The 55,438-nt window shown below is 41.9% G+C and carries 67 protein-coding genes and 1 pseudogene (2 of these 68 only partly in view); 57 read left to right on the top strand and 11 right to left on the bottom strand.

Features of this window, described 5'->3' with window-relative positions; genetic code table 11:
* The 10 genes in view from cbiB to ACFVSW_RS13650 are tightly spaced (at most 38 nt apart) and all read left to right on the top strand, a layout consistent with a single transcriptional unit that may run on beyond the window.
* On the top strand, positions 1-126 hold the end of the coding sequence (gene cbiB / locus ACFVSW_RS13695; protein WP_387316842.1) for an adenosylcobinamide-phosphate synthase CbiB. 840 nt of this gene lie to the left of the window's left edge; 126 of the gene's 966 nt are visible here — the last part of the coding sequence; its start codon lies beyond the left edge, outside the window; the stop codon is at positions 124-126.
* The gene (gene cobD / locus ACFVSW_RS13690) at positions 101-1,180 is read left to right on the top strand and encodes a threonine-phosphate decarboxylase CobD (RefSeq protein WP_387316840.1); all 1,080 of its coding nucleotides are present in this window, start codon (positions 101-103) and stop codon (positions 1,178-1,180) included. Before cbiB ends, cobD begins: the two co-directional genes overlap by 26 nt.
* Entirely contained in the window at positions 1,159-1,734 is a 576-nt protein-coding gene (locus ACFVSW_RS13685) for a bifunctional adenosylcobinamide kinase/adenosylcobinamide-phosphate guanylyltransferase (RefSeq protein WP_387316837.1), read from the top strand. The genes cobD and ACFVSW_RS13685 overlap by 22 nt, the downstream gene beginning before the upstream one ends.
* Positions 1,731-2,576 (top strand): cobyric acid synthase, encoded by an 846-nt coding sequence (locus tag ACFVSW_RS13680; RefSeq protein ID WP_387316834.1) that lies wholly within the window; start codon positions 1,731-1,733, stop codon positions 2,574-2,576. Before ACFVSW_RS13685 ends, ACFVSW_RS13680 begins: the two co-directional genes overlap by 4 nt.
* Positions 2,573-3,364: an adenosylcobinamide-GDP ribazoletransferase gene (gene cobS, locus ACFVSW_RS13675; protein ID WP_387316832.1), complete on the top strand. Its 792-nt coding sequence runs from the start codon at positions 2,573-2,575 to the stop codon at positions 3,362-3,364. The genes ACFVSW_RS13680 and cobS overlap by 4 nt, the downstream gene beginning before the upstream one ends.
* Entirely contained in the window at positions 3,334-3,933 is a 600-nt protein-coding gene (locus ACFVSW_RS13670) for a histidine phosphatase family protein (protein ID WP_387316829.1), read from the top strand. Before cobS ends, ACFVSW_RS13670 begins: the two co-directional genes overlap by 31 nt.
* Positions 3,885-4,319, top strand: coding sequence for a bifunctional adenosylcobinamide kinase/adenosylcobinamide-phosphate guanylyltransferase (locus ACFVSW_RS13665; RefSeq protein ID WP_387316826.1), 435 nt, complete (start codon positions 3,885-3,887; stop codon positions 4,317-4,319). The genes ACFVSW_RS13670 and ACFVSW_RS13665 overlap by 49 nt, the downstream gene beginning before the upstream one ends.
* Positions 4,320-4,333: 14 nt before the next feature.
* On the top strand, positions 4,334-4,918 hold the full coding sequence (locus tag ACFVSW_RS13660) for a cob(I)yrinic acid a,c-diamide adenosyltransferase (protein WP_387316824.1): 585 nt from the start codon (positions 4,334-4,336) through the stop codon (positions 4,916-4,918).
* 1 nt (position 4,919) lies between these two features.
* The gene (locus tag ACFVSW_RS13655) at positions 4,920-5,414 is read left to right on the top strand and encodes an ECF transporter S component (RefSeq protein WP_387316822.1); all 495 of its coding nucleotides are present in this window, start codon (positions 4,920-4,922) and stop codon (positions 5,412-5,414) included.
* 38 nt (positions 5,415-5,452) lie between these two features.
* Positions 5,453-6,133, top strand: coding sequence for an ATP-binding protein (locus tag ACFVSW_RS13650; protein WP_387316821.1), 681 nt, complete (start codon positions 5,453-5,455; stop codon positions 6,131-6,133).
* Between the two features lie 57 nt (positions 6,134-6,190).
* Here the strand turns inward: ACFVSW_RS13650 and ACFVSW_RS13645 are convergent, their stop codons facing one another.
* The gene (locus ACFVSW_RS13645; RefSeq protein ID WP_387316818.1) at positions 6,191-8,293 is read right to left on the bottom strand and encodes a transglycosylase domain-containing protein; all 2,103 of its coding nucleotides are present in this window, start codon (positions 8,291-8,293) and stop codon (positions 6,191-6,193) included.
* Positions 8,294-8,501: 208 nt separating this feature from the next.
* On the opposite strand from ACFVSW_RS13645, the gene ACFVSW_RS13640 reads away from it, so the two are divergent.
* From ACFVSW_RS13640 to ACFVSW_RS13625, 4 genes are all read left to right on the top strand, one after another.
* The gene (locus ACFVSW_RS13640) at positions 8,502-9,200 is read left to right on the top strand and encodes an ABC transporter ATP-binding protein (protein ID WP_387316816.1); all 699 of its coding nucleotides are present in this window, start codon (positions 8,502-8,504) and stop codon (positions 9,198-9,200) included.
* Entirely contained in the window at positions 9,191-10,540 is a 1,350-nt protein-coding gene (locus ACFVSW_RS13635; RefSeq protein WP_387316814.1) for an ABC transporter permease, read from the top strand. Before ACFVSW_RS13640 ends, ACFVSW_RS13635 begins: the two co-directional genes overlap by 10 nt.
* 100 nt (positions 10,541-10,640) lie before the next feature.
* Positions 10,641-10,907, top strand: coding sequence for a phage holin (locus ACFVSW_RS13630; RefSeq protein WP_387316812.1), 267 nt, complete (start codon positions 10,641-10,643; stop codon positions 10,905-10,907).
* A 119-nt stretch (positions 10,908-11,026) separates the two neighbouring features.
* Positions 11,027-12,241, top strand: coding sequence for an MDR family MFS transporter (locus ACFVSW_RS13625; RefSeq protein ID WP_387316810.1), 1,215 nt, complete (start codon positions 11,027-11,029; stop codon positions 12,239-12,241).
* 75 nt (positions 12,242-12,316) lie between these two features.
* Here ACFVSW_RS13625 and ACFVSW_RS13620 read toward each other — a convergent pair whose 3' ends face one another.
* Positions 12,317-13,261 (bottom strand): aldo/keto reductase family protein, encoded by a 945-nt coding sequence (locus ACFVSW_RS13620; protein ID WP_387316807.1) that lies wholly within the window; start codon positions 13,259-13,261, stop codon positions 12,317-12,319.
* Between the two features lie 200 nt (positions 13,262-13,461).
* On the opposite strand from ACFVSW_RS13620, the gene ACFVSW_RS13615 reads away from it, so the two are divergent.
* Entirely contained in the window at positions 13,462-13,674 is a 213-nt protein-coding gene (locus tag ACFVSW_RS13615) for a hypothetical protein (protein WP_387316805.1), read from the top strand.
* A gap of 18 nt (positions 13,675-13,692) precedes the next feature.
* On the opposite strand, the gene ACFVSW_RS28080 is transcribed toward ACFVSW_RS13615, so the two are convergent.
* Positions 13,693-13,935 (bottom strand): YczF family membrane protein, encoded by a 243-nt coding sequence (locus ACFVSW_RS28080; protein ID WP_483872048.1) that lies wholly within the window; start codon positions 13,933-13,935, stop codon positions 13,693-13,695.
* 146 nt (positions 13,936-14,081) lie between these two features.
* Here ACFVSW_RS28080 and ACFVSW_RS13610 point away from each other — a divergent pair, with 146 nt between their 5' ends.
* The 3 genes from ACFVSW_RS13610 to ACFVSW_RS13600 are packed head-to-tail and all read left to right on the top strand — an operon-like array spanning position 14,082 to position 18,009.
* On the top strand, positions 14,082-15,665 hold the full coding sequence (locus ACFVSW_RS13610; protein WP_387316944.1) for a spore germination protein: 1,584 nt from the start codon (positions 14,082-14,084) through the stop codon (positions 15,663-15,665).
* Positions 15,665-16,873 (top strand): Ger(x)C family spore germination protein, encoded by a 1,209-nt coding sequence (locus ACFVSW_RS13605; RefSeq protein ID WP_387316802.1) that lies wholly within the window; start codon positions 15,665-15,667, stop codon positions 16,871-16,873. Before ACFVSW_RS13610 ends, ACFVSW_RS13605 begins: the two co-directional genes overlap by 1 nt.
* A 23-nt stretch (positions 16,874-16,896) precedes the next feature.
* On the top strand, positions 16,897-18,009 hold the full coding sequence (locus tag ACFVSW_RS13600) for a GerAB/ArcD/ProY family transporter (RefSeq protein ID WP_387316801.1): 1,113 nt from the start codon (positions 16,897-16,899) through the stop codon (positions 18,007-18,009).
* Positions 18,010-18,049: 40 nt separating this feature from the next.
* On the opposite strand, the gene ACFVSW_RS13595 is transcribed toward ACFVSW_RS13600, so the two are convergent.
* The 3 genes from ACFVSW_RS13595 to ACFVSW_RS13585 form a co-directional block, all read right to left on the bottom strand.
* On the bottom strand, positions 18,050-19,699 hold the full coding sequence (locus ACFVSW_RS13595; protein WP_387316800.1) for a PAS domain-containing sensor histidine kinase: 1,650 nt from the start codon (positions 19,697-19,699) through the stop codon (positions 18,050-18,052).
* A gap of 147 nt (positions 19,700-19,846) precedes the next feature.
* Complete coding sequence (locus tag ACFVSW_RS13590) at positions 19,847-20,353, bottom strand: GNAT family N-acetyltransferase (protein ID WP_387316797.1); 507 nt, start codon at positions 20,351-20,353, stop codon at positions 19,847-19,849.
* Between the two features lie 185 nt (positions 20,354-20,538).
* On the bottom strand, positions 20,539-20,691 hold the full coding sequence (locus tag ACFVSW_RS13585; protein WP_387316795.1) for a YpzG family protein: 153 nt from the start codon (positions 20,689-20,691) through the stop codon (positions 20,539-20,541).
* 224 nt (positions 20,692-20,915) lie between these two features.
* Here ACFVSW_RS13585 and ACFVSW_RS13580 point away from each other — a divergent pair, with 224 nt between their 5' ends.
* The 3 genes from ACFVSW_RS13580 (at position 20,916) to ACFVSW_RS13570 (ending at position 23,009) form a co-directional block, all read left to right on the top strand.
* On the top strand, positions 20,916-21,365 hold the full coding sequence (locus ACFVSW_RS13580; RefSeq protein WP_387316794.1) for a MaoC family dehydratase N-terminal domain-containing protein: 450 nt from the start codon (positions 20,916-20,918) through the stop codon (positions 21,363-21,365).
* Positions 21,362-21,763, top strand: coding sequence for a MaoC/PaaZ C-terminal domain-containing protein (locus ACFVSW_RS13575; RefSeq protein ID WP_387316792.1), 402 nt, complete (start codon positions 21,362-21,364; stop codon positions 21,761-21,763). The genes ACFVSW_RS13580 and ACFVSW_RS13575 overlap by 4 nt, the downstream gene beginning before the upstream one ends.
* 382 nt (positions 21,764-22,145) lie before the next feature.
* The gene (locus tag ACFVSW_RS13570; RefSeq protein WP_387316789.1) at positions 22,146-23,009 is read left to right on the top strand and encodes a GNAT family N-acetyltransferase; all 864 of its coding nucleotides are present in this window, start codon (positions 22,146-22,148) and stop codon (positions 23,007-23,009) included.
* Between the two features lie 54 nt (positions 23,010-23,063).
* Here the strand turns inward: ACFVSW_RS13570 and ACFVSW_RS13565 are convergent, their stop codons facing one another.
* Complete coding sequence (locus ACFVSW_RS13565; protein WP_387316786.1) at positions 23,064-23,822, bottom strand: OmpA family protein; 759 nt, start codon at positions 23,820-23,822, stop codon at positions 23,064-23,066.
* Positions 23,806-24,603: a flagellar motor stator protein MotA gene (gene motA, locus ACFVSW_RS13560; protein ID WP_387316784.1), complete on the bottom strand. Its 798-nt coding sequence runs from the start codon at positions 24,601-24,603 to the stop codon at positions 23,806-23,808. Before motA ends, ACFVSW_RS13565 begins: the two co-directional genes overlap by 17 nt.
* A 109-nt stretch (positions 24,604-24,712) precedes the next feature.
* Between motA and ACFVSW_RS13555 the strand changes: the two genes are divergently transcribed.
* The 3 genes from ACFVSW_RS13555 to ACFVSW_RS13545 are packed head-to-tail and all read left to right on the top strand — an operon-like array spanning position 24,713 to position 26,797.
* A complete protein-coding gene (locus ACFVSW_RS13555; protein ID WP_387316781.1) occupies positions 24,713-25,150 on the top strand; it encodes a YaaR family protein in 438 nt (145 codons plus the stop codon).
* A 29-nt stretch (positions 25,151-25,179) separates the two neighbouring features.
* Positions 25,180-26,019 (top strand): flagellar hook-basal body protein, encoded by an 840-nt coding sequence (locus tag ACFVSW_RS13550; protein ID WP_387316779.1) that lies wholly within the window; start codon positions 25,180-25,182, stop codon positions 26,017-26,019.
* A gap of 4 nt (positions 26,020-26,023) precedes the next feature.
* Positions 26,024-26,797 carry a flagellar hook-basal body protein gene (locus ACFVSW_RS13545; RefSeq protein WP_387316776.1) on the top strand — a complete coding sequence of 258 codons (774 nt, stop codon included), beginning with the start codon at positions 26,024-26,026 and terminating at the stop codon, positions 26,795-26,797.
* A 41-nt stretch (positions 26,798-26,838) separates the two neighbouring features.
* On the opposite strand, the gene ACFVSW_RS13540 is transcribed toward ACFVSW_RS13545, so the two are convergent.
* A complete protein-coding gene (locus ACFVSW_RS13540) occupies positions 26,839-27,288 on the bottom strand; it encodes a PilZ domain-containing protein (RefSeq protein WP_387316773.1) in 450 nt (149 codons plus the stop codon).
* 144 nt (positions 27,289-27,432) lie between these two features.
* On the opposite strand from ACFVSW_RS13540, the gene flgM reads away from it, so the two are divergent.
* From flgM to ACFVSW_RS13515, 5 genes are all read left to right on the top strand, one after another.
* Positions 27,433-27,714, top strand: a complete 282-nt coding sequence (gene flgM / locus ACFVSW_RS13535) for a flagellar biosynthesis anti-sigma factor FlgM (RefSeq protein ID WP_387316770.1) — start codon at positions 27,433-27,435, stop codon at positions 27,712-27,714.
* Positions 27,707-28,177, top strand: a complete 471-nt coding sequence (locus tag ACFVSW_RS13530; RefSeq protein WP_387316768.1) for a flagellar protein FlgN — start codon at positions 27,707-27,709, stop codon at positions 28,175-28,177. The genes flgM and ACFVSW_RS13530 overlap by 8 nt, the downstream gene beginning before the upstream one ends.
* Positions 28,178-28,189: 12 nt before the next feature.
* Positions 28,190-29,623: a flagellar hook-associated protein FlgK gene (flgK, locus tag ACFVSW_RS13525; RefSeq protein ID WP_387316765.1), complete on the top strand. Its 1,434-nt coding sequence runs from the start codon at positions 28,190-28,192 to the stop codon at positions 29,621-29,623.
* Positions 29,624-29,642: 19 nt separating this feature from the next.
* Positions 29,643-30,521: a flagellar hook-associated protein FlgL gene (flgL, locus tag ACFVSW_RS13520; protein WP_387316763.1), complete on the top strand. Its 879-nt coding sequence runs from the start codon at positions 29,643-29,645 to the stop codon at positions 30,519-30,521.
* A 173-nt stretch (positions 30,522-30,694) separates the two neighbouring features.
* Positions 30,695-31,516, top strand: coding sequence for a flagellin N-terminal helical domain-containing protein (locus ACFVSW_RS13515; RefSeq protein WP_387316760.1), 822 nt, complete (start codon positions 30,695-30,697; stop codon positions 31,514-31,516).
* Positions 31,517-31,568: 52 nt separating this feature from the next.
* Here the strand turns inward: ACFVSW_RS13515 and ACFVSW_RS13510 are convergent, their stop codons facing one another.
* Complete coding sequence (locus ACFVSW_RS13510; protein WP_387316758.1) at positions 31,569-32,498, bottom strand: endonuclease; 930 nt, start codon at positions 32,496-32,498, stop codon at positions 31,569-31,571.
* A 189-nt stretch (positions 32,499-32,687) separates the two neighbouring features.
* Between ACFVSW_RS13510 and ACFVSW_RS13505 the strand changes: the two genes are divergently transcribed.
* Positions 32,688-33,053, top strand: coding sequence for a flagellar protein FlaG (locus tag ACFVSW_RS13505; protein ID WP_387316756.1), 366 nt, complete (start codon positions 32,688-32,690; stop codon positions 33,051-33,053).
* A 56-nt stretch (positions 33,054-33,109) separates the two neighbouring features.
* Entirely contained in the window at positions 33,110-34,654 is a 1,545-nt protein-coding gene (fliD, locus tag ACFVSW_RS13500) for a flagellar filament capping protein FliD (protein WP_387316754.1), read from the top strand.
* Positions 34,655-34,673: 19 nt separating this feature from the next.
* Here fliD and ACFVSW_RS13495 read toward each other — a convergent pair whose 3' ends face one another.
* Positions 34,674-35,372: a glucosaminidase domain-containing protein gene (locus ACFVSW_RS13495; RefSeq protein WP_387316753.1), complete on the bottom strand. Its 699-nt coding sequence runs from the start codon at positions 35,370-35,372 to the stop codon at positions 34,674-34,676.
* A gap of 167 nt (positions 35,373-35,539) precedes the next feature.
* Here ACFVSW_RS13495 and ACFVSW_RS13490 point away from each other — a divergent pair, with 167 nt between their 5' ends.
* The 26 genes and pseudogenes from ACFVSW_RS13490 to ACFVSW_RS13365 form a co-directional block, all read left to right on the top strand.
* Positions 35,540-36,649 carry a flagellar hook-length control protein FliK gene (locus ACFVSW_RS13490; protein WP_387316750.1) on the top strand — a complete coding sequence of 370 codons (1,110 nt, stop codon included), beginning with the start codon at positions 35,540-35,542 and terminating at the stop codon, positions 36,647-36,649.
* A gap of 13 nt (positions 36,650-36,662) precedes the next feature.
* On the top strand, positions 36,663-37,100 hold the full coding sequence (locus ACFVSW_RS13485; protein ID WP_387316748.1) for a flagellar hook capping FlgD N-terminal domain-containing protein: 438 nt from the start codon (positions 36,663-36,665) through the stop codon (positions 37,098-37,100).
* On the top strand, positions 37,100-37,885 hold the full coding sequence (locus ACFVSW_RS13480) for a flagellar hook-basal body complex protein (protein WP_387316746.1): 786 nt from the start codon (positions 37,100-37,102) through the stop codon (positions 37,883-37,885). Before ACFVSW_RS13485 ends, ACFVSW_RS13480 begins: the two co-directional genes overlap by 1 nt.
* Positions 37,886-37,973: 88 nt before the next feature.
* Positions 37,974-38,930, top strand: a complete 957-nt coding sequence (fliM, locus tag ACFVSW_RS13475; RefSeq protein ID WP_387316744.1) for a flagellar motor switch protein FliM — start codon at positions 37,974-37,976, stop codon at positions 38,928-38,930.
* A 124-nt stretch (positions 38,931-39,054) separates the two neighbouring features.
* A pseudogene (gene fliN / locus ACFVSW_RS13470) lies at positions 39,055-39,291 on the top strand (flagellar motor switch protein FliN); the annotation flags it as partial.
* Between the two features lie 23 nt (positions 39,292-39,314).
* Positions 39,315-39,674, top strand: coding sequence for a hypothetical protein (locus ACFVSW_RS13465; protein WP_387316743.1), 360 nt, complete (start codon positions 39,315-39,317; stop codon positions 39,672-39,674).
* Positions 39,675-39,752: 78 nt separating this feature from the next.
* Positions 39,753-40,124, top strand: coding sequence for a flagellar export chaperone FliS (gene fliS / locus ACFVSW_RS13460; protein WP_387316741.1), 372 nt, complete (start codon positions 39,753-39,755; stop codon positions 40,122-40,124).
* Positions 40,125-40,242: 118 nt separating this feature from the next.
* Positions 40,243-40,629, top strand: coding sequence for a flagellar basal body rod protein FlgB (gene flgB / locus ACFVSW_RS13455; RefSeq protein WP_387316739.1), 387 nt, complete (start codon positions 40,243-40,245; stop codon positions 40,627-40,629).
* Positions 40,630-40,633: 4 nt separating this feature from the next.
* On the top strand, positions 40,634-41,074 hold the full coding sequence (gene flgC / locus ACFVSW_RS13450; RefSeq protein ID WP_387316737.1) for a flagellar basal body rod protein FlgC: 441 nt from the start codon (positions 40,634-40,636) through the stop codon (positions 41,072-41,074).
* A 14-nt stretch (positions 41,075-41,088) separates the two neighbouring features.
* Positions 41,089-41,379 carry a flagellar hook-basal body complex protein FliE gene (gene fliE / locus ACFVSW_RS13445; protein WP_387316941.1) on the top strand — a complete coding sequence of 97 codons (291 nt, stop codon included), beginning with the start codon at positions 41,089-41,091 and terminating at the stop codon, positions 41,377-41,379.
* 44 nt (positions 41,380-41,423) lie between these two features.
* The gene (fliF, locus tag ACFVSW_RS13440; RefSeq protein ID WP_387316735.1) at positions 41,424-43,016 is read left to right on the top strand and encodes a flagellar basal-body MS-ring/collar protein FliF; all 1,593 of its coding nucleotides are present in this window, start codon (positions 41,424-41,426) and stop codon (positions 43,014-43,016) included.
* A gap of 18 nt (positions 43,017-43,034) precedes the next feature.
* Positions 43,035-44,078, top strand: coding sequence for a flagellar motor switch protein FliG (gene fliG / locus ACFVSW_RS13435; RefSeq protein ID WP_387316733.1), 1,044 nt, complete (start codon positions 43,035-43,037; stop codon positions 44,076-44,078).
* Positions 44,068-44,820 (top strand): FliH/SctL family protein, encoded by a 753-nt coding sequence (locus tag ACFVSW_RS13430; protein WP_387316731.1) that lies wholly within the window; start codon positions 44,068-44,070, stop codon positions 44,818-44,820. Before fliG ends, ACFVSW_RS13430 begins: the two co-directional genes overlap by 11 nt.
* A 52-nt stretch (positions 44,821-44,872) precedes the next feature.
* The gene (gene fliI / locus ACFVSW_RS13425) at positions 44,873-46,138 is read left to right on the top strand and encodes a flagellar protein export ATPase FliI (RefSeq protein ID WP_387316939.1); all 1,266 of its coding nucleotides are present in this window, start codon (positions 44,873-44,875) and stop codon (positions 46,136-46,138) included.
* Positions 46,135-46,572, top strand: coding sequence for a flagellar export protein FliJ (gene fliJ, locus ACFVSW_RS13420; RefSeq protein ID WP_387316729.1), 438 nt, complete (start codon positions 46,135-46,137; stop codon positions 46,570-46,572). The genes fliI and fliJ overlap by 4 nt, the downstream gene beginning before the upstream one ends.
* A 22-nt stretch (positions 46,573-46,594) precedes the next feature.
* Positions 46,595-46,942 carry a flagellar motor switch protein FliN gene (fliN, locus tag ACFVSW_RS13415; protein ID WP_387316727.1) on the top strand — a complete coding sequence of 116 codons (348 nt, stop codon included), beginning with the start codon at positions 46,595-46,597 and terminating at the stop codon, positions 46,940-46,942.
* A 14-nt stretch (positions 46,943-46,956) separates the two neighbouring features.
* A complete protein-coding gene (locus ACFVSW_RS13410; protein ID WP_387316725.1) occupies positions 46,957-47,571 on the top strand; it encodes a flagellar biosynthetic protein FliO in 615 nt (204 codons plus the stop codon).
* Positions 47,572-47,707: 136 nt separating this feature from the next.
* Complete coding sequence (gene fliP / locus ACFVSW_RS13405) at positions 47,708-48,325, top strand: flagellar type III secretion system pore protein FliP (RefSeq protein WP_387316936.1); 618 nt, start codon at positions 47,708-47,710, stop codon at positions 48,323-48,325.
* A gap of 14 nt (positions 48,326-48,339) precedes the next feature.
* Complete coding sequence (gene fliQ / locus ACFVSW_RS13400) at positions 48,340-48,609, top strand: flagellar biosynthesis protein FliQ (RefSeq protein WP_066086251.1); 270 nt, start codon at positions 48,340-48,342, stop codon at positions 48,607-48,609.
* A 4-nt stretch (positions 48,610-48,613) separates the two neighbouring features.
* Positions 48,614-49,387, top strand: a complete 774-nt coding sequence (gene fliR, locus ACFVSW_RS13395) for a flagellar biosynthetic protein FliR (RefSeq protein WP_387316724.1) — start codon at positions 48,614-48,616, stop codon at positions 49,385-49,387.
* 13 nt (positions 49,388-49,400) lie between these two features.
* Positions 49,401-50,492: a flagellar biosynthesis protein FlhB gene (gene flhB / locus ACFVSW_RS13390; protein WP_387316722.1), complete on the top strand. Its 1,092-nt coding sequence runs from the start codon at positions 49,401-49,403 to the stop codon at positions 50,490-50,492.
* Positions 50,493-50,496: 4 nt separating this feature from the next.
* Entirely contained in the window at positions 50,497-52,527 is a 2,031-nt protein-coding gene (gene flhA, locus ACFVSW_RS13385; RefSeq protein WP_387316720.1) for a flagellar biosynthesis protein FlhA, read from the top strand.
* Positions 52,524-53,663 (top strand): flagellar biosynthesis GTPase FlhF, encoded by a 1,140-nt coding sequence (gene flhF, locus ACFVSW_RS13380; RefSeq protein WP_387316719.1) that lies wholly within the window; start codon positions 52,524-52,526, stop codon positions 53,661-53,663. The genes flhA and flhF overlap by 4 nt, the downstream gene beginning before the upstream one ends.
* Positions 53,641-54,510 carry a MinD/ParA family protein gene (locus ACFVSW_RS13375; RefSeq protein ID WP_387316717.1) on the top strand — a complete coding sequence of 290 codons (870 nt, stop codon included), beginning with the start codon at positions 53,641-53,643 and terminating at the stop codon, positions 54,508-54,510. Before flhF ends, ACFVSW_RS13375 begins: the two co-directional genes overlap by 23 nt.
* Before the next feature lie 18 nt (positions 54,511-54,528).
* Positions 54,529-55,230: a FliA/WhiG family RNA polymerase sigma factor gene (locus ACFVSW_RS13370; protein ID WP_387316715.1), complete on the top strand. Its 702-nt coding sequence runs from the start codon at positions 54,529-54,531 to the stop codon at positions 55,228-55,230.
* Between the two features lie 111 nt (positions 55,231-55,341).
* Positions 55,342-55,438, top strand: partial view of a manganese-dependent inorganic pyrophosphatase gene (locus ACFVSW_RS13365; protein WP_387316713.1) — the 5' end (the start) only. It continues 842 nt past the right edge of the window; only the first 97 of its 939 coding nucleotides appear in the window; it begins with the start codon at positions 55,342-55,344; its stop codon lies off the right edge, out of view.

The raw sequence follows: 55,438 nt of genomic DNA, 5'->3' as shown, positions 1-55,438 counted from the left end.
CTTTATCCGATTCAAGCTGAACATATCGTAAAGGCAAACTCAATTTTAGGAAAAACAGTATTTTTATTCTTACTCTTTCTTTGGATGGGAGGAATACTCTTTGATTTGGCCTTCGCATGGCTCTAATCCTCACTATTTATATGAGGCAATGGGGCTTTCACTTCCAAAGCAGTATATTGATTTAAGCGCAAATATCAATCCACTTGGTCCGCCACATGAATTGAAAGAAAAGTGGCAGGACTTTTATCATGAAATTAGCGTTTATCCTGATCCCTATTCTACTAAGTTAAAGGAGAGGATTGGAAAAACGGTAGAGACCTCAGTGGATTCCATTTTGATAGGAAATGGCGGGGCGGAGCTAATTACATTAGTTGCCCGGATGCTGGCAGGCAAAAAGGTGTTATTGGTGGAGCCGACCTTTTCTGAATATGAACAAGCATGTCGGGGAAACAACTGTGAAATTCTCAGCCATCAACTAACGGCTCCAAGCTTTGAACTGAATCTAGCTGAGTTACGTCCGAGACTGGTGGAAGCCGATGCCTTGTTTTTATGTAATCCGAACAATCCCACGGGTATTCAGTATCCTGCTTCAACGATTATTTCGTTAATTGAGGCATGTGAAAAGCAAAAATGTTTCGTCATTTTGGATGAAGCATTTTATGATTTTTTAAGCAGCTATGAGTCATTGGTCCCCTGCATAAACAGGTTTTCAAATTTAGTTATTATTCGCTCAATGACAAAGATGTTTGCAATCCCGGGAATTCGCTTGGGATATTTAATCGCTCAGCCTGCTATTATTTCAATACTTAGGCAACATCAGTCACATTGGAGTACCAATACCATTGCCTTATTAGCAGGTGAACTGTGTTTGCAAAATGAAACTTTTATTAAAGAAACACAGGAATTTATTAGTAATGAGCGGAAAAGGCTGTTTGATTTTTTTAGCGAAGCAGATTTTATGGTTTCTTCATCCGAAGTAAATTTCTATTTATTACGGGATCCTTTTTTTGAAAATCAGTTTACGTTGTTTGAGTTTCTCCTCCATCAGGGAATAATTCCTCGCCATACGTTTAATTTTCCTGGTTTGGAGGGGAGATGGCTTCGATTTGCGATAAAGGGCAAAGAAGAAAACAATAAATTAATGGAGGTGTTGGCCCAGTGGCGCACGTCTCATCATTGATTTTCATAACGGGCGGCGTAAGAAGCGGGAAAAGCAGCTTTGCCGAAAGACTGGCACTTGAGATAGCGGACGAAACAGCGGGACAGCTAAACTATATTGCCACAGGTGTTCCTTCTGATTCAGAAATGCAGGAACGAATTGAAAAACACCAGCTCGATCGTGAAATAGGGAAGTACTGTTGGAAAACAATCGAGCGGCCAACTCAAATAGGCGATCTTGCAGATGATATTACTTCCCGGGATATTATCTTACTCGATTGCGTCACAACCCTATTGAATAATGAACTGTTTATTCTTGAGCGAACGTGGGATGAGCCTTTTTTAGAAAAAGTTAAAGATAATATTATTACCGGAATAACTTCGATAAAAAAGCGAGCAAAAACCATGATTGTCGTCAGTAATGAAGTTTTAAATGAGCCATTGCTGGGGACGGAAATCGTGTTTTTATACGGCCGCATGCTGGGAAAAATCCATCAGCTGTTAGTCAAAGAAGCGGATCAAGCATTTTTAGTGGAAGCAGGAATACCAATCATCATGAAGGGGGTAAGACAATGAAAGGAATCATGATTCAGGGGACGGCTTCAGATGTGGGCAAAAGTCTAATTGTTACAGCATTGTGCCGCATTCTTTCCAATGAAGGAGTAAAAGTCGCTCCGTTCAAATCTCAAAACATGTCTACTTACTCTTGCATGACATTAGACGGAAAAGAGATAAGCAGGGCACAGGCTATCCAAGCGGAAGCTGCTAGGGTTGAGGCGACAGTCTGGATGAATCCGCTCCTTTTAAAACCGCTTGCTAATCAGCAATCTGAGCTTATCTATTTTGGAACAGCGATTGATACCCTGTCTGGACAAGGGTATCGGGAACATTTTTATGAAAAGGGCTTAGCGGCGATTAAGCAATCTCTTAATCAATTAGCGAAAGAATATGAGATGCTGGTGATTGAAGGAGCTGGAAGTCCTGTTGAAATCAATTTAATCGATCGGGAAATTGTCAATATGAAGGTCGCTGAAATGGCCGATGTACCGGTTGTGCTCGTAGCTGAAATTGATAGAGGCGGAGTTTTCGCCAGTATTGTTGGCACGCTTGAACTTTTAAAACCTGAGGAGAGGCAAAGAGTAAAGGGATTAATCATTAATAAATTCCGCGGGGATCTCTCTTTATTCGTGGATGGCATTCAGTGGCTAGAGGAAAAAACAGGGATTCCGGTAGTAGGTGTTTTGCCATTTATCGAAAATCATCTGATCGAAGTTGAGGATTCATTGTCGATGGAAACTGAACAAACGATCGATAAAAATGGCGCGGATGAAAGATATGAGAAACTCGGTGCTGAAATGAAACGCCATCTAAATTGGGATCTCATTAAAGAGATCATTGACCAATGGGGAAGAAGATGATCAAGTTTATCACCGGTTTCTTGATCAACATCCAATTTTTCACGGCGATTCCGCTTACTTGGGAATTGCCGATGGATAAGGAACATCTTAAGAAGGCAGTGCAAACCTTTCCGCTGTTAGGATTATTTCAAGGGGTTATCTATTCAGGTCTATTTTATCTGTTTCATGAATTTACGCCTTTTTCACATTTAGCTGTTGCTTTCATCCTTTGGCTGGCAACGATTCTGCTGACAGGAGGAATCCATCTTGATGGCTGGATGGATGCGAGTGACGCTTATTTTTCATATCAAGATCAAGCGAAACGGCTTGAAATAATGAATGATCCGCGAACGGGCGCATTTGGCGTTTTATCCATCATTGTATTATTAAGCTGTCGGTTTCTTTTTATCTATGAAAGTACATTGGATGCCGAATACTTATCATACATTTTTATCGCAATGATTCCCTTTTTGAGTAAAAGTGTCATGGGTGTTCTGCTGTTAACTGTTAAATCAGCCAAAAATGAAGGGCTGGGCTCGTTATTTCAAAGTGCGGCAAAGCCACAAGTGTTGTCAATTTACCCCATCTACATTGCTGGATTTCTTTTTCTAGTCATGTTAATTACTAAAGAATTCTTCATTGTATGGTTATTGGTTATAGTCGCTGCTGGCTGTTTATTCTTTTGCCGCCGGAAAGCGGTGAAATGGTTTGGCGGGATTACCGGCGATGTAATCGGAGCTTCTGTAGAAGGGACTGAGTTAATTCTGTGGATGACCGTGTGGTTATTGCATTATTTCGTCATGGGGTAACAGAAGAAAATAAACGGAAAGCCTATTTAGGCTGGAATGATTCTCCCTTATGGATGAAATCAAAAGAAATGTCGACATCCAAAAGCTATGAGATCTATTTTTCAAGTGATTTACAACGATGTATAAGTACAGCTGAAATACTATTTCCACATAACATTCCGTTTTTATTAAAAGATTTACGCGAAATGAATTTTGGCCAATGGGAAGGGAAGACCTACGACGATCTTAAAGAAAATCAGCTTTATCGTCAATGGCTGTCCAATCCTGTTACTAATTGTCCGCCAGAGGGTGAACCTTTTCACGAGTTTACTAATAGAGTCAAGAATGGCTGGGATAAGATCATCCAAAAGGTTCTGTCTCAACGCTTGCAAAGCTGTGCGGTTATCACCCATGGCGGTGTCATCAGGTATCTTTTATCAACATTTGCCCCAGAACAGAAAGATTTTTGGGAATGGCAAGCAAAGCATGATCAAGGGTTCGAACTCATTTTTAATCGAGAAGCATTAAGGAGGGGCGAGCGGTGCACTTTGTTACAGGAGGTGCCTTTAACGGCAAAAGAGCTTGGGTGAAAAAGACTTATTCGGTTAACGAGCATGACCATTGGCTATCAGCCTATGAAAACGAACCGCTCCCGACAAATTTCATGGAAATTAACGACGGCGTAATCATCCTGGAGGGAGTAGAATTATGGTTAAAGGATTTAACAAAGAATTATGAAGCAAACAAGTGCCGTGAATTTTGGAATCGGCGTTTGGAGGATTGGCTTACTTGGGAAAAAGCTAACTTAAATCGCAAATTGATTGTGATTGGGACCGATATCACAAAAGGAATCGTCCCATTGGAAGCAGAAAATAGACGATGGCGGGATGTAACGGGATGGGCCTTTCAGGATATTGCCGCAAAATCTAATAAAGTCGACGTCATTTGGTACGGCTTAAACCAAACTATTAAGTAAGGGGATTAGATCCAATGAGAATTTACACAAGAACAGGTGACAAAGGGAAAACTAGTATTATTGGCGGCAGGGTAGACAAGGATGACACAAGAGTAGAAGCTTACGGTACGGTAGATGAAGTAAATTGCTTTGTTGGTCAGGCAATCCAAGAGCTTGAACCGACGTTATTCAAGGATGTGCTTGTTGATCTTGAAAAAATTCAACACGAATTATTCGACTGTGGCGGCGACCTTGCCAATGTGTCTACAAAGCGTGAGTTAAAGCTTCACCAGGAATCAATTGATTACCTTGAGAAGAAAATTGATGAATTTATTGACGAAGCACCGGAATTAGAACGATTTATTTTACCAGGGGGGACAAAGCCTTCAGCATCGATTCATATTGCCAGAACCGTTACAAGACGAGCGGAAAGATTAGTGGTAAAGCTGTTGAAAGCGGACACGACAACGCCGGAGTTTGCATTAATGTACTTAAACCGTTTATCGGACTATTTCTTTGCCTTGGCAAGGGTCATAAATTATCGACTAAATGTTAACGACGTTGAATATGAGCGCAGTGCGAAAGTGTTTAGGGATGTGAAGCGTAAGGATGACAAGTAGGATGAAAGGAAAAATGGTAAGCTGGCTTGCGGTGCTGACTGCCTTGTCTGCTGTTGCTGCGATGATTAAAATTCCGGCAATTGTTGGCAGCGTCGCATTGGATGCATTTCCAGCCCTTTTAGCAGCAGCTTTATTTGGCGGTGGTGCTGGAGCGATTGTCGGTGCAGTTGGCCATTTACTATCAGCAGTGGTAGGCGGCTTTCCATTGGGACCGATGCATTTTCTGATTGCAGTCGAAATGGCTGTACTCGTATGGATATTTGCTGTCTTGTACAAAAATCGCCGGACAATTGCAGCTAGTGTTCTCTTTATCCTCGGAAATGCATTTGTGGCGCCATTACCATTTATATTTTTACTGAATAAAGGATTTTATGTGGCGATTGTTCCGTCGCTACTAATTGGTTCCATCATAAATACAGTAATTGCTTTAGTGGCGATTCCCCGTCTTTCTTCTGTAGTTACACATGAATTGGTAAAACGTGAGGCAAAGCAATGAGGGATATTATTACAATTCCTTTTAATGAGGAGGAGTCTTTGATTATCGCTTGTGATAATAGCGGCGCGATTGGGATAAAGGAACACGATTCTGTCCACGTCCCATACGAAACGGTCGCCTATTATTCGTTTAGAGTGGCGGTCATGGAATGTATCGCAGCAGGTGGTCAGCCCATTTCTGTCGTGCTCCACAACTTTAGCGGTAATGAACCATGGGAAGAGCTAGTGTGCGGCATCAAAAAGGGGCTGCGAGAACTTGGTTTGAAGGAAGTTTCCATTACAGGCAGTACGGAAAGTAATTTTTCATTACTGCAATCTGCTGTCGGCTTAATAGTTATCGGTAAAAAGTCGATTGTACAAACGACAGAGAGGGCCTATTCTAAAGATTTGAAATTTGCTGTAGTAGGGATGGCGCTTGTTGGCAACGAAGTGATTGACCAAAATGATGCTATTGCGCCGCTTTCCATTTTTCAAGAGATAAGTAAAGTTGATGGTGTGTTGCTTTGGCCAGTTGGCTCAAAAGGAATCTTAGCTGAGCTGAATCAGATGTTTGCGAATGAAGGGTTTTCACAGGAAATGGTCATTACAAACGTGGATATTTTAAAATCATCAGGTCCTGCTACATGCTTTATTGCCGCTTATGATGCAAATCAAGAAGAGAAATTGATGAAGCTTGCAGGTGGATTTTTCCATCCGGTAAAAATAAAAAGAAGTAAATAAGTGAAAAGTTCAAATTTATAGAGTACCGAAAACGAGAATAGCACGCTTCTTAGCGTGCTATTTTCCAATGCTTTTCGCTTTTTCGATTAATGAATCGATTCCTTCTCCAATCTTATATAACGCCTTGTCCAAGCCCTTTTTCCAGCCTGGAGCTTTTTCTTTTATCGTTGATCCAATCTCTTGGGCGTTTTTATTTAATTCTTCGCCTATTTTCTTCGCTTGTTCATTGATGCTTTGCTTTGGAGGTGCCTCACCTGCCAGCTGGGCATTAATCGACCCTACCTCAAAGTTTTCTTTTGGAACAAACCGCGACGACTCCTTCATGATTTCTTTGAAAATCGGCACCACATTGGCCGAGCTTGAGCTCGGCAGGTAGTGCTCGCGGTCTGTTTTGTCATAACCCATCCAAATCGCCCCGACGAGGTTAGCGGTGTATCCGACCATCCATTGATCCTTTGTACCATTAACATTGTTAAACGGCAGCTGGGTCGACCCTGTTTTTCCGGCAATTTGTACACCTGGAACTTGGGCACGTTTACCTGTGCCGGTTTCCACGACGTTAAGAAGCATCGAGGTCATTTTGCCGGCCACTTTTTCCGAAGTCACCTTTGTCGTCTTCGCTTTCCGTTCGACTATGATATTCCCTGTCGGCCCGACAATTTTTGTAATCAGATGGCTTTCCTGCCGCGTTCCGCCATTAGCAAAGGCGGAAAAGGCATTCGCCATTTGCAGCGGCGAAACTCCCTTACTCATGCCGCCAAGCGCAATCGCTAAGTTCTTGTCTGCCTTTTCCACAGGGATGCCAAATCGATTTAAGGCATCAAGCCCCTTGTTTAAGCCCACCTCATTTAGGAGCCAGACAGCGGGAATATTTAACGAATCTTCGAGTGCTTTATACATTTGGACTTTACCTTGGAAGGTTTTTGAAAAATTTTCCGGTTTGTAATTACCGAATGTAGTTGGCTCATCTACTAATTCAGATGAATAAGTGTAACCATTTTCAAGTGCTGGTGTATAGACAACCAGCGGTTTTATTGTTGAACCCGGCTGAGCTTGTAATTGGGTCGCCCGGTTAAAGCCGCGGAAAACATGCTCACCACGCCCGCCGACAAGGGCGCGGACACCGGCGGAAGCGGGATCCATTAACACAGAGCCGCTTTGAACTAATGTATTTCCTTTTCCCCTTGGAAACAACGAGTTATTTTGATACACTTTTTCAAGTCCTGCTTGCAGGCTTTGATCCATTTCGGTATAAATGCGGTATCCCCTTGTTAAAATCTCTTCCTGCGTTAATCCATAGCGGTTGATCGCCTCATTTAACACGGCATCAACATAATAAGGATATTTTCGCTCCACATAACTGCCGCCACCATCATGAAGGCTGATTTTTTCCTGTTTTGCCTTTGTGGCTTCTTCGGCAGTAATCATTCCCAGCTCGTTCATTTTATCTAAGACAACATTTCGCCGTTTTATCGCCAGATCATAATTTTTATACGGATCCAGATAATTTGGCGCATGTAGGAGTCCTCCAAGCATCGCGGCTTCGCTGATGGTTACATCTTTAATGTCTTTATTAAAGTATTTTTTCGAGGCATTGCCGATTCCCCAGGCACCGCTCCCGAAATAAACCTGATTGAGATACATTTGCAGAATCTCATCTTTTTTATAAACTTTTTCGATTTTTACGGCTAAAAATAATTCCTCGGCCTTCCGTTTATAAGTGCGTTCAGGCGATAGAAGCGCATTTTTCGTCAACTGCTGTGTCAACGTACTGCCGCCGCCAGTAATTCTTCCGTGAAGCAAGTTGCTGAAAAATGCACGGGCTATTCCCTTAATATCAAAGCCGCCATGTTCATAGAAGCGCTCATCTTCAATCGCCACGACTGCGTTGGGCACATGCTTCGGCAGTTCCGCGATTTTCACGCCTTTCGTTCGATTGGTGGCAACATTGCTGGCCACTTTACCATTAATATCATAGATGACCGTTGGCTCATTTAGGCCTTCCTGGAGCGATTGCACATTCGCTCTCGTGGCGAGCCAGGCAAAATAAAGAATTACCGACAGCACGACAACGAGGAGGATTAAGAGCAAAATTTGTGTGAGGTGTTTTCTTTTCCAGAAACGGACGATCATTTCCCAAAATGAATGCAGCTTGTCCATACATTCTCCTTACTTTCAAAATGGATTTTTCAATTCATTTATTATAAGTTTTTCTGGCTGAAAAGACTAGCAAAAGCATTTTTTTGTAAGTACTATTCCCATTTAACGTCAATTTATCTAGTTTGAAAAATTTTTTTAAATTCGTGTAGGGGGTTTATAAAATATCTTCGTCTAATAGTGTGAAGTGATAGGGAGGTTGGAAGAAATAATGATTACGGTAAAAAAGTTAAGCCATGATTTTGTGATTGGAAAAAAAGGTAGAAAAACGATTATACCGGTCCTTAGAGATATTTCTTTTTCGGTTGAAAAAGGGGAAATTGTTACAATTGTCGGCAGAAGCGGCTCGGGTAAATCGACGTTATTAAATTTGGTCAGCGGTTTTATTCATCCTAAAGAGGGTGAAATCTGGATTAGCGGGGAAAAGGTTTCTAACCTGAATGAAGCGAAATTTGCTGATTTCCGGATTCATAATCTTGGATTTATTTTTCAAAGCTTTCAATTGATTCCTAGTATGACTGCTTTTCAGAATGTAGAACTGCCGCTGATATTAAAAGGTATAAATGAGGGCGAGCGAAGAAAGCAAACTGAGGAGATGCTGAAGAAAGTGGGGCTGCTGGACTATCAGGACCATTATCCAGGGGAACTGTCCGGCGGGCAGCAGCAGCGGGTCAGTATCGCCCGCGCCTTAATAGTCAACCCGCCGATTATCCTTGCTGATGAACCAACCGGGAGTCTTGATAGTGAAACAGAGGAAGATTTGCTGAAATTTATCAAGGAATTGAACCGGGATTTGGGGATCACGTTTTTGATTATTACCCACGATGATAAGGTCGCTGAAATTGGTCATCGCACAATTGAATTACGGGACGGCCGGATTGTTGAGGAGGTTAGATTGGTATGCAACTAAAAGATCAATTTCGCTTTGTGCGCCAAAATATGAAGAAAAATAAGACGCGCGTGTTTATGACGATTCTGGCAACAGCAATGGGTTGTGCTTTCCTGATTGTTCTAGCGTCGGTTGGTTTTGGCTTACAGAAATCGGTTGTCAAGGAAATGACCGAACAGCGCGTCATCACGCAAATAGATGTTCACGGGAAAGAGGTTGCTGACCAAAGCGGGTTTCGTCCTGTAAGCGAGAAGGATATTAAAATTTTTGAAAAGGTTAAAGATGTTAAGGCTGTTACTAGACGAAAAATGCTCCAGCAGGAAGGCAATTTTTCGATTGGAAACTATCAAGAGCCAGCGCAAACGTTTGTCGCGAACTTCCCATCAGAAGTGAAAGCGGGTCTTGAGTTGTCAGAGGGCAGGCTCCCAAAGGGGGAGGATGAAGTCGTCGTGGGTTATAATTTCCCGCTAAATCTTGCTGTAAAGGATGCTCCTGATGATCGGTATGACAATAAGGGACAATTAAAGACAGAATACCGCTACACCGGCAAATTGATCGGCGAGAAACTTGAAATAACGGTTAGACAGTTGAAGGATGGAAAACAAGAGGAAAAGACGATTCCTTTGACTGTGGTGGGAATATCGAAGAAGCCGACAAGAGAGTGGGCGGAAGATAGAAGTGTGTTTATTTCTGATACGATATTAACAGAAATTGAGAATTTTACTGGGACACCTAAGGGATATTTACTTGATGCCAATAGTGAAGTTCCAATGGACCAAGATGTCCATGAAAATTCGTTTGATGAAGTGAAGATTTATGCGAAAAATATGGAGGCAGTCCAAGGTATTTCAGATCAGTTAAAAGATATGAACTACGCGACCTATTCGGTTGTAAATGAATTGAAAGAAGTCAATATGATTTTTATGATTGCGAAGGCAGGGCTTATCTTTATTGGGACCATTGCCATTCTTATTGCTTCGATTGGAATTTATAATACGATGACGATGGCGGTTACCGAGCGGGCTCCTGATATTGGTATTATGAAAGCAATTGGTGCGAATCCAAAAACGATCAAGCGGATTTTTCTGCTTGAAAGCAGCTATATCGGCTTGATCGGTGCGCTCATCGGAACGCTCGTTTCTTACGGGATTAGTTACGCAGTCAATTTTGCGATTCCATTAATCATTAAACAAGCATTCGGAAAAGAGACAGAGATTAATATCATTTTTAGTGATATTCCGTTTATTTTACCGGTTATCTGTATTGTGATTTGTTATGGGGTGACGATCATTTCAGGATACCGCCCGGCACAACGGGCAACGAGAGTAGATGTCTTAAAAGCGATGCGCAGAGAAGTGTAATAAATCGCGAAAACCAATGATAATCGCAGACAACCATTTCTTAGTACAAGCATAAGTTAAATAGAAAGCTTATTTAACAAATTGGAAAGGGGATGGGATGATGATTAACTGGAAAGTACGCTTTAGAAACCGAAACTGGGTAATCGCGTTTATTTCACAGCTGATGATTGTCGCACAATTAGTTTTGGCGGGGTTACATTCATTAGGGATAACTGATTTTCAATTAACAGATGCCATTCAGAGTTATATCATTACATTAGCGAATGCCGTATTTGTTTTGCTGTCTATGCTGGGGCTCGTTCAGGACCCAACTACAAAGGGCTATGGCGACAGTGACCGGGCGTTAAAATACGAAGATCCAAATTAATCTTTTCAAGTCAGCTCCCTAGGGAGTTGGCTTTTTTTATAACAATAAGAAAATTCTTTACAATTTTTATGCAAATTGGTTAACTAGATAGGTACCTAAAAAAGTGTGAGGCAATACATATGATGAAAGTTAAAAACTATATTAGACAGTTTCATCCGATTGTCTGGGTTTTGTTAATCGGCACGGTGTTATCCAGGGGCTCCGCGTTTATGACGCTGCCGTTTCTATCAATCTATTTATCAAGACATATGGACCTGTCACCGATTATTATCGGGATAACTGTCGGGATGAGTCCGTTAATGGGGACGGTGGGGGGATTTATTGGCGGCCACTTATCAGACAGGTTTGGTCGTAAACCGATCATGCTCGTCTCGTTGTTTATGGTAGCATTTGTTTACTATGGGTTCACTGTGGCAACAGGACAAGGATGGTTTATCTTGTTAAACGCCTTAAACGGGCTTAGTAACTCGTTCTTTGAACCAACAGCACAAGCGTTGATGGCTGATTTAACGGAAAAAACGAAGCGAATGAAGGTGTATTCGTTACGATATACCGCGATGAATATCGGTGCATCTGTTGGTCCGCTTATCGGTGCGTATTTAGCTAGCACCTCAGCAAAGTTGTCCTTTGCGATAACGGGGACAATCTATTTGCTTTACGCACTTGTTTTGGTTTACTTTTTACAACGGCTTGTCGTGCCGGTATCGCAAGAAGAAAATAGCAAGAAGGTTGTATCCTTTGGCGCTGCCTTTCGGATTATTAAAACAGATAAGGCGTTACGATATTTAATTATCGGCATCATTTTGGTCAACATGGGCTATGTTCAAATTGATTCTAACTTGCCGCAAATATTAGAAGGAACCATCGAAAATGGCGTATTTATTTTTTCGATGCTGATTACAATAAATGCGGTAATGGTTGTAGTCCTGCAGATGCCGATTAGCCATCTTGCTGAAAAATTCAAGATAATGCAGGTCATGGTAGTTGGTGCTGTTTTCATGGCGGTAGGATTGGTTGGTTTTAGCTTTGTCAGCGGCTGGGCGACCGCTATAGTTGCCATCGTCTTATTAACCTTGGGAGAAATATTAATCTTTCCTTCCAACAGCATGATGATTGATCAGCTTGCCCCGGAACATTTGCGCGGCACTTATTTCGGAGCCGCCCAATTCCGGAAGATTGGGAACTTTCTCGGACCGGTATTCGGCGGGTATCTGCTTAGCCATTTCCAAGGACAAATCATGTTTTGGGTAATCGCACTCGTAACGCTCGGAAGTATCATTTTCTTCACTGCCGGTAATAAATTCAGAGTTACAAAAGCGGAAGAGACAGTTTAACTGAAATCTGCCAAATGCGTCTTAAAAAATAAACATGAAATGCCTCTGGACATAAAATCCAGAGGCATTACTATGTTATCTTAAAATATCCTCGATTGTTGCAAGTGTTTCCGCGCTTAATTTCACACCGGAAGCTTTAACGTTTTCTTCGACTTGCTCTGGACGGCTTGCACCCACTAATGCGCTTGCGACATTACTTTGTCTTAAAATCCAGGCGAGGGCAAGGTTGGCAAGCGAAAGATCATTTTCTTGGGCCACTCCTTTTAATAGCTCTACTTTATCGAGATTTTCGTCGGATAAAAATCCAGATAGGCTGCTGTATTTTTCCTGTGCTCCGCGAGTACCCGCTGGGGCCTTTTCACCCTTTTTATATTTTCCCGTTAAGACACCTTGTGCAAGCGGCGACCAAACGACCTGCCCGATTCCATGCTTTTCGGAAACTGGAAGGACTTCTTTTTCAATATAGCGCTGCAGCATGCTGTATTGCGGCTGATTGACCACAATCCGGTCGAGAAGCTTCTTATCAGCGAGATGTACCGCTTCGGAAATTTGTTCGGCCGTCCACTCACTTACACCCACATATAGCACCTTTCCTTGGCGGACAAGATCATCTACGGCACGCAATGTCTCGTCGAGCGGTGTTTCAGCGTCAAATCGATGGCAATAATAAATGTCAACATAGTCCGTGTTCAGACGTTTTAAACTTGCATGGCATTGTTCGATGACATGTTTGCGCGATAACCCTCTGTCGTTTGGTCCATCGCCCATTGGCCAAAATACCTTCGTGGCCAATACATACGAATCACGGACATACTTCTTAAGAGCCTTGCCGACGACAATCTCGGCTTCACCGCGCATGTAAACATTGGCTGTATCGAAAAAATTTATCCCTAAGTCGTACGCTTTGTCAATCGATGCAGCTGCATTTTGTTCTTCCACATAACCACCATATGTAAGCCAGCTGCCCAAACTAATTTCACTTACCTTCAACCCTGTTTTTCCTAAGCGGCGATATTCCATGATTATTCCCCCTTGAAAAATTTCGTAATCCAAAATAAAAGTACTACATGTAGAGGCAAAATGTCTACTGTTTTGCAACTTTTCTGATAAAATAAGGGTGAGAAAGTAATTGTAAAAGAATGGTAAGCGTAACATAGTTGGTACTTCTTTAGTTGAATCTCGAATAGGATGAATCATCTATTTGAAAAGGGGTCCTTAATATGTCATTTTGGATAACTATTTGTGGACTATTTTTTGGATTACTGCTGATCATCGAGGAATTAATCTATTTTAGTTGGAATCGATATGTGTACGGACCGAATTTGGAAAGGAAAATGAAACGAAAGAAAAGAATCAAGTGGCTGCTAGCTCTTTTTAAAAGGAAAGCACCAGCAGAAATCCATGAAACAAATCAGAAAGAAAGCCCAATGTAAAGCGGGCTTTCTTTCCATTTAATTAGAGGTAGTACTGCTCTTCCGTTTTTTAAAGAAGGACATGATTGCTTTAATGAAGAAAAACAAAAAAAACAGCGTGACAATGATATATTCCGCTGGTTCCATCACTCTAAACGGATTGAGAGCCTTCCAAATTATTCCCCTTTTTGTAATTCCCATCAAAATGTCTAAGCCGATAATTAAGCACAACAAAGCAAGAGCTAAAGAAATAGTTACGATGAAAAGTTTCAACCGCGTCACCTTCTGAATGTAATATTTTTATTGTTTTGTTCCTAGCAAATTAATATGCAGGGATAATTGGAAATCCTTTGGGTAATCTATCCAATATTGATAAATAATTTTAGTTTAGCTAAAGTGAGGCAGAAATTGTGTCGATTTTGTCTAAAATGTTGAAAAATAAACAAAAAAAACGGCAGAACGATAATTATAGGCAGCAGCAGGATCCACAAAAACCGGAAGAGCAAGGTATTCTCAGGAGTTATCTAGACAATGTTTCACGAATAAAGGTTGAATTAGGAAACAGTACGGATTTAGTGTTCCGTGAATTTACGATTTGCCAGCACAAGGGAACCGTTGTCTATATTGATGGCTTAGCAGATGAGAAACTGATTTGCGACTTTTTTATAGAATCCTTGTCGGATGAGGAACTCGATAGCCGGCAAGAACCTTTTCAGGTAATGGCTGATAAAGCAGTAGGCCTGGGCAGCTTCCAGATTGCAACTGAATGGAATCAGGTATTTGATTCCATTCTCTCGGGAAATACTATTTTCTTTTTAGATGGCTACAATAAAGCCATTAATGTTGAAACGAAGGGTTGGGAAATGCGCGCCATTACCGAGCCCTCAACGCAATTATCGATTCGCGGGCCGAAGGATGCGTTTACCGAAACACTCCGGGTAAATACAGCCCTAATCCGAAGACGGATTAAAAGTCCGAATTTATGGCTGGAAACAATGAAAATTGGGATGGTGTCGCAAACGGATATCGCCATTATGTATATAAAAGGAGTTGCCAATGAAAAAATAGTTAAGGAGGTAAAGGAAAGGTTAAAGAGGATCAATATGGACGCAATCCAATCGTCGGGTCATATTGAACAATTGATTGAGGATGAAGCCTGGACAACCTTTCCGACCACGTACCATTCAGAAAGACCGGATGTAGTGACATCGCATATCCTTGAAGGCAGGGTTGCCATAATTGTGGATGGGACCCCGTTTGTTATCACGGCCCCGGCTGTCTTTATTCAATTTTTCCAGGCGCCGGATGACTATTATTCCCGCTTTGATATTTCCACAGGAATTCGTATTTTACGAATATTGTCCTTCTATATTGCTATTATTGGACCCGCTATCTATATTGCAGGGACTACCTTTCATCAAGAGATGATTCCAACCACGATGGCGATTGCGATTGCAGCTCAGCGTGAAAATGTCCCTTTTCCCGCCTTTGTAGAGGCGTTAATTATGGAGGTAACCTTTGAAATATTAAGAGAGGCAGGGTTAAGGCTCCCACGGGCGGTCGGGCAGGCTGTATCCATTGTCGGTGCCTTGGTTATCGGACAAGCTGCCGTTCAAGCAGGTTTTGTTTCTCCCGTCATGGTCATCGTGGTTTCAATCACGGCGATTGCCAATTTTTCAACACCGAGTTTTGCGATGGCGATTGCGGCACGGTTAATTCGCTTTTTCATGATGGGATTGGCGACTATGTTAGGTTTTTATGGTGTGATGTTGGGGCTGATGTTTTTGTCGATTCATTTATGTTCATTGCGTTCCTTTGGAATCCCTTACATGATGCCGATTGCACCATTTAATTTTCGAAATCAACAGGATGTCTTTGTCCGTTTCCCCATTTGGGCAATGAAAAATAGGCCGAAGTTTATTAGTCAGGGAAATATGATAAGAACAGGAGAACATCAAAAACCCGGTCCTCCAACACAGGAAGATGGTAAAGCTCCAAAAGGTGAATCATGATGAGAAAGTCTTTTATAACAGCTTTAATAATCGTCATGTGTTTACCAGTCCTAAGTGCCTGTTGGAATCAAAAAGAATTGACCGATCTTGCATTTGTCATGGCGCTGGGGATTGACAGGGGCAAAGACAATAAGTTTAACGTTTCCTTCCAAATCGTTATTCCTGGTAATGTTTCCTTAATGCAAGGCGGGGGAGCGGGTCAGGGCCTGCCAATTGCGATTTATTCCAGTACCGGCGACACGTTAACCGAAGCAGCAAGAAGTGTGACCAAAAAAGTTTCACGCCGGTTATATTATGCGCACACCAATTTAATCGTCTTCAGTGAAGAAATTGCGAAAAATGGACTTCTTAACATCATGGATGCACTCGACCGCGACCCGGAATTTAGAACCACAACGCAAATGGTCATTACGAGAGGAACTCCTGCAGAAGTATTGGTTTCTTCACTTGCTAATCTCGATAAACTGCCAGTCAATAAGATTACGAAAGAGATTAAAGTGACAGAAGCGATGTTGGGTGAGAATATGCAAATCAATATCGATGATTTCCTAGCCGGGCTCGTCAGTGATGGAATAGAACCAGTAGTCAATGGCTTTCGAGTGATTGGAGACATCGAAATGGCCGGGAAAGCGAAAGACCTGCAAAATACAAAGACAAAAGCGATTCTTGCCGCTGATGGTTTAGCTGTCTTTAAGAAGGGAAAATTAATTGGCTGGATTGAACACGAAAATGCCCGTGGGGTGGTTTGGATTTTAAATAAGGTTAAAAGCACGGATGTGAATATAAATTGGAATGGAAAAAAGAAAGCGATAAGTATGGCGACAATCCGAACAAAAACAAAGGTTTCGGCAAAGGTTAACAAGGGGAAACCTGTCATTCAGATCGCAATTGAAGATGAGGGCTGGATTAGCGAAGCAAATACCGATGTAGACTTAACAAACCCAAAAGAGATCGAGAAAATTGATAAACTAATTGAAAAAGAAATAAAGAAACAAATTTTAACCACTGTAAAAGAGGCACAGAAAATGAAATGCGATATATTTGGCTTCGGTGAAAGGGTTCACAGAAAAGACCCGAAGCTTTGGAAGAAAATAAAAGCGAATTGGGATGAGCAATTCGCCGAACTTGAAGTGAATGTGAAGGTAGATTCCTATACCAGAAGAGAAGGGATTCGAACAAATCCATATTGGAAAGACCTCAAACAATAAACCCTTAGCGAGGGGATTGAGCCATGGAAAAGGCAAAAATTAAAGCATCGCAAATGTTTATCCTGATTGTCTTGTTTGAAATGGGCAGTGCCATTCTGGTTGGTCTCGGCACCGATGCGAAGCAAGATGCTTGGATCGCCATTTTGTTAGGATTGGCAGGGGGGTTATTGCTTTTTCTTGTTTACTACCTTCTTTTTTCCTACTATCAGGACCTGCCGCTAACAAGTTATCTTCAAATAATAACGGGAAAATGGATTGGACGATTTCTAGGTTTTTTATATATTGTTTATTTCATTTATTGCGCCGCTAGAATTTTACGAGATTTTGGCGAGCTATTAGCAACAACCATCTACACAAGTACTCCACTAATCGTGATTAATTCCTTGATGATCATTACGATTATTTATGCCATTCATAAGGGGATAGAGGTGATTGCAAGAGTCGGAGAGCTCTTCTTTGCGATTATTTACTTAATGGCAATTGGCGGCATACTGCTTGTAACCGTTTCCGGGTTAATCCATCTCGAATTCCTCCTTCCAATCTTAGAAAATGGCTGGAAGCCTGTGATAAAGACGTTTCTTAGTGAAACTCTTACTTTCCCGTTTGGGGAAATGATTGTCTTCACGATGCTGCTCCCGTTTTTAAATGACGCGAAAAAGGTCAAAATTGTTTGTTTCGGGGGGATGGTTTTGGCAGGCGTAAATATTGCGATTACTGTAGCGATCAATGTTGCTTCTTTAGGTCCAGAGCTGTTTACACGGTCGAATTTTCCCTTATTGACGACGATTGGAAAGATTCAATTAGCCAATTTTATCGAGCGTCTTGATGTGCTCTTTATGCTCTATTTAGTTGTCGGCGGTTTTTTTAAAATCGCATTATATTTTTATGCAGCAGTGGCAGGTACTGCCGATATATTCAAATTTAAAAACCAGTACAGCCTTAGTTTTCCGATCGGGTTCATTATTTTATTTGCATCGATGACAATAGCAACCACCTATGCGGAACATGTCAAGGAAGGGCTCCATGTAGTCCCGATATATTTGCATTGGCCTTTTCAAATTATCATCCCATTTATGTTACTTGTCATAGCATTCTTTCGAAATCGGAAAAAGAAAAAATCAGCAAGCGCAACTTAAAAAACTGCCAGTGCACTTATAGCACAAGGCAGTTTTTCTACTAATTAGAGTTATTTTCGTGATTTTGACAAATCGGCAGAATCACTTCAACAGAGGTTCCTTGATTTTTTTCACTTTCAAAACGAATCGTCCCTTTGTGTGTTTGAACAATTTTGAAGCTGACCGTTAACCCTAAGCCTGTCCCTTTTTCTTTTGAAGAATAGAAAGGCTCGCCAATTTTTTGTAACCTCTCCTTAGTAATTCCGCAGCCATTATCCTTTACGGTAATTAGAACCTTATCGCCATCAACTTTTTCTAACCCAATCGAAACGGTGCCGCCATTTATTGTAGCCTCAATCGAATTCTTAATAATATTAATAAACAATTGTTTTAGCTGATTTGGCTCGCAATCAATCATAATGTTTTCTTTAGGAAAAATAGACTCAATTTGCACATTATATAAACTTGCCTCGGTGCTTAATAACGAGACCACGTCCATCAGCAGCTTTTGAATATCTGCATTTGTGAATTTTAGAACCTGTGGTTTTGCCAGCAGCAAAAGCTCACCGACAATATGATTGATGCGGTTTAATTCATCCAACATGATTTGATAGTAAAATTGATGTTTTTTATCTTCCATCTGCAAAATCTGAACGAAACCCTTAAGCGAAGTAAGTGGATTGCGGATTTCATGGGCGACACTTGCAGATAACTCCCCGACAACGGACAGCTTTTCCGTTCTTCTAAGTCGCTCCTCTGTTTTCCGCAATGAAGTCAAATCTTTTCCGTACCCAATGATGCCAGTGGTAACACCATTAATAACCATCGGAACAGATGTACATTGTAATGTAATCGTTTCACCAAAAGCATTTGGTAATTTAATCTCATACATGAGCGGTTTAATTTCTTCAATCACTGAAGAGAAAAATTTCTTCATGTACCTTTTATATCTTTTCGGTAGAAAGGTATTGATATTCCTGCCAATCATGTCTTCCCGCTTATAACCGGTAATCCCCTCAAATTGCGGGTTCAAGTTAGTAATAACCCCATCCAAATCCATCATATAAACAATATCCGGACTGTATTCAAATAATGATTTATACTGCTGCTGGCTTTCGGTTAATTGTTTTGCCATCTTCTTCTTTCCGGTAATGTCACGGCCAATAATCACTAAACCCTCTCTGCTGCCGTCAGGGTTAAACAGGGGAACCTTGATGGTGTCAAATATTTTCGAAGAGCCATCGGGAACGGGGAGGACTTCTTCAATCCTGGTTATCTCACGATTTTCCCAAGTTTCCTCATCAGATATTTCACAGTATCGAAGGGCATCGGCATAAAAGTCGGTATATTCGGCTAACTCTGAATCTTTTTTTCCGCGATAATCGACATTTTCCAATTGAAATAAGTGCAAACCAAAGTCATTCGCTTCAATCCATCTGCCATCGCCATCTTTAAAATTAACGAAATCGACCATCGAATTGATTAACGTGGATAGGCGCTTTTGATCTTCCTTCGATTCATGTAACTCTTCTTTCTTATTGATGAAAAAGTAAATAAATCCGCCTGTTACAAGGATATACAGGATTTCTTTACCTCTTTCGACAAGCTCGATGAAGGAGGAATGTACATATTGTTGTATAATATAGTTGGAACCATATATCCAAATAAAACTAGAAATAAAGTAGATGATGACTAGCTTCTTTTTATGCATGAAAATCTCCAATTCCTCCAAGGATGCTGTTTTTCCCAGAATGATAGAAAAACTATGATTATACACTATATAGTACTAAATAATGATGGATATTGGAATATGTCAAAGATGGAAAAAAATGAATCGTGTTTTGATTGGGAAAATTTATTATTTAGAAATTCTTTTCCCAAGGATAAGTAAATCTCGCTCCACACCCTCTAGTTCCGCAACATTAGGAAGATGTGCCCAGGTTTCAAAACCAAAGCCCGAGAAAAGTTTAATACTTGGTTCATTATGGGCAAAAATAAACCCAAGCAAGGTTTTGATTTCGAGCTTAGGGCAGGCATCGAGAGCTTTTTGAATTAAGAATTTTCCAAGCTTTCTGCCCCGGAAATCAGGATGAATATAGATACTGACTTCCGCAGTGCCGTTGTAAGCGGGGCGGCCGTAGAATGATTGAAAGCTGACCCACGCACAAATATCGCCTTGGCATTCAACAACCCATAATGGCCGGAAATCTGGGGAATGGTCGTTAAACCATTGCACACGGGATTCAACAGAAACTGGTTCCAGGTCGGCGGTAACCATGCGGCTTGGTATGGTTGAATTATATATATTTATAATTGCTGGCATATCACTAAGAATGGCATCTCTAATTGTGAAGTCTTCAAACATAATTGCTTTACTCCTGTTCTTTTTTATTTCATTATGTTATCGTTTCGTCCATATAATATCAATATAAAGTTTGGGCGAGATAAAAAACAGAAAGGCCTTTTCTCAGGTACTATATTCGAGAAAAGACCTTATCTGATCATGACAGTTTAAACTATGGCTGCCACTTTTCGTTTCTTGCCAAACAATTACCAGCGATGTGCTTTGGCATTGCTTCTTAGGATAATATTGGTTGGCGTCCTCATTGTTTGCCCGTTCATTTGCGACTTGGTATGTTTAGTTCTTGTCCAAGTGGAATGAAAAAGCTGTGAGTGTGGATCTAAATGATCTTTGTAGCTCATCAAATCACCTCATCAAAGGATTTAGAAACGATGATATCCTCTTAGGAATATCGCTTTTATTATTTGTATTAAGCCGGAAATTAGTCAGGAATGGCAAAATAGTTGAACTAAAACTTGTTTTATCTGAAATTTCAAAATAAAATGAGATCTACGAGGCAAGGATGAAATTCATAAGTATGTTGCCGGCGGACCAAAAAATTAATTTTCTCGTGAGGTGAAGTGACTTGTTTAAAGACCAGATTGGCAAGCTCTCAACCAAAGTAAAAAATGCAGTTGAAAGAGGTGCGGTAAAGAAATTTGCCGAAGCAATCGGTGACCTTCATCCGATATATGTCGATGAAGAAACGGGTAGACTTTCTAGATTTAAAAATAATATCGCCCCGCCGACATTTCCAAGAATATTTGATTATGGTGTGATTGAAGGATTTAACCTGCATATAAAAGGCTTGATTCATGGCGAACAAACGTTTCATTACGAAAGACCATTATTGGTTGGGGAAGAACTTTATTGTTATAGCAAGGTTAAGAATTATTTTGAGAAAAAGGGCAACTTTGGTGAAATGGGCTTCCTTGTCCTTGAAAACTACGGCGAGGATTTGGAAGGAAAAATAATTTTCAGTTCAAGCTCGACAATTGTGATCTCCGAAGCGGTAAGGAAGGTGTTAACCAGATGAGTACGGTTGCGGAATTACAAGTTGGCGAGTCGCTAAAGGAAATTCAACTCAAGCCTGTTTCAAGGCTGGACTTAATTAAGTATGCCGGTGCCTCAGGGGACTTCAATCCGATTCACACGATTGATGAAGAGGCAGAAAAAGCGGGCTTGCCCGGCATCATCGCCCATGGCATGTGGACGATGGGCAATCTAGCCAAGCTTTTTACCGAGTACTATGAAGAAGGTTTCATCCAGGATTATTCCATCCGCTTTAAAGGGATGGTATTTTTGAACGATTGTATAACCCTTAAGGCGACGTTAAAGGAAAAACAAGAAAATTTGCTCCGATTTGCCGTTCAAACCATGAACCAACAAGGGAATGTGGTTTTAAAGGGGGAGGTTGTCTATCGCCAATACTAACGGCTGTAGACGAACGCTAAGTGGCTGCTTGAGAAACCGCCAGTAAATGGAGGACTTGCGACAGTTGGGGTAGGTTATGCGACAGTTGGAGAGGGATCTGCGACAGTTGAGGGCGGTTATGCGACAGTTGGAGGGTGCTATGCAACAGTTGAGGGAGGTTACGCGACAGTTGGAGAGTGTTATCCGCGAGTAAACGAGTGCTATCCGCGAGTAAACGAGTGCTATCCGCGAGTAAACGAGTGCTATCCGCGAGTAAACGAGTGCTATCCGCGAGTAAAACAGTGTTATCCGCGAGTAAAAGAGCTTTATCTTCGAGTAAACGAGGGCAACGCGCCAAGTTAACGGTTTTATTTGTATTTCACCATCGAAGGAGAGAGACAAAATGGCTATTATTTTTAAAAAATTAACCGAGTGCAAGATTGAAGATGCGATTACTGCCTGGAATCGAGGATTTGAGGGCTATTTTGTTCAGATTGAGATGACCGCGGAGACATTTTTTCAGCGTTTTATAAATGAGGGCCTGTCGATGAACTTGTCGCTGGTTGCCTTTGACGGGGAGGAACCTGTGGCGATTATCTTAAATGGGGTCCGCACAGTTGACGGGAAAAAAACAGTCTGGAATGGTGGAACGGGCGTCGCCACCTCCTACCGCGGGAAAGGCGTCTCCAAGCAGCTAATGGAGGAGACGTTCAAGCTGTATGCCGAAGAGGGAATTGAAGTGGCCACACTGGAAGCCATTAAGGAAAATGAACGGGCGATTCGTTTATATCAAAAATATGGCTATGAAATCATCGATTCGGTCGTATTTTTAAGTGGAGCTGTAGAATCCCAATCCGTCGTGGTTTCGTCGATAATAATAAAACCAATCCGTCCGGAGCAGCTCAAAACAATTCCATTTTATAAAGAAAATGTCCCATGGCAATGTCAGTGGCAGAGTGTAAGGTCGGGGGAAGCGCAGGTTTATTATGCAGGCGGGGACGAACCGCTTGGTTATTGTTTGTTTAGAAGAATATGGAATCAAGAAGGGCTGCTGGAGAAGGTAGTCATCTACCAGCTTGAACTAGTTTGTGAGTTTACTAACGAAATAATCAATACAATTATGGCGAGCATCTGTGCCGAGGCAGACATTAAGGTAAACATCATGACCGTCAATGCCTCCGTATCAAATCCGGTAACGCAATACTTAATGGAAAATGGATTTTCGACAGCGACGGAGCAGGTGCAAATGGTCAAACAATTTAACTAATAAACAAAAAAGCCAAGCTCAACCATTCAAGGAGAGTTTGGCTTTTTCAACTAACTAGCTATTTCGTAAAATTACAATATTCACCCGGCGATTGATCTGTTTATGCTCATCAGTATCATTAGGAACGAGCGGTTTGAATTCACCGTAGCCAGCAAACTGGAGGCGTTCTTTGGCAATATTTTTTGCTTCAAAATAATGGAGCACACTGACTGCCCTGGCCGAGGACAGCTCCCAGTTTGAGGCGTAATTTGCATTGTTGATTGGCACATTGTCGGTATGTCCTTCAATACTGATTGGGTTCGGGACTGTTTTGATTAAGACAATAATGGCATCCAAGGTTTGATTCGAACTATCCTTAAGAGTGGCTTTGCCGGGATCGAACAGGATGACTTCCTTAAAGGTAATTTCCACTCCCCGTTTCGTATCTTGCAAGGTAACATCTGCTTGCAGGTGGCTGTCGGCAATAAATTTTTCAATTTTGCCTTTCAAATCTAGAAGCTCGGTCTCTTCTTTGCTCGGACCCGGTGCCGCACCCTGTACCGGCTTCGGTTCTTTCACATCTTGATCCGGCAAGTCCTTATTTGGCGGCTGAACAGATAATCCTGCATTACGATTATCGATTTTCGTCCCCGTTAATTCCGATTTGAACGATTGCATAATCGACATAAATTTCTGTTTATCGACCGCGCTCGAGGCAAATAGAACAATAAATAAAGCCAGTAGCAGCGTCAGAATATCGGCATAGGGGATCAGCCACGATTCATCAATATGTTCTTCATGTTCATCATCAAAATTTCTACGCTGTTTTCTCATGTGCTTTGTCCTCGGTTTTCTTATCTAGCTTTTTCCGTTCCTTTGGCGCGATATAAACCGTTAATTTCCGCTCAAGCGCACTTGGCGAAACCCCTTGATAGATCGCTAACAGCCCTTCAATGGTCAACAGCTTTAATTCTTGTTCCCGTTTGGAAATCCGTTTTAATTTATTGGCGAGTGGATGCCATAATACGTATCCGGAAAAAATACCTAATAAAGTGGCGATGAAAGCCGCGGAAATAGAATGACCAAGTTTTTCAACATTATTTAAGTTTCCGAGTGAGGCAACGAGTCCAATCACGGCTCCGAGCACGCCTAGTGTCGGGGCATAGGTCCCTGCTTGGGTAAAGATGAGCGCCCCTGTCTTGTGGCGTTTGCTTACCGCATCAACTTCATCTAAGAGAACTTCTTCGATGAAATCTGCTTCATTGCCATCAATAATCATTTCCAAACCGTTTTTAAAAAAAGCATCCTTTGTTTCGCCGGCGATTTCCTCTAGGGCAAGAAATCCTTCGCGCTTTGCAACCTCCGCACATCTGACTAAATTGGCTGTTTGTTCTGCCATAGATGGAAGTTTAGGTTCGAAAAAGGCGATTTTCAAGAGAATAGGGAACTTTTTTATTTCACTGAGAGGAAAAGCGATAAATAGCGCTGCTGCCGTCCCGCCAAAAATAATTAATAATGCAGCCGGATTATTTAAAGCTGATAATGAGGCTCCCTTTAAAATCATTCCAAACCCAATAGCGAGTAATGCAAGCAAAATTCCAATAATCGTCGACATTATTTTCTCCTTTAAAAGTAGAATAAATAGATTTATAATGTTATTGTACGTGAATCGGTAAAATTCGACAATTCCTTTTGAAAAATATCATAGAGAGGGGACATTCCGTTTGAAGATTCAGCCGAACCATGGAGTGAACCAGGAACGTTTTTTTTCCACAAGAGAAAAAGGAAAAGAAACACTGTCCTTTCATCATATTTTACAAGAAAAACAAACCACACTTTCCAAAGACCGCCTGCAAACTCTCTTCGATGAGCTTGAACAGTATGGCTCGTATTTAAGTCGTTCCCGGTCTTTAAAGGATTTAATCGCCTATAAGCAGACGATTCAAGCATTTTTAAAGGAAGTGGCCCAGAACGGGGTAGCGATTGAAGAACACATCGGTTCCTATCCAAATGGGCGGGAAAAGCGTTTGAAGTTGATCAAACAAGTCGATCACCAGCTGCTGGAGCTTTCCGACCTCGTGTTAGACAAGCAAGTGTATCCGATTGAATTGCTCCAGAAAATGGGCGAAATCAAGGGGTTATTAGTGAACCTCTATTTATAGATATTTTAAAAGTGAGAGGGGCACGAACAATGCTTCGCGGAATTGAATCTGCAGCATCAGGGATGATTGCGCTGCAACGAAAGCAAGATGCGTTAACCAATAATTTGGCCAATGCCGAAACACCTGGCTACAAACAGGATGCCAGTCCATTACGGGCGTTTCCGGAAATGCTGCTGGAGCAAATACATAATCAAAATTCAGCGCCAGGAAGAAAAATCGGCTCTTTAACGATGGGGGTCTATAATCAAGAAACATTAGCTTTGTTTACTCAAGGCAGTCTTGTCAGTTCAAACAGCCCGTTTGATGTCGCCATCAATGATTCTCAGCTTGCGCCAGTTCTAACCAACAATAAATACATTAAACCTTCTGTCTTATTCGCCGTCCAAACAGCGGATGGCGGTTTTCATCTCACGAGAAATGGAAATTTTTCTGTTAATGCCAGCGGCCAGCTGTCGACCTCGTCAGGCGATTTGATTTTAGGACAAAATGGGGCGCCAATTTCTGACCCAGAATTGGCTTCTGGTGATGTGGCAATCAGCGACAATGGCGATATCATCCTCCATCCGAATGACGGCGCGCGTGCAAAAACAGTCGGCACACTTGGTCTGGTTGTTGTCAATGACCCTGCTAACCTCGTGAAAGAGGGGAATGGCCTGTTTACGATTAATGGCGGGAGCACTGCGATGATTGCCAAGACTATGCCGGAGGGTGTGCAATTACAACAGAAGATGCTCGAACAATCGAATGTCGATATCGGTCAGACGATTACTGAAATGATGGCCAATATCCGCCTGTATGAGGCAAACCAAAAGGTCCTGCAAGCCTATGATAAAACATTGGAACAGTTGAATACTGTGGGAAGGGTATAGTCGAATGAATACATCCTTATATATTGCCTCAACAGGAGTCCGGGCCTATCAAGGGAAACTGGATAATATTGCGAACAATATTGCCAATGTCGATACGACAGGCTATAAACGGCGGGAAGCATCTTTTTCTGATAATCTTGCCGTCTCGATCCAAAATCAAACTGAGCAGCAAAAGGAAATCGGACGCACTTCCCCTCCAGGGATTCGGACTACCTTCGGCTCGAGGATTGCAGCAACGGCACTGGATACAACCCAGGGGACGCCGCTAGAAACAAATAATCCTTTTGACTTCATGATTGTCGGCGATGGATTTTTCCAAGTTCAACGAACAACCGGAAATACGACGGAAACTTTGTATACCAGAAACGGAGTCTTTCAACCAATGGCGCTTGGGAATGGCCGTGTCCAGCTGGTAAACTCCCAAGGGGATGTTCTGCTTGATCAAAATGGGAAGCCGATTGAATTAACAAGCGGCGAAAATTTTCAGGTGTTAACGGACGGGATGATTGCCGGAAGCAGCCAGAAGATAGCGATTATGACAATTGAAAATCCGCAGCTGTTAACCGATGAAGGCGGTGTTTCCCGGCTCAGCGGCGGAACGGTTTCGCTTTCCAATTCGGTGAATCTGAAACAAGGCTACCTCGAATCCTCAAACGTCGATTTAAACAAAGAAATGACCGATATGATTAAAGCACAAAGGGGATTGCAGGCCAGTGCCCGTGCCCTTAGCTATGCCGATCAAATGCTGGGAATAGCCAATGGAATAATGAGAACGTAAAAAAACGCCCGCATCAAAAGTGCGGGCGTTCTCTAACCATTTCATTGAGCAATTTTCCTTGATAACGATGTTAATTTTTTTTGTAAATTTTCCTCCATTGCAGGATTGAGAAAAATGAATTTAATTCCATACTGGTCACGGTTGGAAGCAACGGTTTGCTTTCTTTTTACCATACCTTCAAGTAAAAATGTCTCGTCTTCAAGGGTGAAATAAATAAGCAAAAGCGATTTTAAAGTCAGGGAATCTGATTTTGTCTCAATTCTAATTCCAGTCGTGCTGATATCACAAATAATCGCGGCTCCTCTTGTAGAGGAATACAGTGGTTGAATGTTACACATTTTATTATTTACGTATAAACGATAGGCTTGCCGTCTATCAATACTATTTTCTTGTACCTGTGGTTGTCTTTTTCGATTATTCTTCAGCAACATTACAAGCATAATCACGATTATAGAGACAAGCACAAAAGAAAGGAACAGTAGTATGTACATGTAATTTCATCCCCTGAATGCGTTTTCTAGGTAAATAGTAGCATTATTCTCGGAAGAAGAAAAGGAGAAGTTTTCCACTAACCAAATAAAACAAACCTGCCGATACATATGAGTAGAGGAATCGATGGAAAGGAGCGGATCGTTGTGAAAATCAATAACGTCAATCAAGTTAATCGGATTGGTGCTGCTTACAATGCCCATCAAAAAAATAACGAGCAGCCAAAGAAGGCTGCCGGTGACAAAAAGGCGCAATTCGAGCAAGTAGAATTATCGAGCGAGGCGCAAAAGCAAATCCAACACGAAAAAGCAGAGAAAATCGCGCACTTGAAACAGCAGATTGCAAGTGGAACGTACCAGGTTGATAGTGGGAAGGTCGCTGAAAAACTACTAGCTTTTTGGAAGTCAGGAGCAAAAATCGATGAATAAACTTACAGAAGCTTTGCAGACACTGGCAAACCTTCACGAAACCTTATTGGAAACAGCGAAAAAGAAACAGCAAATTTTAATCAGCGCCGAGCTTAATCCGTTATTATCTGTTTTAGCAGAAGAGTCCAAGCTGATTAAAAAAATTCAGGAAGCGGAGCAAAAGCGAACGGCGATTTTAGGCGAACAAGCAAATCAGCTATCGCTTGCTGAATTAATCGAACGGGAGCAGGACAACGCGCTAAAGCGGGAATGGAGGGAGCAATTTGCTCAGCTAAAGTCTTTATTTGCGGAAATCGAGCGGGTCAATCAGACGAACCAGCAATTAATCGAGCAATCGTTAACATTTACAAACTTTATGATCGAACAGATGGTGCCTTCATCGGACGGTACGGGTGTATACAGCCCAAAAGCAGGCACACAGGAAACGCGGGAATCTGTTCGTTTTTTTGATGCAAAGGCATAGGGGTGAAGAAAAGTGGGTTCAACTTTTGGGGGATTAGAGATTGGTAAACGGGCGATTTTAGCGCAACAGGCGGCTCTAAATACTACGGGGCACAACATTGCCAACGCCAATACAATTGGCTATACAAGACAGGATGCGGTTATGAAGGCAGCCAATCCGTATGCCTATCCGGGCATGAATAACAGCACCGCGCCGCAGTCGATCGGGACAGGCGTTGAAGTATCCGAGCTCCGTAGGATTCGTGATCATTTTTTAGATGGACAATATCGGATTGCCCAGCAGGCAGCGGGCTATTGGGATGCGAAAGCGAAGGCGCTCACAAGCATTGAGGGGTTATTTAATGAACCATCTGATTCAGGGTTGAGCATGATGCTTGACCGGTTTTGGGGAAGCTTTCAGGAGCTGGCCAAGAACCCTGATAGTTTAGCGTTCAGAACGGTTGTTGCTGCGAATGGGAAGGCAGTGGCGGACAGCATTCAAGCGATTTCACGGGGAATTACCCAAATCGAAACCGATTTAACGAAGGATGTATCATTAAAAGAAGCGGAGATTAATACTTCGATAAAAGAAGTGGCTGACTTAAATAAACAAATTGCCCTGCTGACGGCAACAGGCCAGCAGCCCAATGATTTATTGGACAAACGGGATCTATTAATTGATAATCTATCGAAATTAGTGAGTGTTCAAACTGCTCCAGGTCAAAATGGCATGGTCGTCCTTAAGGTAGGCGGCGTGGAAATTGTCAATAGCACCACAACCAGCACATTTTCAGTAAACCCACAAACAGGCGAGACGATGGTTGGTGGGACTGCCGTTACCTTAGATGGCGGCGAGATCAAGGGTGCTCTAGATATATTGAACGGAACAGAAGCATCTAGTATTCCATCATTAAGAAGAAATTTGGATCTATTAGCTGGTGCGATTGCTTCACAAATGAACAGCCTGCAGACAAGCGATGATGCCAGAAATTTAGATGATATTGCGGCGCAAACGCAGGTGGAAAAAGTATTGTTTTTTGTCGATAAAGACGATCCGACCCAGCCGCCTAGAGATGCTGCCAACATGATGGTGAATCCTAAAATATTTGCGTCACCTGGAACAATCGCCGCAGCAAAATCTGATTTCGCTGGCGACGGCTCCAATGCGAAAGCAATGGCCGATTTGCAATTCCAAAAGATTGATATAAATGGTAGTCAAACGACGATTGGTGATTTTTATCGGTCCATTGTGGGTCAATTAGGACTTGATGTCAACGGCGCAATCCAAGCAAGTGATAGTACAGCAGCTGTGGCGCAGCAAGTGGACAACCGTAGACTGTCGATCTCCGGTGTTTCGCTTGATGAAGAAATGACCAATATGGTTCGCTTTCAACAAGCCTACAATGCCGCGGCAAAATATGTTTCCGCCGTTAACGATATGTTAGATAAATTAATTAATGGCTTATAGCGAGAAATGAGGGTGTAGGATGCGGGTAACACAGCTTATGGTGACACGGAACTTTAACCAGAACTTACAGCGGAATAACACGGCAATTGATTCATTGCGCCAGCAAATCTCGTCCGGGATGAAATACGAGAAAGTATCCGATAATCCCATGGCAGCCATGAAAGGATTATCACACCGCTCTTCGATTATGCAGCTAAACCAATATCAAAATAATGCCCAAGACGGAATCGACTGGCTCACCGCCGCCGATGATGCCTTAGATAATGCCACCACCGTGCTTCAGCGGATTAAGGAATTGACGGTTAAAGCTAGCAACGATACGACGGATGAGATTGATCGAAAAAGTATTGCCACTGAAATTCGCTCATTAAAAGACCAGCTAGGCAGCATTGCCAATACTGATTTTATGGGAAAATATCTTTTTTCGGGCATGGACCAGAGTAAGGCGCCTTATAGTAATGGAGGACTGCAAAATGTTGTGCAGTCTGGGATGAATTGGGACGTCGGTCAAGGTATGTCAGTGAGTGTAAATGTGAACGCTAACTCGATATTCGGCTTTTCTGTGGATGGGAAAAACTTATTCGAAACCCTGGATACACTTGTGCAAACATTAGAGGATGGGCAGAATCCAAATAATCTATTGGGTGCAATCGACAAGCAAATGGACAATGTTCTCACCCAGCGGACGATTGTTGGTGCCAATCAGAACTTGCTAGAATTAGCTGCCAATAAACTAGATCAAGCCAACTTCCTGCAGCAAAAGATGTGGTCGAAGGTCGAAGATACCGATTATGCCCAGGCTTATATTGAATTAACGGCGCATGAGACAGCATTAAAAGCTTCGTTGTCTGCTGGGGCAAGGCTTATGCAGCCGACGTTGGTAGATTTCTTGAGATAAATAGAAAGATCTTGGAAAAACTCGCTGAAATTGGCGGGTTTTGTATTTTTAATACAAAAAAATACAAAGATAGATAAAATATTTTAACTTTCCCCTCTACACTTTTAAAAACTCTGTCGATACATAGATATAGAGAGGAAGAATTTCCTTATCATACAAGGGAGGTACATAACATGAGAATTAATCATAATCTTTCAGCAATGAACACGTATAGTCAGTTATCTAAAAATGAGGCAGCACAAAGTAAATCACTTCAACAGTTATCCTCTGGTAAAAGAATTAATGGTGCAGCAGATGACGCTGCAGGTTTATCAATCTCTGAAAAAATGAAAAATCAGATTCGCGGTTTAGATCAAGCATCACGTAACACACAAGACGGTATTTCCATGATTCAAACTGCGGATGGTGCTCTTGGTCAAATCCATGATATTCTTTCAAGAATGAGAGAATTAACCGTTCAAGCACAAAATGGCTCAAATAATGCTGATGAACAAGCAACAATTAAAGCTGAGACTACACAGTTATTAACAAATATTGACGATATTGCTAAAAATACAAAATTTAATGGAATTGATTTAACTAGTAGTACAGCTAAATCCATTACAATTCAAACTGGTGCCAACACAGGTGAGACAACTGCAATAGACTTTGGTAAGACAAAAGCAGACGTAGAAACTCTCGGGCTAACTGATTTCGACCCAGGCGCCGCAGCAACACCTCCTACAGGTCCACTAGCTACATTGGATAAGGCTATTAAGGATGTTTCAACTGCTCGTTCTTACCTAGGTGCTACACAAAATAATTTACAATATACAGCAAATAATGCAGAAACTATGTCACAAAACTTCTCTGCTGCTTCTTCTCGTATCACAGATGTTGATATGGCACAAGCAGTTATGGAAAACAGCAAGAACGGTATTCTTGCACAAGCAGCACAAGCAATGCTTGCTCAGGCCAACCAACAACCACAAGGCGTACTGCAACTTCTTCGTTAATAAATCTATTTATAGAGGAGATTCTAGTTTATCTAGAATCTCTTTTGTTAATTTACCCCAAAGGATTAATTCTAAAGCATAGATACACAATATTACTATAAGTTAATCCTGTAGCTTTTTTGATTAAATTTAGGTGATGCCAGTGTTTCGGATTTAACATAATTTTATAGGTTTTTGTAGGAAGTGGTTTTCTTAATGGAACAATTCTATTCTTATAAAAATCTATGTAAGAATCATGGGAGATAATTATCTTATAAAGATAAGGAAGAACATTTAGTTGCTGGTTAATTTCCAAAGTTGGCTTGTTAATTTGTATATCAACGGGAAGATAAAAAGTTGATATTTTAGGAGGAAGCTCTGCCACATTTTTATTAATATTGATTATTTTTCGTTTCATGGAGGGGTTCATATACTGGTTAGTTAATCTGTTGAAATATAAGATTTGTGGCTGGTCGTACAGTAACAAACGGTTTTGGCCATCTAGTGAAAAGTGCAATGAAAATCTGTCATTTAAAAGGGCTTGAAGATGATGGTTTTCATTTGTCGTAAAATTATCGGTTGATAAAATAATCTTTCTCGGGATTCCATTTGACATTTTTAGATGCCCATCATCCTGATACCACCATGCAAGAGTTTCATCATTTAAGTACGATTCTAGATAACTAAAAGGAATTCGTTTTACTCTTTCAGGATACCAAAGCTTTTCAAGCTCCGTAATAATATTACTAGTTCTGGACTGAACAACATAACTTTCAGTGAAGCCCTTTCTTACCCGGTCATCGTTTGTTCGTTTATATTTTGGCGGGTTTAATGGAATAAAATCTTTTAATTGTAAATAACAATAGTTTGCCCAATCATAATCATCCAATTTATGAATATATTGAAATCTTGGTTTTCTATCAAGTTGCTTCGTTATACAACCATCTCCCAGTAATTTCCCGCATATTTGTGAGTGAAATCTGCTACTAATTTCATATTCCATGCTTTTTATCCTCTTTTAACAGAATATATGTTCTTATTATAACATAATTTAAAATGAATACCAAATAATTGTAACTTCTCAACTTTTTATACAAAAATGCCGATACTTAGAAGTAGTTACTATCCATCTAGATTGGAAATTAATATTTATTTACCTGCTTGGAAGATATAGAATAAGGAGAAGAGTACAATGGAGATTACCCAGGGCTCAACAAATATTCAAAATAAAGCATTGCATACTATCAAAAATAACAATGAAAATATCCTTGTAATAAACAATGGAAATAAGAAATTTGAAGAGGAACCATACAAAAAAATCACCTCACCAAAAGAGGTTAACCAAGTAGAAATCAAAAACGCATTAAATGATTTTAATAAAGTCTTCAAACCAAGTCATTTAGAGTTTCGACTTCACGAAGCATCTGGAAAATATTTCGTTAATATTATTGATGATGGCACACAAGAAGTACTTAAGCAAATACCATCTGAAGATTTTTTAGAAATGGTTGCTGCTGCAAAGGAACAACAAGGAATAATAATTGACAAAAGAGTCTAGTATTTTGCTTTGAAATAAGGATAAAAAGTATATAGAAATGTGTGAGGTGAAGGTAAATGAGTAATTCCTCAATAACTAGAATAACAGGTATGGCTACAGGTTTAGATACGGATACGATTGTTAAAAAACTGATGAATGTTGAGAAAATTCCCCTGGATAAACTTATACAGAAACAGCAAAAGCAAATGTGGTTAAGCGATGCCTTCCGGCAGTGGAATAAAGATTTGTTTTCATTTAATACAAATACATTGTTTAACATGAAACTTTCTAGTGCGTACAATACTTTTGACGTTTCTTCCAGTCAATCAAATTCCGTTTCTGGAACGGGTACTTCAAGTGCGGTCCCAGGTACTTATACTGTAAAGGTAAATAATGTAGCTGAATCAGCGACATTTACTGGAAAAGATGTTCAATTGAAACCGGCTCAAACATTGTCTGAAGCTGGGCAATTGGCAGACAAGACCACAATTAAGATTAAGGTTTATAATAATCCTAATGATTCGTCAGCCTTTCAATTTGCTGATATTGCGATTGATCCAGATGATACAATCAATAATGTTGTTTCCAAAATTAATAGTTCGACAGATGCCTCTGGTAAAAGCCTTGGGTTACAGGCGATATATGACGCAAATTTAAAACAATTTATCGTAAGGTCAAAAGCCACGGGTGAAAATATAAAAGTTGAGATAAGTGATGATGGAACGACAGAGAGCCAAAATTTATTAAATAACACGCTGAAGATTGGAACAGGGAGCCAAAATGGGAAGGATGCTGACATTTCTTTTAATGGAAATCAAGTTAAAACAGCCTCGAATAATGTCGTAATAATGGGAATTAGCCTTTCTTTAAAAAGTCCAACATTGGACTCAAACGGCGTACCTATTACAAGTACGATTACTGTTTCACAGAATATTGATACAGAAGTAAAAAACATAAAAGATTTTATTGATAAGTACAATGATCTTTTAGATAAATTAAATAAAGCTAATGATGAACCAGTTTATAAAGATTTTCTGCCACTTACGGATGATCAGCGCAGTGAAATGTCCGAAAAACAAATTGAACAATGGGAAGCAAAAGCGAAAAGCGGCCTGCTTCATGGTGACAGTATTATAAAAGATATTGTTAATAAAATGCGAAATGTGATGAACTCAATTGTGGGGAATGGCAGTACTTATAATTCTCTGTTGGCACTTGGAATTTCATCAAAAGGCTATCAAGATAAAGGGAAACTTTATGTGGATGAAACAAAATTACGAGCTGCCATACAAGCAGACCCTGATGGAGTAAGAAATTTATTTTCGCAAATTGGTGATAATGAAAAAGGGACAAATGGACTAGTACACCGACTTTCCGAAACGATGACACAGGGAATTAATGACTTAACAAAAAAAGCGGGTTTAACTGGTGGTTCACAATATGATCAAAGCGTTATTGGAAAGTTGCTATCAAACATTCAAAAAGATATTACCCGTCAAAATGATCGACTGAATAAAGCAGAGAACCAATATTATAAACAATTCGCCGCAATGGAAGCAGCAGTTAATAAGTTTAACTCTCAGGGTTCATGGCTGTATTCACAATTTAATAGCGGACAATAAAAGAAAAGGTCGATTTCACTTATGCGAAATCGGCCTTTGTTAGTTTTTCAAAGTAATGCTGTACGCCTGACACCCAAGCGTTATTTAATTGGTTTGGGTCGTTGGCGGCGCCGATTGGTGCGTATTTTGCGCCGATTTGTGCAATCGTCATTTTACCATCGTCCAAATAATTTTCCCTTAGGTTTCGGGCCATATCAAAAATGCTTTCTTCAACAGACGCATAGGTCTTTAAGCCATTTTTCCCCATCATTCCCGCAACGTTATGTTTATAATTAGCCGCATTTGAACTGCCGTTTCCTGTCTCGTGGATGGAAATAGCGGCAAGCAGTGCCGGGCTAATTTGATACATTTTCCCTGCTTCGACAAAGATATTTCCTTTATTTTTTAAAGCACCTTTTAACTGGGAATCAAGTGTGCCGGCATCTACATTTTCATATTGTACAGGTGTTCCGCCCACTAAAGTAGACAGCAATTCTTCGACGCTGTCAGTATTAATCGAGTTGGAATTTATTCGTAAATTAATCGGATTCATCTTAAAGAAATCAGCAATTGACTCGCTGTTTCCGCCATCCATTTTGGCAAGTTCTGCTTCGAGAATTACTTGGGTCAGCAGTGAGGAAAAAGAACTACCTGTTGTTTTATCAGCAGTTGCCGCCTGGCCATTATTCGAAATAGTCTTATTCAATATCTGATCAGTAAGCAAGGAATTTATATTCATGAACTTCTTTCCCTTCAAACAAGCATACCCTTCTATTCTACCTGATTTTGTCGAAAATGGAACGATTATTAAAAATTTTGTCAAACTTTGTTTATTTCTTGTTGTTTGATTCCTAGAAAACGATTATCCTTATGGTAGTAAAGTTATAGAATAGTAGGTGGCAATAGGTGATTCGGCCTCCAATTGTAGGAAATAAATACATAATTAATGGGACTAACAAGACAGAGAATAAAGAAAAGAACACTCTTTTTGATGAGCTGCTGCTATCCACAGCCGGAAATGAGCAGGAAAATGAAGAGGGAAATGTTGATTTGCTTTTAGGGTTATTGAATTTCCTGCCAGCCCCGATGGCACAGTCAGCGGTGCAACAAGGACAACTTCAAGTAATAGACCAACCAATATCGGATTTTTCGACGAGTATTGTAACAGAACAAGAGGATGCTCCACTGTTAGCGGAAAACCAGCAACGAGTTGCTCCTAACTTATTAAAAAAAGATGATTACCGCCAACTCCCAATAAAAGCAGCTAATCATCACCCAGTTGCTCAATCAGTAGAATTAAAGGAAAGTGAGATTTCTATTTTTCAACAACAGCTGTCAAAACAGTTGGTGATGGAAACAGCAGTTTCACAGTTAACCGCCAAAGCACCTGAAGTTTCACTTAAGGAAACCTTTATGCTGACATCTACGGCGGAGCCGGAAATCGAGCAGAAAAAAGAAGATTCGAATCATTTCAACATAACTGGATTCAATCCTTCTGAAAATCGGCAGTCAAACGAATCGGCAGCAAGTGGGATCAATTTGAGTGACAAGCCTGTTTTCTCTGTGCCAGTCCGGGCAACCAATTTTCAACAAGACGTGGGGCAAGTTTTTCAAGCGGCGATTAAAGTGCAGGAAGCTAAGGAAGGCATGGAAGCAACCTTTACCTTACAGCCGGAGCATTTAGGGAAAGTCGATGTGAAAGTGCTAATTAAGGATGGGAATGTGACGGCAGAGTTTCTGGCGAGCACTTCGTTAGGAAAGGATTTGCTGCAAACAAATGTCCAGGCGCTTCATGCGGCATTGGAACAGCAAGGCTTTCGGGTTGATAAAATTGATATTTCGCAGCAATACAGCCATTTGGCGAACTCTTTTTCACAAAAAGGAGATTCCAACCAAAGGCATGGGCACCATGATTCCCGTAAACGAAATGAACGATACATTCAACCGAAGGAAGAAGTCTATCACGATTTTCCGAGCGAAATCGGCTGGAGTTCGCAAATAAATACGACTGCCTAGAGGGGGAAACTAGTTGGCAACTATTAATGCGCTTAATTCATATTCACAACAAACAACCAACAATCCGCAAAAAAACCAGCTGGGTAAAGAACAGTTTCTGAAAATCTTGGTGGCACAGCTGCAAAATCAAGATCCAACCCAGCCGATGCAGGACGGGGAAATGATTTCGCAAATGGCTCAGCTCAGTGTGTTAGAGCAGCTATCAAACTTAAATAATTCACTATCCGCCTACCTATATTTAAATTCTAATCAGGATAATTTAGCGCAGTATTCTAGTATGTTAGATAAAAAGGTATCGTGGATGAACCCGGAAACGAATAAAATCGAGAGCGGTATTGTCACGGGTGTCCAATATAAAAATGGACTTGTTTATTTTAAAATTGGAGAGAAAGAAGTGCTTTCATCAGCAATAATATCAGTTGAAATTAATCATAACGAGGTGGAAAAGTAATGTTACGTTCATTAAATACTGGAGTATCAGGTCTTCGTGCTTTTCAAACAAAGTTAGATGTCATTGGAAATAATATTGCCAACGTAAATACAGTCGGTTATAAAAAGGGCCGGGTTGTCTTTGAAGACATTTTCAGTCAAACCTTAAGGGGTGCTACAGCGCCATCAGCTTCTTCAGGAGGAATTAATCCGCTTCAAGTTGGGTTGGGAACAAAAGTAGCTAGTGTTGATACTCTCTTCACCCCTGGAAGCCCAACTACTACGAACAATCCAACAGATTTATATTTAGATGGCGATGGGTTTTTTGTCGTTAAGAATCCCGCAGGAGAAAAATTATTAACAAGAGCTGGTAATTTTTCATTTGATAGTAATAATCAGTTGGTCAATCCAGATGGGATGATTCTACTAGGTATAGATGGTAACTCTGTTAAACTTCCAACTGACAGCGTCGCATTTTCAATTGACATAAACGGAAATGTTAAAGGCTTTGATAAAGATGGAAATGAGCTTCCTGGCAGTACAACGATTGGGATTGCCACCATTACGAATCCGGGAAGGTTAAGTAAAGTTGGCGGCTCATTATATCGCGATACGGACCCAATCATTATAAGTAATCCTAAAGATAAAACCGTACAACTTATCCCCGGCCAGCTGGAAATGTCCAATGTCGATCTATCTGAAGAACTAACCGATATGATTACTGCCCAGCGCGGGTTCCAGGCAAATGCGAAGATTATTACGGTTTCTGATTCGATTTTGGAAGAATTAGTAAACTTAAAACGTTAATAAATAAACATTAAAAGGATGGGGGGAGAATGCGCCCTCTTCCTTTATCATTTTATGGAAATGGAACAAGATGGAGAGGAAAAGAGTAATGGCTGAACGTAATTCGATTTCACATGAAGATATAACTGAAGCAAATCAGACAGCAAATGTGAAGGTTTATGATTTTAAGCGGGCGCAGAAGCGCCTATCGACAGAGCAGCTTCGTGTGCTGAAGAAAATTCATGAATCGTTTGCCTATCGGTTGTCTTCCACATTTTCAACGCTGCTGCGGACCATCACCCAGGTTGATGTGGTTTCTGCCGAACAGGTTACTTATGAGGATTTCATTCAAACATTGCCCGGACAAACCGTTTTAGCGGTGCTTGAAGCGAGCGGACAGGAAAAGCGTCTGGCCTTGAATTTCCCGCCGCGAATGGCTTTTTCTATGATTGACCTCCTGCTGGGAGGGAAAGGAATCTGGGAGGATTCTGAAACCTCGTCAATTACTCCGATTGAAACGAATGTTTTAAAGCGGGTGGTAGAAGGGATAATTCAGAATCTGCACAAGGCCTGGGCAGATATTATCACACTTAAACTGAAAAGTGCTAATGTCGAAACCAATCCGCAATTTTTACAGCTCGTTGATCCTGCTGACCGGGTCGTGGTAATGGCTTTTGATATTAGTTTTGGGGATAATCTGGAACAGCTTCAGCTTTGTCTGCCCTATACACTTTTAGAGCCGTTTATTTCGATGCTTTCTGCTCATCACTTGTTAGTTTATGGCCAAGAAGTGAAAAACAATCAAGAAAATGACTTTATTCAGGATCGAATTGAACATTTAACGGTTCCCGTTCGGGTGGAATTAGGGCGTGCAGCGATTTCGATTGAAGAGTTTCTTGGATTGTCTGTCAATGATGTGATCCAATTGGATCAGCCAGTCGAAGAACCGCTGAGTGTAAAAATTAATGAAGAGACGAAATTTTTGGCTTTCCCGGGAACAAAAAAGTCACGGATGGCAATTAAGATTGAACAAGTAGTAGAAGGGGAAGAAAAAAATGAACGATAAGGGCAAGCTTACACAGGAGGAAATGGAAACACTTCTTGGCAGCAGTGAACGAAAGGCGGAGGAACCATTTCGTTTTTCTGAGCTTTCAGCAAAGGAAACGAAGGAGCTGAAAGAAGAGTCGATCAATTTACCGCTGCTCCTCGATATCCCATTAGAGGTCGTCGTCGAGCTTGGAAGGACAAAAAAGAGAATCAGTGAGGTTCTTGAATTGACCAGCGGCTCTATTGTCGATTTGGACAAAATGGCCGGAGAACCGGTTGATATTTATGTTAACAACAAACTTGTTGCGAAGGGGGAAGTGGTCGTGATTGACGAACACTTCGGCGTGAGAATAACGGAAATTTCGCCAGCCCCCTTTTAAACTTGTAAACTAGGTGAATCTGAATGATTAATGAAAAAGCAGGACTGCTAAAAGAATATTATCAGCAGACATTAGCAATGAAAAAGGCACTCGATACAGGCAAAGATGAAGAGGTGTTTGCTTTACTAGAAGAACGGCAGAACTGTATCGCCGCCATCGATAAACTTGATCACCAGGCGGGAACCATCCTGATGAATGAGCAAATAAAACAGCAGCTGCAGCAGCAAATGCACTTGGAACGTGATGTTCAGCAGAAGCTCGAGCAAGCATTGAAAAAGCTCAGCATGCGAATGCGTACACAGCAAAATGAAACATTCTTAACTAAACAATACGAAGAAATGATACCTGTATCCAAAGGGATATTTTACGATTCGAAGAAATAAGAAAAGCGGAAGCGCCCGTGTAGCGAAGTACACTAGACGCTGGGTGCTAAAGCTAGACAATAAAGGGGAAGTTGTAAGATGCTAAATCCGCAGGAAGTCTACCAACGAAATCAAGTAACGACCGCTCGCCCGGAAGAACTAACCTTAATGCTTTATAATGGCGCCATCAAGTTTCTTCATCAGGCAAAACTGGCGATTGAAAAAAAGGATATCCCGAAGGCAAATAGTTCACTTGTCAAAACACAAGACATTCTGACCGAATTGATGACCACTTTGAACATGGACTATGAGATTTCCAACTCGTTGTTATCACTATATGAATATATGAAAAGTAAATTAATTACAGCGAATATCAATAAAGACATCGCTATGATTGTCGAAATTGAAAATATGCTAATCGAACTAAAAAATACGTGGTCTCAAGCGATGAAACAAGGAAAATCCTCCTAATGCGAATTCATTAGGAGTTTTCTTTGACCATCTAGAAAAATTTATTTCCAACCTTGCCATATTCATGTAGAATAATATCGAATGCTGTCAAATTAATGAAATGTAGTAGGTGAAATGGATGAGTCAGATAATCGGAATTATGTCTCAAGCACTAGATGCTTCATCGTTAAGACAAAAGGCTATTTCTAATAACATCGCAAATGCTGATACTCCTAATTACAAGCCGCAGCGGGTTTCATTTGAGGACATGCTCCAGCAGGAATTACATAGCTCTTTTTCCGGGAAACGTACAAATGAAAAGCACATAGCTATTGGTAACTCAAGTAATATACCTTCTCCAAAACTAGTAAATAAACATACCGTAATGAGGAATAATGGCAATGGTGTCGATTTGGATTTTGAAATGACGGAAATGAGTAAAAACTCATTATGGTATCAATCGTTAGCTTATGGAATGAACGAAGAGTTCAATTTATTAAAAATGTCGATTAAAGGAAGAGGGTAAATAAATGTCGATCTTCCAATCTCTTTCAATTAACGGTTCCGCCTTAACGGCCCAGCGCCTTAAATTAGATGTAGTATCGTCCAATATTGCCAATGCCAATACGACGAGAGGAGAGTTTGTGAATGGCGAATGGGTTCCCTACCGCAGAAAAATGGTGGAACTTGCTGCAGGTGCGCCGTCCACTTTCGATTCTATTTTAAAACAGGAATTAAATCCCACAGGAGTCCGGGTCAATAAAATTGTTGAAGATCAGACACCCTTTAAAGCTGTTTATGATCCATCAAACCCGGACAGCGATGAGCAGGGCTATGTAATGATGCCGAATGTCGATGTGACAAAGGAAATGGTAGATTTAATGGCGACCTCAAGGGCATATGAGGCAAATATAACGGCCTTTAATGCCGGGAAAACGATGCTGCAAAAAGCATTAGAAATTGGTAAATAAGGGGCGGAATTGTGATGAAAATTACAGGAATTGATCCGTCTAGCAGTTTATTATCGTTAAATAAACCGCAAAAGACGGAAGGCACATCATCGTTTGAATCGATGTTAAATCAATATATCCAACAGACAGACAATGCTGTAAAAGATTTTGAAACCAAATCGATTTCCTTGGCAAAAGGTGAAGATATCAATTTGCACGATGTCACAATTGCAGCGCAAAAAGCAAGCATCGCTGTGCAACTAACCACGCAAATACGTGATAAAGCAGTAGAAGCCTACCAAGAAATAATGAGAATGCAAGTTTAAAAAGCGGAAGCGCCTTAATTTTTTAAAGAAAAAGTGGAGAAATCATGAATCAACAGATACGAGAATTTAGTGGGAAAATCAGTGAGTATTGGAAATCGGTTAGCAATAAAAATAAACTTCTCTCAATTGGTCTGTTTATTTTTATTGTCTTGGTGTTGTCGCTCACCATTTACTTTGTCTCTAAACCCAATCTTGTGCCGCTCTACACAAATGAGATGAGCCAGCAGGAAATCGGTGATATTAAGGCAGAACTTGATCGTCAGGGGTTTACCCAATATCAGCTGGGGAATAGCGGGACAACCATTTTAGTTCCTGAAAAAGATGCTTCGAATTTACTCGTGTCACTGGCGGCCAAAGGGCTTCCGAAAACAGGCTCAATCAGTTTTTCCGAAATGGCGAAAAACATGCAGTTCGGGGCGACGGACCGGCAGCTGGATGCGATGGAGCGAGAAGCGCTGCAGGGACAAGTGGCAAATTTACTGTCACATGTAAATGGGGTGAAAAGCGCACAGGTCGTGATCTCGACTCCTAAGGAAACCCTATTTATTAAACCAAACGAAAAAGAAAAGGCCTCTGCTTCCGTTGTCATTACGCTTCAGCCAGGCTATGAATTGGAACCGAAGCAGGTTCAAACCTTATATCATTTAGTTTCGAAGAGTATTCCTAATTTGCCTAAAGATAATATCATCATGACCGACCAGTACGGGAATGGCTTGGACAATCTATCCCAGGAAAATCCAGGCGCAACTGGGACGTATGAGGAGCAGCGGAAGATTCAAAAGGATGTCGAAGCGGATATCCAAAAAAACCTCCAGCAAATGCTAGGAACGATTATCGGCCAGAATAAAGTACTCGTACAGGCATATGTCCGCTTGAATTTTGACCAGGTAAAAACGAAGGAGGATCTCGTTGAGCCTGTCAATAAAGAAACAAACGAGGGCATCGCAATCAGTGCCGAAAAAATTCAAAAAACTTACAGCGGGAAGGATACCTCTGCTGCTGTAAGCGGCACCGGTCAATCCGACACTCCTGGTTATGCCGGGACTGGTACGGACGGGGGCCAGGAAAGTAAGTCGGATGATATCGAAAGCCGTGTGAATTATGAAGTGAATCGGATTTCGAAGGAGATTGTTCAAAGTCCGTATAAAATCGAGGACATGACGATTAATGTCGGCGTCGAGCCGCCTGACCCGAAGAACCCTAGTTCATTAACAAAGGATACGAAAGAAAATATTCAGCAAATCCTTTCGAATGTGGTTAGAACGGCGCTCAGCGATAACCCGAACGTAACCGATCAGAATGTGGGCTCACGGATTACAGTCTTCCCAAGGGAATTTAGCGGAAATATTGTGCCAGCGAGTGAAACAGAAACGGCAAACACCCTCCCAAATTGGCTGCTTTATAGTTTAATTGGTGCAGGAGTTCTGCTCATTCTCCTTATATTGGTTCTTATTTTTCGCAGGAAAAAGCCAGAGGAGCTAGAAGATGAAGTGTTCCCAATGTTTGAGCCGCAAATGATTAGAACCCATGTCGATAAAGAGGAAGAGAAGGTAGCTCTAAAACAGCAAATCGAACAACTGGCAAAAGAGCACCCGGGTGAATTTGTTGGATTGCTTAGAAATTGGATGAAGGAATAACAGGAGGAATGCACTAAGATGGAAATCTATACAAACATTCAGAAGGCAGCCATCTTACTGCTTTCCTTAGGTCCGGATGTAACCGTTCAAGTATTGAAACATATGGAAGAAAAAGAGATTGAGAGTATTACCACCGAAATTTCCAATTTACGCAAGGTTCCTCCAGATGTGACCGAGAAAATTTTAAAGGAATTTCATGATCTTGTCGTCGCTTCCCGGGTCGTATCTTACGGAGGTGCGGACGTTGCGAAAGAATTATTGCTACGTACCTTTGGTGAGGAAAAGGCAGCCAGCTTTATGAATCGAATTGATGAGTTCAAACGTCCGGATGAGAGGCCGTTCGAATTTCTTGCTGAGGTGGAGCCGAAAAGAATCGTCCAGTTATTGCAAACGGAAAATGCTCAAACGATTGCGCTCGTCTTATCCTATCTTAATTCGGACCAAGCTGCCGCGGTGCTTTCGTTAATTTCGCCGGAGCGCCAGTTTGAAATTTCCAAGCGGATTGCCTTGATGGGCTTTACCTCCCCGGAAATTGTCCGGCAGGTGGAACAGGCATTCATTGAAAAGCTATCATTGGCCGAAAATAATGACTCGAACGGGCAAAACGGGATTGATTCGATTGTCAATATTCTCAGCAGTGTTAACCGCGGAACAGAGAAAAATATTCTGGAGACATTTGCCGATAAGGATCCAGAGCTTGCGAATGAAATCAAACAACGGATGTTTGTGTTTGAGGATCTGAGCCTTCTCGATAATCGCTCTATCCAGCGAATTTTGATGGATGTGGCTAATCAAGATCTTCCGCTTGCACTAAGAAGCGCCAGTGAAGCGGTTAAAAATGCCATCTTCGCTAATATTTCCAAACGCCGCTTAGAAACTCTTGAGGAAGAATTAGCTGCTAATGAACCGGTCCGCCAGAAAGAAATGGAAGAGGCGCAAAGCCGAATTGTCAGCATTGTTAGGAAATTAGAGTACGAAGGTGTGATTATTATCTCTCGAAATCAACCAACACAGGAACAAGTAGAAGAGATCATGGAAGAGGAAGAGGACCTTGTCATCTAAGATTGTTAAATCGTTGCATGTTGTCAAAAAGGATGGGCAGAAACTAATCACGCTGCCAAATCATCAATTTTCCCAGGAAGAATTAACAGAAGTTGTCCATGAGCCAGAACAATTACTGAACGTTCAGCGCGAAAGAGAACTCGCCGAGCAAAAGGCGCAAATCGCTGCGGAATTAGCGGAATGGAAGAAGAGTGAACAAGCGCAGTTCCTTCTCCAGCTGGAAGAGGAAAAAAGGCGGGGCTACCAGGAAGGCTATCAAAACGGGTTTGAAGAGGGGACGGAACATGCCAAGCTTCAAAATCGTGAAATCATTGAGCAGGCAAGCGCTATTTTAGAACAAGCCTTTCAAGAAAAACAAGCCGTCATTCAAGAGGCAGAGCCGTTTGTGATTGAGTTGAGCGTCGAGATTGCCAAGAAAATTTTACAACAGGAATTACAACTGAACCAAGAGGCATTGCTGCCGATGATTAAACAGTCGCTGTCATCCGTTTACGAAACCACTTCCTTAACGATTAGTGTCGCGCCAGCGGACTTCGCCTTTGTCCAAAAGCAGCGTGAGCAATTGTTATCGGTCGTAAATGGGAAAATTGAGATAAAAATTGTCCCTGATTATTCGGTGTTGCAGGGAGGATGTATGATTCATACCTCTTCCGGAAGTGTCGATGCCAGAATCGATGTCCAATTAAGTGAAATCAAAAAAGCATTATTAACCTATCAGCAGGAGCTAGAGTCAAGTGAGTAAATGGAATCTTCAAGCCTATTTAGATGTCCTCGAAACAGTGAATCCGATTAAGATGAATGGCAAAGTGACACAGGTAATTGGCCTGACCATTGAATCACAAGGTCCGGATGTGAAACTGGGAGACATTTGTCATATCATTTCCAGCCAGCAGCAAAAGCCGATCATGGCGGAAGTGGTTGGCTTCCGCAACAATAAGGTCCTGCTCATGCCGCTCGGTGAGCTTCAATCGATTGGACCCGGCTGTGATGTGGTGTCAACCGGAAGGCCATTAACCGTGAAGGCAGGCACAGATCTGTTAGGGAAGGTGTTGGACGGCTTAGGCAATCCATTGGATGGCAGTCATCTTCCAGTCGGCCTTCTTGAGATAAAGGCAGATAATTTACCGCCAAATCCATTGCTGCGACCGCGCATTACCGAGCCGTTAAGTGTCGGCGTTCGGACAATTGACGGACTATTGACGGTTGGAAAAGGGCAGCGGGTTGGTGTGTTTGCCGGGAGCGGTGTTGGAAAAAGCACGCTGCTTGGGATGATTGCCCGAAATACCGAGGCAGATGTGAATGTCATTGGCCTTATCGGTGAACGGGGCAGAGAAGTGCTTGATTTTATTGAACGGGATTTAGGCGAAGAAGGTCTGAAAAAATCAGTCGTTATCGTCGCGACCTCGGATCAGCCGGCCCTGATTCGGATTAAAGGAGCGATGATTACGACGGCGATTGCTGAATTTTTCCGGGACCAGGGAATGAATGTGAATTTAATGATGGATTCCGTCACGAGGATTGCCATGGCGCAACGGGAAATTGGCTTAGCGATTGGCGAACCGCCGGCGACGAAAGGCTATACCCCGTCTGTGTTTGCGATGCTGCCGCGGTTGCTGGAGCGGGCGGGAACGAATGAACATGGCAGTATTACCGCCTTTTACACGGTGCTCGTCGATGGCGACGATATGAATGAACCGGTTGCCGATACCGTGAGAGGCATCTTGGATGGACATATTGTCTTAGACCGTAAGCTTGCCCATAAAGGAGTTTATCCGGCGATTGACATTTTATCGAGTGTCAGCCGAGTAATGAAGGATATTGTCCCGAATGAACACCTGCTTGCCGCGGAAATGTTGAAGCAGCATACGAGTGTGTTCCAAAAAGCGGAGGATTTGATTCAAATCGGTGCTTATAAACGGGGAACGGACCGGGAAATTGACGATGCGATTGATGCCAAGGGCTGGATTGATCAGTTTCGAAAACAAAGCACAAGCGAAGCTCCTTCCATTCAAACCACGATTGAACAATTACAATCACGATTCGGAGTGAGCAGCAGATGACTTTTCGGTTTCCATACGAACATATCCTAAACCTGAAAGAAAAGGAAAAAGAGCAGGCTTTTTCCGAATATGGCAGTCTAGTAAAGAAGAAGGATCAATTGAAGGAAGAGATTCATTGTTTGCTGGAGGAACAGGATGAACAAATGAACCGCGCAAACAGGATGACTTCGGTAGTGGAAATGCAGCAGCAGTCACATTATCTGAATCTCTTAATCCAAAAAATCGCTCAGGCAAAAGAAGTGCTGGGCAAACTCGATGAAGAGCTGCGGATTAAGCAGGAGAAATATTTGGAGAAGCATAAGGATGAGCGGATGTGGAATTTTCTCCGCGATAAATCCCTCGATACCTTTCTGCAAAAAGAGAAAAAAGTCGAACAAGACCAGCTCGATGAACTTGCGGTCATCCGCCATTTTCATCAGCGGCTTTCCCATTAACTAAGAAAAGGGGCATTTTAGTGTGAAGGAAAGAAGAAGCGAATCGAATGGAGCTGTCCAATCGGTGCAGTTTTCGCCCATCATCGAACAGCCGGACATTGCTCCAGAAAAAAAACAACTCACATTACTAACCGATGTTTCTGTTCAAGTATCCTTTGAACTCGGAAGAACGAAGAAAAAAGTCCGCGAAATTCTTGAACTGCAAACAGGGTCAGTGCTTCAGTTAGACAAGCTTGCGGGTCAGCATGTCGATGTATTGGTAAACAGTATGGCGATTGCCACCGGAGAACTCGTGGTCATAGAGGATAAGTTATCAGTAAAGGTTTCAGAAATTGTCCCAAAACACATACGGGAAAAGAATTTGAAGTGAAAGGGGAAAGCTTTGTGCACCATCTGAAGAAATGGCTTGTGATGTTAACCGCTATTTTGCTTCTTGTTCATTTGCCATTACAAACGGCACATGCGAGTGAGAAAACGGTTTACGATCAATACAAAAAAAACTCACAGCAAGAAAAAAACCTTCCCCCGGCAAAACCTGACACTTCTGCCGCCTCAACGGGGCTTTATGCGTTGCAATTTATTGGGTCGTTTCTGTTAATCATTGCCTTAATCTACTTCATGTTAAGATTTATTTCACGGAAAACCAAAATCCTTGGATCCGGAAGCGCCTTTCATGCGATCGGAGGGCATCCGTTTGGCAATAATCGTTCCGTTCAGCTCCTGATGATTGGCGATACGTTATATATTCTTGGTGTCGGTGAAAGTATTAATGTCATTCGCACGATTCCTCCAGGGGAAGAGCAAACGAAATTGTTAGAATCGGTTGCTCAGACACCTGTGGATATTTCCGATAAGTGGAAAGGGAAATGGAAGCTGAAGTGGAAGTGGAATCGTGACTTTTTTAACCGAAAAACTAAAGAGGAAAAATGGAACTCCCACTTCATCGAGCAGCTAAAGGACGTCCAATCTAACCAGGCCCAAAATCAAGACCGCTCATGAAAGGGGGAGATGGACCGTGAGAAAAGTATTCCTCCTGACACCTATAGTGTTTTTTCTTTTTTCTATGAATGCGTTCGCTGCCCCGGCTGATACGGGACTGCAGCTTAACTTCGGCGGGACGGGCAATGATACATCGATGACTGTGAAGCTCATCCTGCTGTTAACGGTTCTATCGGTTGCTCCGAGCATTCTTTTATTAATGACGTCGTTTACGCGGATTGCGATTGTCCTTTCGTTTGTCCGAAATTCGCTTGGAACGCAGCAAATGCCGCCAAACCAGGTCATCATGGGAATCAGTCTTTTGCTTACTTTTTTTGTAATGGGTCCAACACTGCAACAAGTTAATAATCAGGCGCTTCAGCCGTTTTTTAAAGGTGAAATCAGCCAAACTGCGGCTATGGATAAGGCGGCTGCCCCGATGAAAGAATTTATGGCCAAGCAAACGCGGGAAAGTGATTTAAAGCTATTTTTGGATTACAGTCAGAAGAAAAATATCAACAGCATCGACGATATCCCGTTAACTACCCTTGTCCCGGCTTTTGCGATTAGTGAGCTGAAAACAGCGTTTCAAATGGGATTTTTGATTTTTATTCCGTTTGTGATTATCGATATGATTGTGGCAAGTATCCTGATGGCGATGGGGATGATGATGGTCCCGCCTTCCTTGATTTCTTTGCCGTTTAAAATTCTGCTATTTATCTTGGTTGATGGCTGGCATTTAGTCGTACAATCGTTGTTTGTCAGCTTTAAATAAGGAAGTGTGTTGTGATGACATCTGAGAGTATTATGGGACTGGGACAAAATTCGATTTTCCTCACCTTAATGGTGGTAGCCCCGATTTTGGGCATCGCCTTAGTTGTTGGGCTGATTGTAAGTATTATCCAGACGGTTACGCAAATTCAAGAACAGACACTGTCGTTTGCGCCAAAAATTATTGCTGTCTTCTTGGGGCTATTGGTATTCGGTCCCTGGATGCTCACCCATCTCGTCGATTTTACGCGAAATATTTTGGCCAATCTTTCGAGTTTCATAGGATAAGCAGATGCCATATTTAGATTATCTACCCTTATTTCTGCTTGTATTTGTGCGGCTGACGAGCTTTTTTGTTTCCGCCCCCTTATGGATGGATCGGCAAATTCCAGCCCCGTTTAAGTGGGGAACGGCTTTTTTTATCTCGCTGCTCGTGGTCGGCTTGCTCGATGTACCACAGGGACTGGAGCTCAATTCAAACTATCTCTTGCTGATCATGAAGGAAGTCATTGTCGGGCTTAGTATGGGATTTTTTGCGGCGATTTTGTTTTATGCTGTTGAACTGGCCGGCAGCTTTATTGATTTGCAAAGCGGGTTTGCAATGGCCTCGATGTTTAATCCGCAATCGAGCATGCAGGAACCGATCACCGGCCGTTTTTATTACATTCTCACGATTGTCTTTTTTCTATCCATCAATGGTCATCACATCCTAATTCAAGGGGTCATGGCCAGCTTTCAATGGATTCCGATTGATGCTTGGCTCCCTAGTGATGCCTCTGACAATCTCGTGATTCTTGCCCTAGATTCAATCAAAAACATGTTTTGGCTGGCGTTTTTAATTGCGGCGCCGATGCTGGGTTCCATCTTTTTAGTCGATATCGCTTTAGGAATACTAGCGAAAACCGCTCCGCAAATGAATCTTTTTGTCATTGGGGTACCGGTGAAAATGATGATGCATTATATCGTACTCTACGTTACATTGCCGGCATTTTTTTATGTGTTAGGCAGACTTGTCAATGTCATGGTCCAGTCGTTTGAACATATTCTCCAGATATTTGGGTCATAAAGGAACAAACATTATGCTGCTATCGTTAGATTTACAGTTATTCGCGGAAAAAACAGAAAAAGCTACACCACGAAAAAAACAGGATGCCAGGAAAAAAGGCCAGGTTGCTAAGAGTACCGATCTCACAAATGCAATTGTTTTAATTGCCTCGTTTTCGATTCTAGGAATCTATGGGCAGCAGATGGCCATCCGGTTATTTCAGCTGGTTCGTTCCGGTCTGTCCGATTTGCTGTTGATGAACCTGACGGAAGAATCTGTTCCGACCTTGTTTGTCGGTCTGTTAAAAGAGGGGGCGTTGATTGCTGTGCCGGTGATATTTATTGCCTGGCTGGCGTCGCTTGCGTCTAATCTCTCACAGGTGGGCTTTCTGGTCGCACCGGAGTCATTGAAGTGGGACCTTAATAAACTGAACCCGGTTACCGGGGCAAAGCGCTTATTCTCAGCAAGAACGCTGGTTGAATTTATTAAATCGCTGCTAAAGGTTATCGCTGTCGCCACGGTTGCGGGTCTGATGCTCTGGTCTGAAAAGGGTGAGTTTCTTAAGCTTCCACAAATGGAACCATTACAGATTGTCGGCTTTATTTCTTCGCTGATGATTCGAATGGGTCTGACGATTTCTGCTGTCTATTTAGTCATAGCGGCAGCGGACCTTGTGTACCAACGTTTTGATTTTGCCAAAAAGCTGCGGATGTCAAAGCAAGAAATTAAAGATGAATTTAAAAAGACGGAAGGCGATCCGTTAATTAAGCATAAAATCAAGGAAAAACAACGGCAAATGTCACGGGCGCGGATGATGCAGGAAATTCCGAACGCACAAGTAGTCGTGACGAATCCGACGCATTATGCAGTGGCGATTGCCTATGAAGCAGGAAAAATGCAGGTTCCGATTGTGGTTGCAAAAGGGGCCGACTTCCTTGCCCTAAAAATTAAAGAAGCCGCCAAGGAACACAGGATCGTGATTATGGAAAATAAACCATTAGCGCGTGCCCTGTATGCCAGTGTCGAAATTGGCGGAGAAATTCCCGATGAGCTTTTTAAAGCAGTAGCGGAGATACTAGCTTATGTTTATCGAATAAAAGGAACTTTGAGTAGTCAGCGAAGGTGAAACAATGAAACTGAAAAATCTTGTCGTATTACTAGCTGTGATTATGATAGTCGCCATGATGGTTATTCCCATGCCGACGTTTATGCTTGATATCCTGCTAATCTTAAATTTATCCATTTCGATTTTAATATTATTAATAGCTATGAATACGAAGGAATCGCTCGATTTCTCGATTTTCCCCTCATTGTTGTTATTAACGACGCTTTTTCGTTTAGCCTTGAATGTTTCAAGCACACGGTCGATTTTATCAAATGCAAAAGCGGGAAATGTGATTGAGACATTTGGAAACTTTGTCATCGCCGGAAATGCCGTCGTCGGATTCATCGTTTTCTTAATCCTAGTTATCATTCAATTCTTAGTGATTACTAAGGGTGCAGAGCGGGTAGCAGAGGTAGCTGCTCGGTTTACCTTAGATGCGATGCCTGGTAAGCAAATGAGTATTGATGCCGATTTAAATGCCGGGATGATTAGCGAAAAGGATGCTCGGAATCGCCGGCAAAAAATTGAACGTGAAGCCGACTTTTACGGCTCCATGGATGGTGCCAGTAAATTCGTTAAGGGCGATGCGATTGCCGGAATCATTATTTTGATTATCAATGTCATCGGCGGTTTTATCATTGGGATGACGATGCACGGGATGGATTTTTCCCAGTCGCTCAGCACATTTACGCTCTTGTCAGTTGGTGACGGATTAGTCAGTCAGATCCCTGCGCTGTTAATTTCAACCGCAACAGGAATCATCGTGACAAGAGCCGCCTCTGACGGAAGTCTTGGCGATGATCTGACAAAGCAAATCTTCGCCTATCCGATGCTTCTATACATCGTCGCGGCTGTGATTGCTCTGTTAGGGGTGGTGACTCCAATCGGGATTATCCTGACATGGGGGATTGCCGGGCTGATTGCCTTCGGTGGTTTTACAATGCAGAGAAACCGGGTCAAAACGGAGGAAGCGAAAGAGAATCTGCAATCAGAACAAGAGCTTGAGGAGGTTCGTAAGCCTGAGAATGTCTTTAACCTGCTTCGCGAGGATCCGATAGAATTCGAGTTTGGCATTGGATTAATCAAATTGGCCGATGCCAATCAGGGCGGTGATTTATTAGACCGGGTTGTCGCGATTCGCCGGCAAATCGCGATGGAATTAGGGCTCGTTGTCCCGGTGATTCGCATCCGCGATAATATCCAGCTTCGCCCGAATGAATATAGTATCAAAATAAAAGGCAATGAAGTGGCAAACGGTGAAATCTTGCTTGACCATTTCCTGATGTTGAATCCGGGTGCTGAAGAACATGGAATTGAAGGAATTGAAACGACCGAGCCGACATTTGGTCTCCCGGCCTTATGGGTCAATGAAGAAATGAAGGATCATGCGGAATTATTTGGTTACACCGTTGTGGACCCTTCGTCTGTCATTAGCACTCATCTTTCAGAAACAATTAAAAAGTATGCCCATGAAATTTTAGGACGAGAAGAAACGAAGCAATTAATTGATCATGTGAAAGAGGGTTACCCGTCGCTTGTCGAGGAGCTTGTTGGTCAGACCTTGTCTGTTGGTGAGATTCAAAAGGTGCTCCAGAAGCTGTTGAAGGAGCATGTCTCGATCCGCAGCCTGTCTACGATCTTTGAGGCAATGGCTGATCATGCCGTTTATACGAAAAATCCGGATATTTTAACAGAATATGTCCGCCAAGGGTTATCGCGGCAGTTATCCTCTCAGCATACCCAGAATGGCGTCATCCATGCCCTTCGTGTTGGCGCCGGGATTGAAAAGAAATTGGCAGAGTCAATCCAACGGACAGAGCAGGGCGATATTTTAGCATTGGATCCAGAATCAAGTCAGCGAATGCTGCATTCCTTTACGGAATCGATTCAGCAAGCATCCCAGCTGGGGATTCGCCCCATCATCCTGACGTCAGCGGGAATTCGGATGTTTGTCAGACAGGTAACCGAAATAGCTTTTGGCGATATTCCGATCCTTTCTTATAATGAGCTCGAACCGAATGTGGAAGTTCAAAGTGTTGGAGTGGTGAATTTATGATTATTAAAACCTATATAGTCGACCGTTTATCCGATGCTTACCCGCTGATTTTTCAAGATCTTGGCAAAGAAGCAATTATATTAAAAACAAAACCCGTTAAGGCTGGAGGTTTTTTCTGGTTTTTGCGCCGCAAGAAACTAGAAGTTGTGGCTGCAAGCGACCTTGCTGCCGCTGAGAGCCAGAAGGCGGTGGCATCAAAGCCGCCCGAACCGGAGCCGGAACCAGAGCAGGTAAAATTGGAATCGCATCAAGAAGTTCTGAAGGAGCTTTCTGAAGTAAAGGGGTTAATCCACTCCATTGTAAAAGGGACCCCTGCCTCAAAGACGATTCCCAAGCCGCTTGAAAAATGGGTTGCGAGACTCCGCGACCAGGAAGTAGATGAGGAAGTCATTCAATTTCTTGTCAAAAGAGTAACGATGAAATACGACAATTTAGAGCTAGTGCCAAGCGAAGGAATCGAGCAAACTTTTCTCACCATTGTGGAAGAGCTATTAAAAGAAGGCATCTCAAAAGAGGTTGATTCGAGTCCATTCTTGATTACTTTAATCGGACCAACCGGTGTTGGCAAAACGACAACAATAGCCAAACTGGCAGCGGTCCGGGTGTTGCAGGGACGGCAGCGTGTCGGGCTGTTAACAACCGATACGTACCGAATTGCCGCCGTTGAACAGTTAAAAACATACGCAAACATCTTAAATGTTCCCGTTGAAGTTGTGACGAACCCAGACGGACTCGCGGATGCGGCAGATGGGTTAAAAGGCTGTCAGGTAATCCTGATGGATAGTTCGGGGAGAAATTATCTTGAGGACGAATATATCGAGGAGATAAATCAATATCTTCATTATGATGCACCACAGGAAAATTATTTAGTGCTCAGTATGACGACGCGCTGGCGTGATTTAAGGATGGTCATTGAGAAAATGAAATCGGTCCCGATTGATAAGTTGATTTTAACAAAATGGGATGAAACGACCTGTTACGGTGCCGCCCTTAATATCCTTTACCATTATCCCTATCCGTTATCATATATTAGTATTGGTCAAGCAGTTCCACAGGACATCATGGCGGCCTCTGCCGCTTATATCGCGAAAAAGATATTGGGAGTGGATGAGAATGCAGCAAGACCAAGCCTATAGTTTGCGGCAGTTATCTAAATCCTTAGCGGACCCTGTCCGGTCTTCCCGAGTGGTAACGGTTGCCAGCGGGAAGGGCGGGGTGGGAAAGTCCAACTTTGCCTTGAATTTTGCACTTAGCCTGATAGATCTTGGTCAAAAAGTCGTCTTGGTCGACCTCGACCTTGGAATGGCCAATATTGATATTTTAATGGGGATGACACCCAAGTCCCATTTACTGGATATGATTCAGCAGCAGAAAAGTGTCTGGGATGTAATAGAAAAGGGTCCAAACGGCTTGGAGTTTATTGCCGGAGGTTCCGGATTTACCAAGCTCCTGCAGCTTCAGGAAGAGGAAAGAAGCTACTTTTTTGCCGAATTAGAGAAATTGCAAGGCTATGCGGATACCATTATTATCGATACGGGGGCAGGCTTAACCCTTGAATCGCAACAATGTCATCTGTCGGCAGATGAGGTCATGCTGATTACCACCCCTGAACCGACAGCGATTGCTGACGCCTATTCCGTAGTAAAAATCCTGCATAGTCAGCGCCCGTCCTTATCTTTTCAGCTTGTGATTAATCGTGCCACTAATCCGAAGGAAGGTATGGAAGTCGCAAGTAAATTCAAAACAGCTGTTCATTCTTTTTTAAAAAGGGACATAAAAATATTTGGCGCCATTCCCGAAGATAGTCATGTACTCCAAGCTGTGTTAAAACAAGTACCGTTTTGTTTGGCTGCACCCAAATCTGCAGCATCCCTTACGCTAAAGAGATTAGCGGAACGGTTTGTAACCGGCAGCGCTGAACCGAGCGAGAATGGTGGCATTAAAGGCTTTGTCCGTAAATTGACGAAGATGTTGAATTTTTAATCAATGGGGGATTTGAAGATGGAAGAGATGCTTGATAAATATATTCCATTGGTTAAAATGGTTGTCGCAAAAATGAAAAAGAACTTATCGGATCAGGTAGATGAAAGCGAACTTTTCTCGTCTGGGATGGTGGGATTATGGGATGCAAGCCGTAAATTTGACACGAATCAAGGCGTTAAATTTGAAACGTATGCTGTTCAGCGCATTCGCGGCGCCATCCTTGATGGCTTGCGGCAAACGGATCATGTTTCCCGCTCATTAAGAAAAAAGGAAAAGTTAATCCGCGAGGCGTTGGATACGTTAGAGCAAGTGCTGCTAAGGAAGCCTTCTGCTGAGGAAATGAGTCAACACCTCGGCATGTCGGCAGCAGAATATGAGCAGACGCTCATTCAAATATCTTCGATTAAACAGTACTCTCTTGATGAACCGCTAGCTGACGATGGCATGGAGGCTCCCAGCTATCACCAGATTGAAGACCATTTTTTTCAGAAACAAGAGGAATGGCTGGCCGCAAAAGAACGAAAACAGCAATTAGCAGCCCTGATTGACGCACTGCCAGAAAGAGAAAAACTCGTCTTGTCCTTAGTCTATTACGAAAATTTAAGTTTAACAGATGTGAGCAAGGTCTTAGATGTTCATAAATCCCGTATTTCTCAGCTCCACTCGCAAGCAATAAAAAGGTTGCGGACAGCAGCTGAAAAGCAAGGGTTTAGTTTATAAAAATTTTATTTTTTTGAATCCTGTAACAGAATAATATATAATTTTCAGGTGGGGTCATTCACAGCTATTTGGGTTTGTCCTACATAATTTCAGACGATTGGGAGTAGTAACATGGAAAAAGTACTTATATTCGGTCATAAAAATCCCGACACCGATACGATTTGTTCTGCAATTGCATATGCAGATTTAAAAAGACAGTTAGGAATGG

Origin of the sequence: Neobacillus sp. NPDC058068, from assembly GCF_042885335.1 — a bacterium.
Lineage (GTDB): Bacteria > Bacillota > Bacilli > Bacillales > Cytobacillaceae > Neobacillus.
The sequence above is the reverse complement of the archived record's forward strand: the minus strand, read 5'-3'. Positions and strand labels throughout refer to the sequence as shown.

Bases quoted from the DNA above. Each gene is read 5' to 3' on its own strand.
- ACFVSW_RS13680 (WP_387316834.1), top strand. From the start codon at position 1,731: ATGAAAGGAATCATGATTCAGGGGACGGCTTCAGATGTGGGCAAAAGT.
- cobS (WP_387316832.1), top strand. From the start codon at position 2,573: ATGATCAAGTTTATCACCGGTTTCTTGATCAACATCCAATTTTTCACG.
- ACFVSW_RS13660 (WP_387316824.1), top strand. From the start codon at position 4,334: ATGAGAATTTACACAAGAACAGGTGACAAAGGGAAAACTAGTATTATT.
- ACFVSW_RS13655 (WP_387316822.1), top strand. From the start codon at position 4,920: ATGAAAGGAAAAATGGTAAGCTGGCTTGCGGTGCTGACTGCCTTGTCT.
- ACFVSW_RS13645 (WP_387316818.1), bottom strand. From the start codon at position 8,293: ATGGACAAGCTGCATTCATTTTGGGAAATGATCGTCCGTTTCTGGAAA.
- ACFVSW_RS13640 (WP_387316816.1), top strand. From the start codon at position 8,502: ATGATTACGGTAAAAAAGTTAAGCCATGATTTTGTGATTGGAAAAAAA.
- ACFVSW_RS13635 (WP_387316814.1), top strand. From the start codon at position 9,191: ATGCAACTAAAAGATCAATTTCGCTTTGTGCGCCAAAATATGAAGAAA.
- ACFVSW_RS13630 (WP_387316812.1), top strand. From the start codon at position 10,641: ATGATTAACTGGAAAGTACGCTTTAGAAACCGAAACTGGGTAATCGCG.
- ACFVSW_RS13625 (WP_387316810.1), top strand. From the start codon at position 11,027: ATGATGAAAGTTAAAAACTATATTAGACAGTTTCATCCGATTGTCTGG.
- ACFVSW_RS13620 (WP_387316807.1), bottom strand. From the start codon at position 13,261: ATGGAATATCGCCGCTTAGGAAAAACAGGGTTGAAGGTAAGTGAAATT.
- ACFVSW_RS13615 (WP_387316805.1), top strand. From the start codon at position 13,462: ATGTCATTTTGGATAACTATTTGTGGACTATTTTTTGGATTACTGCTG.
- ACFVSW_RS13610 (WP_387316944.1), top strand. From the start codon at position 14,082: ATGTTGAAAAATAAACAAAAAAAACGGCAGAACGATAATTATAGGCAG.
- ACFVSW_RS13605 (WP_387316802.1), top strand. From the start codon at position 15,665: ATGAGAAAGTCTTTTATAACAGCTTTAATAATCGTCATGTGTTTACCA.
- ACFVSW_RS13600 (WP_387316801.1), top strand. From the start codon at position 16,897: ATGGAAAAGGCAAAAATTAAAGCATCGCAAATGTTTATCCTGATTGTC.
- ACFVSW_RS13595 (WP_387316800.1), bottom strand. From the start codon at position 19,699: ATGCATAAAAAGAAGCTAGTCATCATCTACTTTATTTCTAGTTTTATT.
- ACFVSW_RS13590 (WP_387316797.1), bottom strand. From the start codon at position 20,353: ATGTTTGAAGACTTCACAATTAGAGATGCCATTCTTAGTGATATGCCA.
- ACFVSW_RS13585 (WP_387316795.1), bottom strand. From the start codon at position 20,691: ATGAGCTACAAAGATCATTTAGATCCACACTCACAGCTTTTTCATTCC.
- ACFVSW_RS13575 (WP_387316792.1), top strand. From the start codon at position 21,362: ATGAGTACGGTTGCGGAATTACAAGTTGGCGAGTCGCTAAAGGAAATT.
- ACFVSW_RS13570 (WP_387316789.1), top strand. From the start codon at position 22,146: ATGGCTATTATTTTTAAAAAATTAACCGAGTGCAAGATTGAAGATGCG.
- ACFVSW_RS13565 (WP_387316786.1), bottom strand. From the start codon at position 23,822: ATGAGAAAACAGCGTAGAAATTTTGATGATGAACATGAAGAACATATT.
- motA (WP_387316784.1), bottom strand. From the start codon at position 24,603: ATGTCGACGATTATTGGAATTTTGCTTGCATTACTCGCTATTGGGTTT.
- ACFVSW_RS13550 (WP_387316779.1), top strand. From the start codon at position 25,180: ATGCTTCGCGGAATTGAATCTGCAGCATCAGGGATGATTGCGCTGCAA.
- ACFVSW_RS13545 (WP_387316776.1), top strand. From the start codon at position 26,024: ATGAATACATCCTTATATATTGCCTCAACAGGAGTCCGGGCCTATCAA.
- ACFVSW_RS13540 (WP_387316773.1), bottom strand. From the start codon at position 27,288: ATGTACATACTACTGTTCCTTTCTTTTGTGCTTGTCTCTATAATCGTG.
- ACFVSW_RS13530 (WP_387316768.1), top strand. From the start codon at position 27,707: ATGAATAAACTTACAGAAGCTTTGCAGACACTGGCAAACCTTCACGAA.
- flgL (WP_387316763.1), top strand. From the start codon at position 29,643: ATGCGGGTAACACAGCTTATGGTGACACGGAACTTTAACCAGAACTTA.
- ACFVSW_RS13515 (WP_387316760.1), top strand. From the start codon at position 30,695: ATGAGAATTAATCATAATCTTTCAGCAATGAACACGTATAGTCAGTTA.
- ACFVSW_RS13510 (WP_387316758.1), bottom strand. From the start codon at position 32,498: ATGGAATATGAAATTAGTAGCAGATTTCACTCACAAATATGCGGGAAA.
- ACFVSW_RS13505 (WP_387316756.1), top strand. From the start codon at position 32,688: ATGGAGATTACCCAGGGCTCAACAAATATTCAAAATAAAGCATTGCAT.
- fliD (WP_387316754.1), top strand. From the start codon at position 33,110: ATGAGTAATTCCTCAATAACTAGAATAACAGGTATGGCTACAGGTTTA.
- ACFVSW_RS13495 (WP_387316753.1), bottom strand. From the start codon at position 35,372: ATGAATATAAATTCCTTGCTTACTGATCAGATATTGAATAAGACTATT.
- ACFVSW_RS13480 (WP_387316746.1), top strand. From the start codon at position 37,100: ATGTTACGTTCATTAAATACTGGAGTATCAGGTCTTCGTGCTTTTCAA.
- fliM (WP_387316744.1), top strand. From the start codon at position 37,974: ATGGCTGAACGTAATTCGATTTCACATGAAGATATAACTGAAGCAAAT.
- ACFVSW_RS13465 (WP_387316743.1), top strand. From the start codon at position 39,315: ATGATTAATGAAAAAGCAGGACTGCTAAAAGAATATTATCAGCAGACA.
- fliS (WP_387316741.1), top strand. From the start codon at position 39,753: ATGCTAAATCCGCAGGAAGTCTACCAACGAAATCAAGTAACGACCGCT.
- flgB (WP_387316739.1), top strand. From the start codon at position 40,243: ATGAGTCAGATAATCGGAATTATGTCTCAAGCACTAGATGCTTCATCG.
- flgC (WP_387316737.1), top strand. From the start codon at position 40,634: ATGTCGATCTTCCAATCTCTTTCAATTAACGGTTCCGCCTTAACGGCC.
- fliE (WP_387316941.1), top strand. From the start codon at position 41,089: ATGAAAATTACAGGAATTGATCCGTCTAGCAGTTTATTATCGTTAAAT.
- fliF (WP_387316735.1), top strand. From the start codon at position 41,424: ATGAATCAACAGATACGAGAATTTAGTGGGAAAATCAGTGAGTATTGG.
- fliG (WP_387316733.1), top strand. From the start codon at position 43,035: ATGGAAATCTATACAAACATTCAGAAGGCAGCCATCTTACTGCTTTCC.
- fliI (WP_387316939.1), top strand. From the start codon at position 44,873: ATGAATGGCAAAGTGACACAGGTAATTGGCCTGACCATTGAATCACAA.
- fliJ (WP_387316729.1), top strand. From the start codon at position 46,135: ATGACTTTTCGGTTTCCATACGAACATATCCTAAACCTGAAAGAAAAG.
- fliP (WP_387316936.1), top strand. From the start codon at position 47,708: ATGACTGTGAAGCTCATCCTGCTGTTAACGGTTCTATCGGTTGCTCCG.
- fliQ (WP_066086251.1), top strand. From the start codon at position 48,340: ATGACATCTGAGAGTATTATGGGACTGGGACAAAATTCGATTTTCCTC.
- fliR (WP_387316724.1), top strand. From the start codon at position 48,614: ATGCCATATTTAGATTATCTACCCTTATTTCTGCTTGTATTTGTGCGG.
- flhB (WP_387316722.1), top strand. From the start codon at position 49,401: ATGCTGCTATCGTTAGATTTACAGTTATTCGCGGAAAAAACAGAAAAA.
- flhA (WP_387316720.1), top strand. From the start codon at position 50,497: ATGAAACTGAAAAATCTTGTCGTATTACTAGCTGTGATTATGATAGTC.
- flhF (WP_387316719.1), top strand. From the start codon at position 52,524: ATGATTATTAAAACCTATATAGTCGACCGTTTATCCGATGCTTACCCG.
- ACFVSW_RS13375 (WP_387316717.1), top strand. From the start codon at position 53,641: ATGCAGCAAGACCAAGCCTATAGTTTGCGGCAGTTATCTAAATCCTTA.
- ACFVSW_RS13370 (WP_387316715.1), top strand. From the start codon at position 54,529: ATGGAAGAGATGCTTGATAAATATATTCCATTGGTTAAAATGGTTGTC.